Here is a 56,523-nt window from a genome sequence, read left to right as displayed (position 1 = left end):
CCGGCATAACCGGCAACGGGCTGGCGCTCCTGGCGGGCCGGGGCGGGGCTGCTAAGCCTGGACAGCATGACGGACAGGCGAAATTCGCTACCCTGGCCGGGCACGCTGCTTACCTGGATATCTCCGCCCATAATGTCTGCTAACAGCTGGGTAATAGTGAGCCCCAGGCCGGTGCCATGGACGCTGGGTATGCCGGGTTTTCGCACCCGCTCGAAGGGCCGGAAGATGCGTTTCAGGTCTTCTTCATCAATGCCGACGCCGGTATCCGCGATAACGAATTCAGCCACCTGATTACGGTATCGAAAGGTCAGTGTGACCAGGCCTTCCCGGGTGAACTTGATGGCATTGGAAAGCAGGTTGATCAGGATCTGTCGTAGCCGTTTTTCATCGGTGGTCACCCAGGTGGGCATCTGGCTCTTACTGCGAAATTCAAAGCCGATACCTTTTTCTGCGGCCTGCAACTGAAACATGGTAACCAGCTCGTCGATCAGTTCAGGCACGCATACCTGGTTGCGATACAGCTCCAGTCGGCCGGCTTCGATCTTGGAAATTTCCAGTAACCCCTCAATCAAATCCGACAGGTGCTCAGTGCTGCGCCGGATGGCGCCAATGGCATCGCGCCGGTTCTCCGGGATGCTCGGGTCTTGTTCCAGCAGCTGGGCGTACCCGAAGGCCGCGTTGAGGGGGGAGCGCAGTTCGTGGCTTAGCCCGGTGAGGTAGCGGCTTTTTGCCTGGTTAGCGGCTTCCGCCAGTTCCTTGGCTGCCTGCAGTGCCAGGTCGGTTTTTTCGTGGGCCTTGATCTCCTCCATCAGCATACGGGTTTGCCGGCGGCTTTCTTCCTGGGCCACCACCCGGCTTTCGTGGGCCAGTACAAACAGCCAGGCAATCACGCCACTGATGATGATCAGGATCGCAAATACCTTGGTCAGGGTGTCGGCCATCAGCGTCTGAACAAAGGCATCGCTTACCGGGATCTGGTAGTAAACCAGGGCCAGCAACCCGCTCATGATCAGGGTGATGGTGATCAGCAGCCCGAGGAAATGTCCCAGCCGGGAGCGAAGTTGGCTGATCAGGGCGGCAGGCAGAAAGCCGCCGACCCAGTCCATCATTTGTTCGGAGAAGCGGGCGTTGGTCTTGCAGCTATCGTTGCAGCGGGCATCCAGCGAACAACACAGGGAACAGATCGGTCCGTTGTAGGCCGGGCAGAAAGCCATGTCCTCGCGGTCGAAGGTGTGCTCGCAGATACAGCAGGCGTGCCCTTCCAGTTCCCGGGTGGAGTCCGGAGTACGGGCGATGTAGTAGCGGCTACGGGTGAGCAGGGCCAGCAATGGCGTGGTGATGAAGGTGCTGGCCAGGGCGATGAAGGAGGCCAGGGCATGGACGGTGTCTCCCCACAGGCCGGTCATGGCGCTGAGGCCGATGCCGGTGGCAATCAGCATGGAGCCGAAGCCAACCGGGTTGAGGTCGTAGAGGTAGGCCCTTTTGAACTCAATATGTTTCGGGCTAAGGCCCAGTGGTTTGTTGACCACCAGATCCGCCACCAGTGCACCCATCCAGCCCACAGCGACCATGGCATAACTGCCAAGAATGGATTCAAACGCCCGGTAGATACCGATTTCCATCAGCACCAGCGCGATCACGACATTGAACACCAGCCACACCACTCGTCCCGGATGGCTGTGGGTGAGACGGGAAAAAAAGTTGGACCAGGCAATGGAGCCGGCATAGGCGTTGGTGACGTTGATCTTGAGCTGCGAGAGGATCACAAAGATGCCTGCCAACGCCAGCAGCATGGTGGGGTTGGTGGTGATGTGACTGAAGGCCACCAGATACATGTGCATGGGTTCCTGGGCCTGCTCCAGAGGCAGGCCGTGATAAAACGCCAGCACAGCCAGGAAGGAGCCGGCCAGTACTTTCAGGGCACCGATTACGGTCCAGCCGGGCCCGCCACAGAGCAATGCCAGCCACCAGCGAATCCGTTTGCCCTTCTGGGCTTCCGGCATAAAGCGCAGGAAATCCACTTGCTCGCCGATCTGCGCCACCAGGGAAAACAGCACGGTGGCGCCGGCGCCGAACATGATCAGGTTGAAGCCGCCGCCATCGTTGTCCAGGCCTTCAAAGGACGCCCAGCGGGGCAGGGTGGAGGGGTCCTGCAGGAGGATGAAAACAAACGGCAGCAACTGCAGGAACACCCAGACGGGCTGGGTCCAGAGCTGGAAGCGGGTGAGGGTGGTGATGCCGTGAATCACCAGCGGGATAGCGACCAGGGAGCTGAGTAGATAGCCGATAGTGGGTGGGATGCCAAACAGGATTTCCAGCGCCATGGCCATGATGGCCGCTTCCAGGGCGAAGAAAATAAAGGTGAATGAGGCGTATATCAGCGAGGTAATGGTGGAGCCCAAATAGCCGAACCCCGCCCCCCGGGTAAGCAGGTCGATATCCACCCCGTAGCGGGCCGCGTAATAACTCACCGGCAGGCTGAGCAAAAAGATAAGCCCCATGACGGCGCAGACGGCGGCCACGGCATTGGAAAAGCCGTAATTCAGTGTGATGGCGCCGCCGATGGCCTCCAGAGCCAGAAACGTAATGGCGCCAATCGCGGTGCCGGCAACCCGGCCGGCAGACCAGCGGCGGGCCCCCTTGCCGGTAAAACGCAGGGAGAAGTCCTCCAGGGTCTGGTTGGCAACCCACTGGTTGTAACTGCGTCGCACGCGGAAGATGCGCTGCTCGATAGGCATAACGTTTCCGTTGTCGGCAGCAGGAGATCCATTTCGCGGATGCCGGGTCGAATGCTGGGCGTTTACGGTCGCTCCATGTTGATGCAGGGAGTAATGCACAAAACGTGCCCACCCGTGTACGCGCATTACTTTATGTCTGATTGGACAAACCGGAAATGCGTCAAATGACGTAGTGCGATGGCGCAATCACCGAATGGGCCGGGGGCAGGCAGATTTCCATACTCGTTAGCGAGGGACACGACGTGCTTCCCGTGAATTTCGCTGATGAGGGGTAAACCATGAAATTGAGCAAAACCCAACCTTCCACGCACCGAACATCGCGCCGGTCGTCCTGGACGCGCCGGCATTTGCTGGGGGGCTTGATGGCGCTGCCGGCGCTGTTCGCCCTGTCCAATACTGCGCTGGCGGATGCGGCCAATACCACCGGGCTGGCAGTGACCGATGACACCGTGAAGGTGGGCATCCTTCACTCCATCACCGGCACCATGGCAATCAGTGAGACCGGTTCTGTGCAGGCCGAGAAGCTGGCCATTGAACAAATCAATGCCGCCGGCGGTGTGCTCGGTCGTCAGATTGAATACATCCAGGAAGACGGGGCCAGTGACTGGCCGACCTTCGCGGAAAAATCCCGCAAGCTGCTGGTGAGAGATAAAGTGGCTGCCGTATTCGGCTGCTGGACCTCAGCGTCCCGTAAAGCGGTGCTGCCGGTCTTCGAGCAGCACAACGGCATGCTCTACTACCCGACTTTCTACGAGGGTCTGGAGCAGTCTCCCAATGTGATCTACACCGGTCAGGAAGCGACCCAGCAGATTCTGGCGAGCATCGACTGGCTGGCAGAAGAGAAGGGCGCCAAGACCTTCTACCTGCTCGGCTCTGATTACATCTGGCCGCGTACCTCCAACAAGATCGCCCGCAAGCACATCGACAAGTTGGGCCTGAAAGTGGTGGGTGAAGAGTATTACCCGCTGGGCCACACCCAGTTCAACTCCGTGATCAACAAGATCAAGCTGAAGAAGCCGGATGTGATCTTCGCGTCTGTGGTGGGCGGTTCCAATGTGGCCTTCTACAAGCAAATGAAAGCGGCCGGTATCGATCTGACCCAAGAGAAGCCCCTGCTGCTGACCATCTCCGTGACCGAGGATGAAATCCTGGGTATTGGCGGCGAGAACGTGGAAGGTGCCTACGCCTCCATGAAGTACTTCCAGAGCCTTGGCAACGACAATAACCAGGCTTTCGTGAAAGCGTTCAAGGAACGTTGGGGCGACGACATCGTGATCGGTGACGTAACCCAGGCCGCTTACCTTGGTCCCTGGTTGTGGAAAGCTGCGGTAGAGAAAGCTGGCTCTTTCGATATCGAAAAAGTCCAGGCTGCGTCTCCCGGTATCGAGCTGACCACTGCTCCTGAAGGGTATGTGCGCATCCACGAGAACCATCACCTGTGGTCCAAGGCCCGTATCGGCCAGGCTCAGGCTGACGGTCAGTACAAGCTGATCTACGAAACCGAAGAGCTGATGGAACCGGACCCGTTCCCTAAAGGCTACCAGTAAGCACTTGCGTAGGGAGCCAGAGCACTCAATGAGTTGTGCACTGGCTCCCTCGACGCCCTGAACATCGGGCGTCGGCTTTTCCTTCCTGAGTTCTGTTTTTTGTCTTGCCGCATTTCCTAATCACAGTACGCCAATCACTGTTCGGGAGTACCTGCCATGTTCGCTGACTACACCATGACGGAGTTGACCTCTATCTTCGCCATGCAGGGGTTTGCCGGCCTGTCGCTGTTTTCCATCTTTGTGCTGATGGCGTTGGGGCTGGCGATTATTTTTGGGCAAATGGGCGTGATCAATATGGCCCATGGTGAGTTCATGATTCTTGGTGCCTACACCACGTATCTGACGGCCCAGGTTTTTGAAAGTCTTATGCCCGGTTTATACGGGGGGTATTTTTTCGTGGCCATGTTCCTGGCCTTTGTCGTCACCTTTGCACTTGGGGCATTGGTGGAATGGTTAATGATACGACATCTCTATCACCGCCCACTGGATACGCTACTGGCGACCTGGGGGCTGAGCCTGATTCTGCAGCAAACCTATCGCTCCGTTTTCGGTGCCCGTGAGGTGGGCGTCAGCCTGCCGGACTGGATGATGGGATCCATCGCCGTCACCGATCTTGTGGAAATCCCAATCAACGGGATTTTCGTGATGGTGCTGGCCTTGCTGATTGCCTTTGCCGTTTATCTGCTCATGTACCGCTCCGGTTGGGGCCGCAAGGTACGCGCGGTGGTACAGAACCGGCCAATGGCAGAGGCGGTGGGTATCGACAGCGGTCGTGTTGACCGGGTGACCTTCGCGCTGGGTTGTGGCATCGCCGGTGTGGCGGGTAGCGCCTTTACCATGATCGGTTCCACCGGGCCGACCTCCGGCCAGTTGTACATTGTCGATACCTTCTTGGTGGTGGTATTCGGTGGCGCCCAAAGTCTGCTCGGCACTATTGCTTCCGCATTCACCATTTCCCAGGCCCAGTCCACCATGGAGTTCTTCCTGAGTGGTTCCATGGCCAAGGTACTTACCCTGCTGGTTGTTGTCGGCATTCTCATGCTGCGCCCGCAAGGTCTGTTTGCCATGAAAGTTCGTCGCTAGGAGGCTGCCATGAAAGCGAATCGTTTTTTTGACTGGTTGATGTCCCGCGAGGGCATCTACTACGTGTTGCTGGCATTTCTGCTGGTTGTCATTTTCCCGCTGGCGCTGGATGCCTTTCGCCTCAACATGATCGGCAAATACCTGACCTACGCCTTCGCGGCACTGGGGCTGGTATTGTGCTGGGGCCGCAGTGGCATCCTCAGCCTGGGGCAGGGAATCTTCTTCGGCCTGGGCGGTTACTGCATGGCCATGTTCCTCAAGCTGGAAGCCTCCAGCCCGGAGAACACGGCCATTCAGTCCACCCCCGGGATTCCCGACTTCATGGACTGGAACCAGCTCACCGCGCTGCCGTGGTTCTGGGAACCCTTCCACAGCTTTTCATTCACCCTGATTGCCGTGGTGGCGGTACCGGCTTTGTTGGCCCTAATCATCGCGGTAGCCATGTTCAAGCGCCGGGTGGGTGGCGTGTACTTCGCCATCATTACCCAGGCTATCGCTGCCATCCTGACTATTCTGATCATCGGTCAGCAGGGCTTTACCGGGGGCGTTAACGGCATCACCGACTTGCGCACCCTGATGGGTTGGGATATCCGCACCGATGAAGCCAAAACCGCGCTCTACTTCGTGTGCGTTGGCATGTTGTTCCTGTGCCTGATCATCGGTGCCTGGGTAATGCGCAGTAAGCTGGGGCGCATTCTTCTGGCCATGCGTGACCAGGAAGACCGAGTGCGTTTCTCCGGCTACGACGTGGCCTCGTTCAAGATCTTTGTGTTCTGTCTGGCGGCCATGTTTGCCGGTATCGGTGGTGCCATGTTCACCCTGCAGGTGGGCTTCATGTCGCCGTCGTTTGTGGGCATCGTGCCTTCCATCGAGATGGTGATCCTGTGCGCGGTCGGCGGCCGTAACTCCCTGCTGGGTGCCATCTACGGTGCGCTGATCGTGAATGCGGCGAAGACCTTCTTCTCCGAGTCCTTCCCGGAGCTGTGGCTGTATGGCCTCGGCGTGCTGTTTATCGCTGTGGTGCTGGCCTTCCCGGATGGTCTGGCGGGTCTCTACCGCCGTTATGTGATGCCGCTGGAAAGCAAACTGCCTGCGCTGCTGCGTCGTAATGGCGGTAATGCGCCAACCCTGCCTGTGGAGGAAACCAAATGAGCCCGAGCAATAACGATTTCATTCTGGCCGTGGAAGGCCTGACCGTTTCCTTCGATGGTTTCAAGGCGGTCAATGATCTGTCCCTCTATCTGGAACCAAAGGAAATCCGCGTGATCATCGGCCCCAACGGGGCCGGCAAGACCACGGTGTTGGACCTTATTTGTGGCAAGACCAGGGCCACCGAAGGCTCCATCAAGTTTCGGGGCAAGGAACTGACAAGAATGAGCGAGCACAACATTGTTCGTTCAGGAGTGGGGCGCAAGTTCCAGAACCCGTCTATCTATGAAGATCTGACCGTGTTCGAAAACCTGGAAGTGTCCTATCCCGCCGGGCGTTCGGTGATCGGGGCGCTGGCCTTCAAGCGTGATGCCGAAGTGATAGAGGCGGTGGAGGAGGTAGCGAAAACCATCTTCCTCTCCGACATGCTGCATCAGGAAGCTGCGTTGCTCAGTCACGGTCAGAAACAGTGGCTGGAGATTGGCATGCTGCTGATCCAGAAGCCGGATTTGCTGATGCTGGATGAGCCGGTGGCGGGCATGTCCGTGGCAGAGCGAAAGAAAACCGCCGAACTGCTGCGGGTGATTACCGAGAATCACACGGTGTTGGTGATCGAGCATGACATGCAGTTTGTTGGCGATATTGCTGACCGGGTGACAGTCATGCACCAGGGGCAGGTGTTGTCCGAGGGATCCATTGATCACGTCAAGCAGGATCCAAAAGTCATCGAAGTCTATCTGGGACACTGACGCTAACGCGGGGTACTGACTATGTTGAACGTATCAAATCTTCAGGTGGCTTACGGCCAGAGCACTATCATCAGTGACATGAATCTGAATATCACCGAAAACGAAATTGTTGCGGTGGTCGGTCGTAATGGCATGGGCAAGACCACGTTGATGAAATCCCTGATCGGGATGGAAAAAATGCGCGGCGGCAAGACCGAACTGGCTGGTCAGGACCTGACGGGCATGAAAAGTTTTCAGAGAGTAAAGGCCGGCCTGGGTTTTGTGCCGCAGGGAAGAATGATTTTTCCTACGCTCACTGTTAAGGAAAACATCGAAACCGGTCTGGCAGCGGTTGGGGAAAATAAAGTGCCGGAAGATCTTTATGAATTGTTTCCGGTGCTGAAGGAAATGCAGAGCCGTCGTGGCGGAAACTTATCCGGTGGTCAACAGCAACAGTTGGCAATTGCCCGTGCACTGGCCACGCGGCCCAGGGTGTTGTTGCTGGATGAGCCCACTGAAGGGATTCAACCCTCCATCATCAAGGATATGGCTCGCACGTTGAAGCGTATTCGCGATGAACGAGGATTATCCATTGTGGTGTCTGAGCAAGTGTTGAGTTTTGTCATGGATGTGGCTGATCGAATTTTAGTCATCGAGAAAGGCGAGATCGTGCATGAAGAAAACGGTGAAAGCATGAATCAGGAAAAAATCGCGGCATATCTTGCGGTTTGATGGGGCTGGTTGCCGATAAATTTTAAGTGGTAAAGGAGAGAGTAATGCGACACGGGGATATTTCCAGTAGCAACGATACCGTTGGTGTAGCCGTTGTGAATTACAAGATGCCGCGGCTGCACAGCAAGGCCGAGGTGCTGGATAACGCCCGCAAGATTGCCGACATGATCAAGGGCATAAAGCAGGGGCTACCGGGCATGGATCTGGTGGTGTTTCCCGAATACAGCACCATGGGCATCATGTATGACAATGATGAAATGATGGACACCGCGGCCACCGTGCCCGGTGACGAGACGGCCATTTTTTCCGCGGCCTGCCGCGAGGCAAACACCTGGGGGGTGTTTTCCCTCACCGGGGAGCGACATGAAGAGCACCCCAACAAGGCGCCCTATAACACTCTGGTGTTGATTAATAACGAAGGGGACGTCGTCCAGAAATACCGCAAGTGTATTCCCTGGTGCCCCATCGAGGGCTGGTACCCCGGTGACACTACCTATGTCACCGAAGGTCCCAAGGGCATGAAGATCAGCCTGATCATCTGCGATGATGGCAACTACCCGGAAATCTGGCGTGACTGCGCCATGAAGGGAGCCGAGTTGATCGTCCGTTGTCAGGGCTACATGTACCCGGCAAAAGAGCAGCAGGTGATGATGGCCAAATCCATGGCCTGGGCCAACAACTGCTATGTGGCGGTGGCCAACGCCAGCGGTTTCGACGGCGTGTATTCCTACTTTGGCCACTCCGCCATTATCGGTTTCGATGGTCGCACACTGGGAGAATGTGGCGAGGAAGACATGGGTGTGCAGTATGCCCAGCTGTCGGTCAGCCAGATTCGCGATGCCCGTGCCAATGACCAGTCCCAGAATCATCTTTTCAAGTTGCTGCATCGTGGCTACACCGGCATGCATGCGTCCGGGGATGGTGACAAAGGGGTGGCAGACTGCCCATTTGATTTCTATCGCACCTGGGTTATGGATGCGCAGAAGGCACAGGAGAATGTGGAAGCCATGACCCGCAAGACGGTGGGCGTGGCCGAGTGTCCGGTGGGTGAATTGCCAGTGGACGGGAAAGAGAAAACGGCGGGTGGCTGATGCCATTTATCAATGAGCAACTGGCGGCCAATCAGGATGAGGCGGACCGGCAGCGCTGGTCAGTCAATCCTGATGGCGTAGGTCGCATGAGTCGTTTCGTGTTCGATCCGGCAACGGTGATGACGCATCTGCGTGAACGCATTGTCGGCCAGCCCCATGTGCTGGCAAACCTTGAGAATCTGCTGCAGGTGCTCAAGGCCGACATTGTTGCGCAAGACCGGCCGCTATCGGTGCAGCTGTTTGTCGGGCCCACTGGCGTAGGCAAAACCGAAACCGTGCGACTGCTGGCGCAAGCCATACACGGCAGCCCTGATGCTGTGTGCCGTATCGATATGAACACTCTGGCCCAGGAGCACTATGCCGCCTCACTCACCGGTGCGCCGCCGGGGTATGTGGGCAGCAAGGAAGGGCAGACACTGTTTGATGAAGATGCCATAAAGGGCAGTTTCAGCAAACCCGGCATTGTGTTGTTTGACGAGTTGGAGAAAGCCAGTCCGGAAGTAATCAGGACGCTGCTTAATGTGCTGGAGCGAGGGCGCTTGCGGCTCAGTGCCGGTAACCGTGAAATCGACTTTCGCAACAGCATGATCTTCATGACCAGTAACGTGGGGGCGTCACAAGTGTCCATGTTGAGTCGCCAGCAACAACGGCGTTGGTGGAGCTGGGGCAATGCGCGGCGTCAGATCCATGATGTGGTGGACCAGGCGCTGCATCAGCGCTTTGATCCTGAATTCCTCAACCGTATCGATGACATCATTACCTTCAATCCTCTCGACAAGGATCTAGCTGTGCAGCTGCTGGATATCGAACTGGTCCGGTTTAACCACCAGCTGCAGAAACGCAAGGTGGTGCTGAGTCTGGGGGAGGGCGCCCGGCGTCATCTTTGTCGTTCTCTGGACGCCCGCTTCGGTGCCCGGGAAATGGGCCGCCGCATTCGCAATGAACTGTCGCCACCGCTGGCCCGGGTGATGTTGGACTATCCCGGGGCAGACACCTTCGAAGCGCGGATGGAAAGCGGTTCGCTGATCGTGATTCCGGTATAGAGATGCCTGATGAAAAAAGGCCTGCCTGGAAATCCGGGCGGGCCTTTTTGTGTGGATAAAACACTCGCTAGAGTTCCTGCAGCGTTACTCCGTCGTCCCTCCTTTCGCGTGTTTTGTGATGCATGAAGCGTGTTGCAGCCGCAGAGCGGCCCATCAATACGTCAAATGACGTACACGCTGCAGGGCATTGGCGAATGGTGGGCGTTTCGGGAATTACCGATAGTGGTTTCGCAACGACGGGATTGCCTGCAAAGACGGGCGATTCCTGTGGCTAACCCGGAGGAGAGCTGACCATGGCTGAAACCATTATCAAGATTGACCTGAACCAATCGCCCCACGAAAACGAGAACATTCATAACCGCTGGCACCCGGATATTCCCATGGCAAAAATGGTGAAGCCGGGTGATGACTTTATCCTCGAATGTCATGACTGGACTGGCGGCCAGATCGAGAATAATGACTGCGCTGACGACGTGCGTGATGTGGATCTGACTCAGGTGCACTTCCTGACTGGCCCAGTGGGTGTGGAAGGGGCTGAACCGGGCGATCTGCTGGTCGTGGATATCCTCGATATCGGTACTTTTGAAGAAAGCCAGTGGGGCTTCAATGGTTTTTTCTCCAAACAAAATGGCGGCGGCTTCCTGACGGAGCACTTTCCGGAAGCGCAGAAATCCATCTGGGATTTCAACGGCATGTTCACCAAGTCCCGTCATATTCCCAATGTGGAATTTGCCGGACTGATTCACCCGGGGCTGATCGGGTGTCTGCCGTCCAAGGAAATGCTGGATGAGTGGAACACCCGAGAGAAAGAACTCTATGACACCGAGCCCGATAGGGTGCCGGGCCTGGCGAACCTGCCCTATGCCGAGACCGCCCACATGGGCAAACTGACCGGCGAAGCAAAAGCCAAGGCGGCAGCAGAGGGCGCCCGTACCGTGCCGCCCCGCGAGCACGGCGGTAACTGTGACATCAAGGATCTCTCCCGGGGTTCCCAGGTGTACTTCCCGGTTTATGTGAAAGATGCCGGCTTGTCAGTGGGGGACCTGCACTTCAGCCAGGGCGACGGTGAAATTACCTTCTGTGGTGCCATTGAAATGGCCGGCTGGATTCACTTGCGAGTGAACATCATCAAGGGTGGTATGGAGAAGTACGGAATCAAGAATCCAATCTTCAAGCCCAGTCCCATTGCACCGAAATATGACGACTACTTGATCTTCGAAGGGATCTCTGTGGACGAGGAAGGCAAGCAGCACTATCTGGATGTGCATGTGGCTTACCGTCAGGCCTGCCTGAACGCCATCGAGTATCTGAAGAAATTCGGCTACACCGGGGCCCAGGCTTATGCCTTGCTCGGCTGCGCGCCGGTACAGGGGCATATCAGTGGCGTGGTGGATGTGCCCAATGCCTGTGCCACCCTCTGGCTGCCAACGGATATCTTCGACTTCGATATCAAGCCGGGGATGGATGGTCCGCAGCACAGTGTTGCCGGCAGTACAGATGTGCCGCTGTCCAAAGATAAATAAACAGGAGAGCTGATCATGCCGCTTTATGACTACAAGTGTTCCGAGCACGGCCTGTTTCACGATCTGGTACCCATGCAGGCGTCGGGTGAATGTGCTCCTTGTCCCACCTGTGGTGCGCTCTCAGCTCGGGTGATCATGGTGGCACCAGAGGTGCTGGATATGGCACCGGAAAGACGCCAGGCCTTTGAGCGCAATGAGAAGGCCGTCCATGAACCGCGCCAGGGTAATGAGCGCTCAGAGAAAGAACAGGGGTGTTGTCATCACAAGCGCAAATCCAAGCTGTTCTACACGGCGGAAGGCAACAAGATGTTCCCGTCGGCACGGCCCTGGATGATCAGCCACTAACGTTTCAAGGTTTGCTACGGCAGTAAACTTCCCTTGCGGGGTCGCATGGAGCGGCCCTTTTTTTATGGTTCATCGCAGCATTTAGTGGTGAGCGCCTTTCTGGTTACTGCAAGCGATCCAGCGCGGCGGCTCGTTGTTGTTCGCTGGCGGAAAAGAGCCGGCGCCGCAGGGCATCCAGTTGCTTTTGTTTGTCGTCGCTGCTCAGGGCAGCGTTATGGATCCGGTCTCGCTGCTGTGTGTAATTCTGATAACGGTTTTGCCAGGCCAGACGTTGTTCCTCCAGTTTCTGCAGGCGCATCGCTGCAGCTTCGCCGAACTGTTGTTGGCGAAACGCATACAGCTCGGCGGCGTTGGCGCCCTGCTGTTTCATGGATTGCTCCCGGGCCGGAAGGTGCTGCAGGTCATACTGCTGCTGGTATTGCTTTGCCAGCGTCTCCGGAAGGGTGTTGCGAAGGGCTCTCAGGGCTGCCGCCTTTTCCTCATCGGAACGGTCTGACGTCATGATGTCGTGTCGATTCAGGCTGAATTGGTCATAACGGTCTTCATCCGCGAACAGGGCATTGGCGGTATCGGCGCCCAGGGTATCGGCGCGCAGTTGCTGGCGCAGTTGCAGCTTGTGGCGGATGTCGTCGTCGCCATGACCGGCATAGCGGGCGGCGTAATCGCCGCTGGCGAACTCGCTGCGGTAATGCTGATAACGATCGAGCAAGGCCAGCAAGTCGGCCGCGGCGATGGTCCCCGCGTTTTGTTCTGCCCATTGTGCCAGCGCTTTTCGGATTGCCGCGTCCGGCATTTCCCCATTCAAGGCAAGAAAATAATCCATGATGGCCTTGCTGTTGCTGTCTACGATCAGGTGCCCCCGGGCGTCGGTCATCAGGTTGCCGGGCACCTGTGTGCCGGCCAGCGATGTATTGGCCAGCGTGTCGGCCAGTGTTGGTTTGGTGATACGCGCTGTTGCTATGTCGGGCCCGCGGGAAGTGTTCGTTTGCGTATCGGTTTGATGCGGTATCGGCTCTGCGTGGTGCTGGGGCACAGGAATACGTTTGAGCCCCCAGAATACCCCGGTGGCCAATACAACGACGGTGGCCAGAAGTGCAAGTGTGCGTGTCATGGTCTTGTCTCGATCCGGGTTGCCCCACAGGGAAGCAGGTCCCTGCGGGGATGGTTGCGTTACAGGCCAGCGTTTTTCAGGCGGTTGGCCTGATTGCGGTATAACGTCTTCGGGTCGGTTTCCCAGCCCATCAGGCCGAACAGCTGGCGGATGGCATCCGCGTGGTTGTGGCGATAGTTATGGCGGATGGGTTTGCCCAGGTACATGCCGCACAGGGGCAATACGCCGTCATGTTTGACGCCGGAGGGGAAGGCAAACTGGGTGACGGTGACCAGCAGGCTGTCGAAGGGGTCGAACAGGTTGGTGTGTACGCCGGTACCGCCCCAGGACCAGTAGCGCACACCATTGACGGAATGCTGGCCGCTGGTGCCACAGGCGGAGCTGGGCATGGCCTGGGGGTAGCGCTGATTGAACGCGGCCATGCCTGCGGTGGTGGAATCGGCGAGTACTGCCGTGGCGGACTGGTCATTGGCATTGGGGCCGCCGGATGCCATTTCCCACAGGGCGCCAAAACCGCCGGCGATCATGTCGGCCAGCCCTTCCGATACGCTGCCTTCGGGCAGTACTCCACGAACGATATCGGCAACCCGGGTGCCGCGGTTCTCACCGTGCACGGAGGTAACCGACGCCACCAGATCCGGGCGCACTGCTGCCACATAGCGGGCGGTGGGGGCGCCCTGTGAGTGAGCGATCAGGTTGGCTTTCTGCGCGCCGGTGACGGCAAGGTAGTTTTCGATCTGGGTAATCAGTTCTTCACCACGGTATTCATTGCTTTGCAGGGCACTGACGTTGCTTTCGTACACATCCGCACCGTAGTCGCGCATGTCATCGGCGATACCGTAGAAATAATCGATACCGGCAATGTCATCGAACGCGATGATGCCGCCCACCAGAACGATGGGGTAGCGGGTGTCGGCGTAGCGTGTGTCTTTTCCGAACCAGGACCAGGCATGGGCCTGGCTGGTGCTCAATATCAGAGCGGTGACCATGAGCAGGCCACGGGCGATGATCGACATGATTTTCTCCTATTTATTAGATGGCAGCCGGCGCCATGGCTGCGGGTTTTTGTGTCGACGACTGGACTATATGAAGGTTTGGTGATACTGACTTGTAGGAATGGGGCGTGGTTGAATCTGGATTTTCTCGCCCTGTGACGGGATTCACAGGCGGTGCTTTTTCGACGCAGTCTGTCCTGGAAGGCTGCTTTTTCGGTCGAGAATAACAATATGAACGACAAAAATAATAACGCGAACGGGCAAGACGTAATGCCGCCTTCCACGCTGTATCTATGGCGTTTGAGGACGCTCTACGTTGGTTATCTCGAGCGACGCATTACCTTTTCCGCCGGGGCACATACCCTTTTGTTCGGTTTGGAAGATGATGTGTTGTTAGAGGTGAACGGCGAGACATTTCGTGCACGAACGCTGCTGTTGCCTGCCGGTATTTCGTTTTCTGCCGATTCGCAGGGAAAACAGATTGGCTGCTGTTTTCTGGATCCGCTGGGCCGGGATTATTTGTTTCATCAGCGCCTGATGCAGCGGCACGAATCCGGTTCTTACTTTGCTTCTGCGCTGCAGGACAAGCAGTTGTCGGTATTAACGCAGGCGTATCGCGATAGCCTGGAGGCAGATCAGGTGTATGCATTGCTGGCGGATCTGCTTTTCCCCGCAGCGGATACGACTGTAGAGGGATTCATGCCGGATGCGCGCATTGCCCGCATTATCGAGCTGATCCGTTCGGACCCGGCGCAGAATTATTCCAATGAGGATCTTGCTCGCCAGGTGGGGTTGTCAGGAGCACGCCTGCAGCGCGTGTTCAAGGAGGCCACGGGGATTCCCATTCGCCGTTATCGCCTTTGGCACCGCTTGTTTGTGACCTCGACGATGATGTCCACGGGCAGCTCGCTCACGGATGCGGCACTGACGGCGGGGTTTTCCGATTCGTCGCATTTGTCCCATGTCTTTCAGAGCATGCTGGGTATGCCGCCGTCCGCCATGCTCAGCCATTCGCGGCAAAACCGGGTGCTGGTCGGTGCCGGGGAGCCGGGGGAATAGCTTATTCCGGTGAGCAGGCACTTCACCTTGGGGGCCCTTGCCGTTATGGTGCAGGGAATTTAAATGTTGGCAGTCCCTTCCCATGCATATTCATATTCTCGGTATTTGCGGCACCTTCATGGGGTCGCTGGCGCAGCTGGCCAAGGCCCAGGGGCACCACGTCACCGGCAGTGACCAGAATGTTTATCCGCCCATGAGTGATCAGCTGGAGGCGGCCGGTATCACCCTCACCCAGGGATACGATCCGGCCCAGCTGGAGCCGGCGCCGGATCTGGTGGTAGTGGGTAATGCCTTGAGTCGGGGGAATCCGGCGGTGGAAGCGGTGCTGGATCGTGGCTTGCCGTATACCTCCGGGGCGCAGTTGCTGGAAGAAGTGGTGCTTCCCGGGCGCTGGGTGTTGGCGGTGTCCGGCACCCATGGCAAGACCACCACCAGTTCCATGCTGGCCTGGATCCTGGAATATGCGGGCCTGAATCCCGGTTATCTGATTGGCGGTGTGCCCGGCAATTTCGGGGTGTCGGCGCGACTGGGGGAGACGCCTTTTTTTGTGGTGGAAGCGGATGAATACGACACCGCCTTCTTTGATAAGCGCAGCAAGTTTGTTCACTACCGCCCGCGTACCGTGATTCTCAATAATCTGGAATTTGATCACGCGGATATCTTTGCGGATCTGGCGGCAATCCAGACCCAGTTCCATCACCTGATTCGCACCGTCCCGTCCACCGGGCGGTTGATTCTGCCCCACGGTGAAACCGCACTGGAGGAGACGCTGGATCGGGGATGCTGGAGTGAAGTGGAGCGTTTCGGCGAAGACGAAGCGCTGGGCTATCGGCTGGATCAGGACGATGGTTCGGTCTTCACTGTCCTGGGAAATGGCCAGCCGGTGGCGCAGGTGCACTGGGACCAGACTGGCCGTCACAGTGTGAACAATGGCATGGCAGCGCTGTTGGCAGCACGCCATGTAGGAGTGACCCTGGCTGATGGCGCGGCGGCGCTATCGGAATTTGTGGGTGTGAAGCGGCGCATGGAGCTGCGCGGCGAGGTAGCCGGGGTGCGGGTTTACGACGACTTTGCCCACCATCCCACGGCCATCGCGACGACCCTGGATGGGCTGCGGCGCAAGGTAGGCGACGGCAAAATTCTCGCCATCATTGAGCCTCGCTCCAACACCATGCGTCTGGGAAATCACAAGGCGGCATTGGCAGGCAGCACAGGCTGTGCCGATGAGGTAATCTGGTATCAACCGCCGGGCCTGGACTGGTCGCTGGATTCGGTACTGAGCGAGTCGCCAGTGCCCGCATCGGTCAGTGAGTCGCTGGATGAAATTGTGGCCAAAGTAGTGAGCCACAAAGGTGAGCCGTTGAATGTGGTGGTGATGAGCAACGGCGGGTTTGGTGGTATTCACCAGAAGCTGCTGGATGCGCTGGCTGAATAAACGCTGCACGCCACAAGCGGCAACGCGTTCTGGCTGTTCATGTTATGAATGGCCATGTCCGCGCCCTCACTTTATTCGCGGGGGCCAGGTTTGTGAACAGTACAAGCGAATACGCGTTGTAGCTTGAAGCATGCGGCGTGATGCGGTTTCAAGGAGGTTGCCATGTTCTGGTCTGTACTCTGGGCTTCGGTCCATTACCTCAGCATTCTGATGTTGTTTGCTTGTCTGTATGGTGAGCTGTTGCTGTGGCGTACCGGCATCAATGAACGCAATATTCGTACGCTCTTGTGGCTGGATATCGGCTATGGCCTGTCGGCATTGGTGGTGTTGATCAGTGGTCTGGCCCGGGCCGGCTGGACAGAAAAAGGCTGGGATTTTTATCTGGCGAACCCCTGGTTCCATGGCAAGGTCACGCTGTTTGTGCTGATCGCCTTGCTAAGCCTGTATCCCACCAAGGTGCTGCTGGGGTGGCGTAAATCGGTAAAAGCCGGCCACGTGCCGGAAATTGATGACAAGCTGCAACGCAACCTGCGCGGCGTGCTGGTGGCGGAAATTCATTTGGTGATATTGATGCCGATTCTGGCCGCGATGATGGCCAGAGGTGTCGGGATGGGTTCATGACGCAACGGGTTACGCTTGCTTTCACCGGCGCTTCCGGGGCGCCCTACGGGCTGCGTTTGCTGCAGTGCCTGCTGGAGGCGGAATGCGAGGTGTTTGTGCTGCTGTCCAAGGCTGCACGGGTGGTCATTGGGACGGAAACCGAACTGAAGCTGCCGGCTGGCACCGGGCAGGCCGAGCAGGCTCTGCGTGAGTGGGTAAAGACCGACAAGGGCCGGCTGGTCGTCTGCGGGCTGGAACAATGGACTGCTCCGGTTGCCTCCGGCAGTGGTGCGCCTGCGGCGATGGTGGTGTGTCCCTGTTCCACCGGCACCCTGTCTGCCATTGCCACGGGCGCCAGTGATAACCTGATTGAGCGCGCTGCGGATGTGGCGATCAAGGAAGGGCGCAAGTTGATTCTGGTGCCCCGCGAATCACCGTTTTCCGCCATTCACCTGGAAAACATGCTCAAACTTTCCCGCCTCGGTGTCACTATCATGCCTGCGGCGCCGGGTTTCTATCATCAGCCACAAAGCGTGGACGATCTGGTGGATTTTATGGTCGCACGGTTGCTTGATCACCTCGGCCTGGAGCAGACCCTGGTGAAACGCTGGGGGGAGTAAATCAGCATCGAGCTATGAGCCATGAGCTTCCAGTCCGTACGGCATTCGAAGCTAGTAGCTCAGTGCTGGTCGCTGCTTTTATTGCACCAACAGATGCCCCACCAACCCTAATGCAAAGCCGGCGACGGCGCCTTGAGCGGGCATCCAGTGTTTTTCCAGTGGCACTTGCGGGGCAATATCCTGAAAGGTCAGGTAAAGAATCCCGCCACTGGCAAACAGCATGATGCCGCCGAGAATAAAGGGTTGTTCCACCAACACCTCGAAGCCTAACCAGGCGCTTAGTGGCCCCAGCAGTGCCATGCCGGCAAAGGCCAGCACGATGCGGCTTTTGGACAGCGTATTGCCATCACTGTTGTAGATTTCCCGGTAGGCGTTGAACCCTTCGGGCATGTTCTGCATGCCGATCAGGAAGGCGAGCAGGTAGGCCTGGCTGCCGCCGCTGGCCAGCGCGGCGCCCAGGGCGATGGCTTCGGGCACAAAGTCCAGCAGCATGGCGAGCAGCTGTGACATGGCGCCGCCGCGTTTTGCCAGCGCCCGGTCGATCAGCATGAACACCAGCCCGCCACTGACAAACAACACGGTGGCGGAAAACGGGCTGTGGTGTTTCACCGCTTCCGGGACCAGTACCAGTGCCACGGCTGCCAGCAAGGCGCCGCCGCCGAAGGCAATTACGCCGTGGCGGACTTCCTGCTCCAGCCAGCTTCTGGCGATATGCTGCTGCACGCCGATCAGCGCGCCAACCGCCATGCTGAGGCCGGCGGCCAGGCTGAGAAGTAATGCCAGAGTTAATGGGCTCACAGACCTTCCTTGGTAATCCGACAGAAAACGTGACGCTGACTGTATGCGGATCCGCCAGCGGTTTCACGTTACCGCTTTAAACAGTAATGACTGGCGGGAAGGGGATCAACTGCGGGCGGTGAAGTGGGTCACCGCCCGATTCAGCTGTTGCTCAGGTCGTAGTCTACCGGTGCGATGACATGCACGGGAACGCTGCTGCTATCCAGCTCCTTGGGCGGGGCATCAAAGCGCAGGCGTGACACCAGTTCCTTGGTGGCCCGGTCGAGGATGCGGCTACCGGAGCTCTCGGTGATCTCCACCTGCTCGGCGCGGCCGGAGGCGTTGATCACGAAGGACACTTTCACGGTTCCTTGCTGGCGGCGCATCTTGGCGCGGTGCGGATACTGCTTGTTGTAGTCAATCGTATCGCGGACTTTGGCCAGGTACTTGTTGAGCGCGTTTTCCGTATCGCCGGATTGATGGACCCCTTTGCCCGGGTCGCCTGCCATACCCTTGGCGCCCTGGGTCAGCGGCTGGGTGGAGGCCTCTTCGTTGACACTCTCATCCGGGGTTTCCGTCGGCTTGGTTTCTGCTACCTGCGGTTCGGGCGTCGGCTCAGGCTTGGGTTCCGGTTTCGGTTTGGGCTTCGCTACCGGTTTGGGCTTGGGTTTCGGCTTTGCTTTGGGTTTGGGCTTCGGTTTGGGCTGCGGCGCAGGCTGGGCCTTGGGCTGTGGCGCTGGCGCGGCCGCTTTCGGGGCCGGTGGTGCCGACAGGTTGATGGCAATTTCGCTCACGCCGGGCTTGGCCGGACGGCCGCCGGCCAGGGTCATGGCGCCCACAGTAAACAGTACACTGACGTGAACCAGAATGGAGACAATCCAGGCGGAAGGGAGAACCCAGGCGGAAAAAATGCGAGGTTTCATGGTGCCTCCTCGCTTGCGCTTTCAGCGGCTGCGTCACTCTGGGTGACCAGACGAACCTGTTCTACACCCATGCCCTGCAGGGTTTCCAGGCGGCCACGCAGGGCCTGCATGGTGACCCCGGCGTCGGCCAGCAGGCGCACTTCCGCTTCTTCGGGTTTGTCACCGAGCAGGGCCAGCAGTGCCTCGTCGCTGAGCGGCTCGGCGCTGTCTTCGGCAAACCATTGGCCATCGTTCTGCATTACCAGCAGCAGCTTGTCCCGGGCTTCTTCGCCGTTGGCGGTCTGGCTCATGGGGGCTTCGACTGCCACGGTGGGGCGCTTGGCCAATTGCCCGGCCAGCATGAAGAAGATCAACAGCAGGAAGACCACATTGATCAGTGGCAGTACCGGCTCCAGGGGCGGTCTGCGTGATGAGGTTTCCATGATCATCATGGCAACAGCTCCAGTTGGACATCGCGAACGCCGGCGGCCTTCATGGCATCCACGGCGGTCAGTGCCTGTTGCAGGGTGGCGTCCGGATTCACGGTGACCCACACCTTGGTCTTGCTGGTGTCCAGGCGGTCGGCTACGGCCGCCGGGGTAAAGCTGACCCCGTTGAGGGTCAGCATGCCGCTGGCCTGCACTTCAATCACCAGCCAGTGTTCATCCGGCTGCTCGGTGCTGTCCGCCGGCTGCACGTTCACGGGCAAGTCATGGTACTGCCCGAAACGGGTGGCAAGCATAAAGAACACCAGCAGGATGAACACCACATCAATCAGGGGTGTCAGGCTGATAAAGGGCGTGCGATGACGCTCCGGTTCAATATGCATGCGACACCGACGGGTCGCGATCCTCTTCCAGAGGTTCGGGAGCCGTGTGGTTGTTGCGCAGTACTTTCAGGCGGGACAAGCGGTCCTGCATTTTTTCGCGGCATTGCTCAATGCTGCGGTCGGCCCAGTGGAATGCGGCCAGAGTCGGGATGGCCACGGTGAGGCCGGCGGCGGTGGTGAGCAGGGCTTCCCAGATACCGCCGGAAAGAATGGACGGATCCACCTGTGAGCCGGCGGTTTCCAATGCCTGGAAAGCGCCGATCATGCCGAATACGGTACCCAGCAGGCCCAGCAACGGGGCGATGGCGCTGATCACTTCCAGCACCCGCAGGCCGCCGCGCAACTCATCCAGGCCGCTGCGCGCCAGGCGCAGGCTTTCTTCCTGCCAGGCCGCTTCGTCCAGATTACGGTTTTGCCAGCACTGCCAGAGAACCCGGTCGATGGGGCTGTTCAGTTTGCCAGCCGGCTCGCCGGGTTGCTTGCCCTGACGCAGAGCATTGAGCAGCTGGTCCGCCTGGCGGCTGTTGCCGGGGCGGATACGGGCAAATTGCAGGATCTTGGAAATCAGCGTGGCCAGGGCAATCACGGACAACAGGGCGAGGACCCACATGGTGGCGCCGCCACTGACAAACCATTCCGGCAAGTGCAGGGAAATTGGGGGCATGGAAAACTCCAGCTATGGGCAAATGATCAGGTGCCCGGTCTTGGGTGCACAAAGGCTTATGTAGTCTACCGCGTAATAATGGAAGCCTGGTGACAGGGAGCCACAGGGTAGCGCGCGGCAATTACATTAGCGTCAAGGGTTGAATAGGGTTCGTAATACTAAGAGTTTCACCCTCTTAATGCAAGTCATTCCTATTTGGGATGTATTCACAGGTAGCGGCAAAATGCCGCAGGTAAAAGGCTGACAAGGGAGCCGGGCACGAAAAAGGCGCCGAAGCGCCTTTTTGTTTCACCGATACGGATTATTTGCTGAGCAAACGGTAATTCAGGTTCGATTCGATCCGGTTGCCGGACTGGTCCAGTTGTTCAATGGCGTTGACCGCGTCCTTGAGATATTGGCGTTGGGCGTCGTCATCGGCCTCGGGGTTGATAGTGTAGACATCTTCCTGGGTAACGCCTTCCTGGTATTTGCGCGATGCCCAGTCACCCCGTTCCACGGCATTCAGTTTCACGGTGGAGCCGCTCATGTACTCTTCTCGCAGCTCGAAGCGGGTGGGACTGTCGTACTGATCCCGGTACAGGGTCAGAGTGGTACGGATGCCGGAGCAGTCCGCACAGGGGAGCATCCCGCTGTAGATCTCTTTTTGGGCCGTGGGGTTGATCGGCGTTTCGGGCTGGCTCTGGCAGCCGGAAAACGCGACGGTGCAGCCGAGAACGGCGGCGGCGAAATAAGTCTTCATGAACATCACTCCCTTGCAGGTTTCCCTTCTGTATTACTGCTTAGAATACGCTTTTGCCGTTTGGTTCGCTGGTTTAACAGTTTTTGAATATTTGTGTTGGCTCGCCATCTTCAGGGGGCGGCGATTAACGGTGTTGTGCGGGTTGCCGGGTGGAGAACAGCGCCAGGTTCAGTGCGGGAAGGGTGTTATCAACGTCGGCGGCCCGATCGGCAGGTTGCTGAACGCTAATGGCCGACGGAGTCTTTGTGGTTGAAAAAGGGATGCGCAGGAGCCGGTTCAGGCCTTGCAGAAGCAACAGGCCGAGAAGAAAACTGACAGCAAAATAGAGCAGTATCATGGGGCAGCCACACTGTGATTATTGTTGGAGTGCGAACGATTCTGTGGCAATCCTATAAAGCACGGGCAAGGTTAACCATCGTGACTTTGTTATGGCTTGTGGGATTACTGTAGCAGGTCGGAGCGGGAGGGTTATGGCCTGCGGGCGTGGAAGATGACAGACAATGGCGTGTGCGTTTGCGGATCCAGGGGTTCTTCCATATGAACGTGCCAACCCTGTTGCTGAAGAAGCGCCAGCCAGTCCGACAACGTGCGGAAATACCAGGGTGGGGCGCTCTGGAAGGTGTCGCTGCATCCGGCCCAGCTACCGGCCCGCCAGCCTGAACGGTAGTCTCCGTTGCAGGCCATGAGGGGATGCAGGGTTTGTATCAGCAGGGTGCCGCCCGCGCGCAGGTGGTGTTTTAGCGTTGCCAGTAACTGCGCAACGGAATCCTCGCCGAAGAGTGAAAAATTGCACACGATGACGGCAAATGTCTGGCCCCTCAGTGCGTTGGGTAATTGCGTGTAGTCGCTGCACAGGTAGGTGCCGTCGGAGTGTTGTGCCCGGGCGTTTTCCACCAGTGCCGGAATGGCATCCACGCCGGTGATCACAGGGGGCGGGGCGCTTTCTTTTGCGGCCAGTGCCCGGCAGAGCCACCCTTCGCCGCAGCCCACATCCAGCACCGAGTCTGGCTGGTAGCGACTAATGGCATTGATGATTGCCGGATTGGTGGTCTGGCGGCTGGCGATGCCACTGCCTTGCAGCAGGGCAATCCAGGGGGCGGCATTCGCCGCCCAGCTGGTCAGAATCGCATCTTCCGGTGGTTGTGGCATTTAACGCATGGGCGTCAGCGGGCCGGCCCGTTCCACCGCTTTCTGGTAGGCCGGGCGTGCTTCCATCTGTGCCACAAAGCGCTGGATCGAAGGCAGCTGGCTCAGGTCCGCACGGGCAGAAGCCGCCTGCAGGGGAAAGCTCATCAGGATGTCGGCCCCGGACGGGCTGTCGCCGGCAAACCAGGTCTGCGTTGCCAGGTGCTGTTCAATGACGGCCAGGTGATTTTTCAGCTGCGGGTCCAGCATGGTGCCGGTGACCTTGCCGCTGATTTTTTTGGCGATGGGTTTGGCAAAAAAAGGCATGGGGGCTTTGGCGATATGGCTGAAGATCAGCTTCATGACCAGCAGGGGCATCAATGAGCCTTCGGCATAATGCAGCCAGTAGCGGTAGTTCAGCCACTGGTCATCATCGGGGGCGGGTTGCCATTGGCCGTTGCCATAACGCTGCACCAGGTATTCGATAATGGTGCCGGATTCGGCAATGACGGTGTCGCCGTTAGTGATGACCGGGGACTTGCCCAAAGGATGAATCTCGCGCAATTCGGCCGGGGCCAGCATGGTCTTCGGGTTGCGGGCGTAATGCTTGATCTCGTAGTCCAGTCCCAGTTCCTCCAGCAACCAGACGATACGCAGGGAACGGGAGTTTTCCAGGTGATGCACAGTAATCATAAGAAGCTCTCTGTCATGTCCCAACACATGTTGTCGATGTGAATTCGAGCTGCGTTGAGTGGTGCGCGGCAAGACGTATCAGTGTGTCGGGAGCATAGCAGAGAACCCCGTGACCATCATGGCAAGACGGGGCGGTGCCTTTATTGGCTGGCGGTACTGATGCTGGGTGGACGGGTCGACAGGTGCACCTGTTCAATAAAGGCGTCCAGTACCGGTTCGGTTTGCCACGCGCGGGGGTTGTTGACCATGGCGACCACCGCCCAGGTGGTGTTGTCCTCATCACGGGTAAAGCCGGCAATGGAACGGACATTACGCAGCGAGCCGGTTTTGATGTGGCCCATGCCGGCCATATCGGCGTTGCCCAGCCTGCGGCGCATGGTGCCATCCATGGCCACCAGTGGCAGGGAGGCGATCAGTTCTGCGGCAAAGCGGCTTTCCCAGGCATGCTGCAACAACAGCGCCATTTGTCGGGCGGTGATGCGTTCGATGCGTGACAGGCCAGCGCCGTTTTCAAACACCATGGTCCGGTTGTCGATGCCTTTGCTGGCCAGCCAGGCACGGATTTCCCGTTCTGCAGCGGCCAGATCATCCTTGTCTCCGGGCTGGCGACGTTTGGCGCCCAAGGTCAGGAACACCTGACGCACCATCACGTTGTTACTCCACTTGTTGATATCGCGGACCATGGTGACCAGATCCCGCGAGGAGGTGGTCACCAGCAGTTCGGTGTCCTCCCGGGGGCGCAGGCCTTCCCGGGTAGTGCCGGCCAGGGTGCCGCCCAGCTGTTGCCACAGGCTGGTCAGCAGGGCACCGGTATAGTCCTGCTGGCTGAGCACGGACAGGTAGCTGCTGGTGCTGCAGCCTTTGGGCAGTACGCCGGTGACGGTAATCGTGGTGGTGCCGTTTTCTGCCACAACGGGTTCATAGTCGAATTGATAGCGTCGCGGGCAGCGGCCGTAGTCGCGGAACACCAGCTGGTTGTCGATGGCGATGCCGTCCAGCGCGGGCTCGGTCCAGGTGTGGATGCCCCGGTTGTCTGCACGGGCACGAATGCGCAGTACATTCAGGTTGGTGAGCAGGCCGTTGGGCTCCACCAGAAAGGGCGCATTGGGGTTGTCGCCGTCATCGTTGAAGTCGGCAATGCCGTTGGGCAGGTTGAAAACGCTGCCATCGAGAATCAGGTCGCCGGCAATGTGGGTGACGCCCATGGCGCGCAATTCCCGCAGTAACAGCCACAGCCGTTCCTCGGTGAGTTTGGGGTCGCCGCTGCCGACAAAATACAGGTTGCCGTTCAGCGTTTCGCCTTCAATGGTGCCATCGGTATACAGGCGGGTGTGCCACTGAAAGGTGGGGCCGAGCAATTCCAGGGCGGCGTAGGTGGTGATGACCTTCATGATGGAGCCGGGGTTCAATGGCATATCGGCGTTCATGAAGCGGGCCTTTCCGGGGCCATCCAGTGGAATCGAGGCCACGGCCAGATCGGTTTCGGGCAGTTGCAGCTCTTTTGCCACATCCAGCACGGGGGCCATCACCGGTGCAGGTACTTCCGCCTGTAGGGGGCGAGCAAGCAGGGTGCTGACCAGGGACATGGCCAACAAGAAAAACGCGGGGGATTGTCTGCGGACTGCACTTCTCGGCATGACACGGGGACCTTCAAAATCGTAACGGCAACAACCGCCGGGGTAAACGCGGGTTGAACTGAACGCTAGCGTAATGCAAAGCCGCGGCCGGGTCAGTGGACCGACAGTGTGGGAAATGTAAATTTAAACGGCCACGCCCGGTGGCGTGGCCGCAGGCTCAGGGCTTGTGCAGCCCCACATCGACGCCTTTATGTTGTAAATCAGCATGATAGGAGCTGCGCACCATGGGGCCGGAAGCCACTGAGGTAAAGCCCAGCTCGTTGGCTACGCGGGCGTATTCGCGGAACTCGTCCGGGTGCACAAAGCGTTCCACCGGGGCGTGATGCTTGCTCGGCTGCAGGTACTGGCCAATGGTGATCATGTTCACGTCGTGGGCGCGCAGATCCTTGATGGTGTTGATGACCTGTTCAAAGGTCTCGCCCAGCCCCACCATGATGCCGCTTTTGGTGCTCACGTCCGGGCGCAGCGCCTTGTAGCGCTTGAGCAGATCCAGTGAGTGCTGGTATCGGGCACCGGGGCGGATGTGCTTGTACAGTTCCGGGACGGTTTCAATGTTGTGGTTGAACACGTCCGGTGCGGTCTCGCTGAGAATCTCCACGGCGGTATCCAGGCAGGGGCGGAAGTCCGGAGTGAGAATCTCGATGCGGGTGTCTGGCGTGCGCGTGCGTACCTGGCGGATGCATTCGGCAAAATGTTCTGCGCCGCCGTCGGCCAGATCATCCCGGTCCACGGAAGTGATGACCACATAGTTCAGGCCCAGGTTTTCCACCGATTCTGCCAGATGCAGGGGCTCTTCCGCGTCCAGGGCATTGGGGCGGCCAAAGCCTACGTCGCAAAATGCGCAGCGGCGAGTGCAGATGTCGCCCATGATCATGAAGGTGGCGGTGCCGCCGCCGAAGCATTCCGGCAGGTTGGGGCAGGCGGCTTCTTCGCAAACGGTGTGCAGTTTCTGCTTGCGCAGCAGCGACTTGATGCGCTGGATCTCCCCGTTGGCGGGAACGCGCACACGAATCCAGTCCGGCTTGCGTTGATAGCCGCTTTCTTCGTTGACCATGGGGATGGTGCGGACCTTGTCGGCGCCGCGCAGTTTGTCACCGATTTGCACTTTGCGTTTGGCTTGGGCCTGTTCGCTCATGGGGTTTCCATTGCCGTCGGGTGCTGCCGAAAGGGTGGGGCAGGCATCTGTGTCTGTGGGCTACAGTCTCTTGGACTGCGGTGTCAGGGCACTGTCAGGATCGCTGCCAGTGGTGACGTTCTCCTGAGGGGCATTGTACCAGTCTGGTGGGGGCGCTGTCCGGGGTGTCAGCCCCAGACGTTTGGTTAATAACGTCACCAGTTGTTGCTCCAGGGCAGGGCGATCCAGGTTGATTCCCTGTGCCTGCAAGGTGGTCATGGGCTGGCCCACGTGGCCGCAGGGATTGATGCGCTGCCAGGGTGCCAGATCCATGTCCCGGTTGATGGCCAGCCCGTGGTAGGTCGCGCCACGGCGGATGCGCAGCCCCAGGGACGCGATCTTGGCCCCGTTCACGTAGACCCCGGGGGCGTCATCCCGGTTCACGGCCTCAATGCCCAGGCTGGCAAGGAAATCGATAATGCCTTCCTCAATGGCGGTTACCAGGCCGCGGCTGCCCAGGCCCAGGCGTTTGATATCCAGCATCAGGTAAATCACTGTCTGGCCGGGGCCGTGGTAGGTGACCTGCCCGCCACGGTCACTGTTTACCACCGGAATGTCCCCCGCATTGAGCACATGCTCAGGCTTGCCTGCCTGCCCCAGGGTAAAGACCGGGGGGTGTTCCAGCACCCATAGTTCGTCGTTCTGTTGGGCGTTACGGTGATCAGTGAGATCCCGCATGGCCTGCCAGCAGGGGTCGTAGTCAACCTGGGGAAAGTAGCGAATCAATGCGTCCATGGGGAAAGTATAAGGCTTGGTGCACGCTACACACCAGAAGCGACGAGCTACGCTTGATGGAACTAAAACATCGACCTGTCTACGAAGACGCTGCAGGAGTTCCCTTCCAGGGGACGAACCGAACGAAGCGAGGATACGCACGTAGCCCCGTAGGGGCTGGAGTATGAGCGGAGCGATTAATGATCACCGGTTAAAAGGCGAATCGAGCGCTTTGCCACTTTGCAGGGTGGTTAGTCCCCTGGAAGGGAACTCCTACATTTTGCATTTGTGTTGCGGCCGCAGAGCGGCATAAAAAAGCCCGGCAAAATGCCGGGCTGAAGGCAGACCCCTCACGGGGTAACAACAATTGAACCAGAAGTATCCTGACTTAAATGAGACGATTCCCTGTCCGCTGGTTAACAAGATGAAGATTCAGTTCCTTGACGCTGATGCCGAACTCAATGCCGTCATCATCGTTGAGATTGATGGTCTGGAAGGCGTCGAAATGCACAGGGGTGCCGTGAACGCTTTGCAGAATACCCGGGTTGCGGGGCATGGCTGGAATGATGTTTTTTGAGGCTGGCAGGGCGCTGGTCGTGCGGGCGCTGACGTGATTCGGGGTGGTGGTCTGTACTTCAACAGCGGTGAGTACCAGCAGGCAGCTGCACAGACATAGCAGTGACAGTGTTTTCATGGCGGTTATCCCCGTGTTGTTGTTATGCGGTCAACATTACGGGGACGTTCGTTCCAAACCTATTGTGGCTTGGTGGTGCTTCAGTGTCGGGCTGTGACGGTGAGTAACGCAGTGTAATGCCAATATGCGATCCAGTGCACAATGATTTTGTGCGCTGGTAGCTTGTGGTTTTGGTATTCGGCCGGGCGCTTTGGCTACAGGGTGATTTTCACGTGGGGTGAATCGTTGAGCGCCTTGTAGATGGCTTCCACCTGCTCCCGGTTGCGCATGGTCACCTGTGCGGTAAAGGAGATGAAGGTGCCCTTGCTGCTGGGCTTGCTGCTCAGGTGTTTGTCCGCGTCAAAATCATCCAGATGTGTGGTCAGAATCTCGATCAGGGCGTCCTCGAGCGGGGCGTCAACGGCGCCCATGACCTTTAACTGCATGTCATGGGGAAATTCCCACAGGTGTTCCTGAATAGCCATGGGCTGCTCCTGTCAGTCTCGTGTTTCGGGGGTATCAAGGCCGCAAAGCCGGCGTTTGTGCTGAACATAGTGCCGGGCCAGGATTCTCCACTGAGGGCCTGGCTGGCCGTTGCCTATTATAGCGTCGTTAAGGTGGGTCACAGGTACCACTTCCTTGGTGGAACTGGTGATCCAGATTTCATCCGCCTGGCGCAGCTGCATCTCGGTAATTTCCCGTTCCTGCAGTGCGAGTCCGTGTTGCTGGCATAGCTCTACCACCAGGTCCCGGGTGATGCCGCCGAGAATGGCGTGGCTTTTCGGCGGGGTGGCAATGCTGCCGTCTTTGACTACAAAGACATTGCTGGCCGAGCCTTCGGTGACAAAGCCGTCGCGTAGCAGAATGGCTTCGGCCGCGCCGGCGGCCACGGCCTGCTGGCGGAGCAGGCTGTTGGCCAACAGGGAAACGGATTTGATGTCGCAACGGGCCCAGCGAATATCGTCCAGCGTGATGGCTTTGGCGCCGACGGCGGTATCCGGGCTGTCGGCGGCAGGTACGGCGATTGGGCTGGTCATCATGAAGACGGTGGGCGTCACGGCGGGGGAGGGAAATGCATGGTCGCGTTTTTCGGCGGCCCCACGAGTGATTTGCAGGTACACCGAGAGATTGCCGCCGCCATTATGCTGCAATAGCTCATCACACAAGGTCTGCCAGTGTTCGCGGCTATGGGGGTTGTGGATGTCCACCTCGGTCAGTGAGCGTTCCAGGCGAGCCAGGTGCTCCTCGAAACGAAACAACACGCCGTTATAGGCAGGAATGACCTCGTAAATTCCGTCCGCAAACAGGAAACCCCGATCCATTGGGGAGATCTGTGCGGCTTCGGGGGCCATGAAGCGGCCGTTGAGATAAACCTGAGGCATGTGAGAGGGCTCGACGTAACAGTGACGGCACCAGTTTAGCGCACCTGCCAGGCCCAGATGCAAAACCGGCGCAGCGCGGGTGGTATGTACCATACGGGCTGCGACGGTTTTCTCTGCCGTCAGGCTACTGGCGTCAAGCGTCCTGCGATCAGAACAGGCCTTTGAAGAACAGCAGCAGGTGGTGCCAGAGTTTGGTGAAAAGGCCGGCTTCCTCGACGGGTTCCAGCGCGACCAGGGGTTTCTTGACCAGGACATCGTTGTCCATGCGCACGGTCAGGGTGCCGTACTGCTGGCCTTCCAGAATAGGGGCTTCCAGTTGCGGGGTGACACTGATTTCCGCTTTCAGGTTTTCATGGCTTTCGCGGGGAATGGTCAGTACCAGGTCTTCCGCCAGGCCCAAACGCAGCTGATCCTGTTTGCCCATCCACACATCCACGGTGTCGAGTACGTCACCGGCGCTGTATGCCTTGTAGGTTTCGAAGAAACGGAAACCGTAGGTCAGCAGTTTCTGGGATTCGCGGGCGCGGGCGCTTTCTGAGGCGGTGCCCATGACAACGGCGATGAGCCGCATGTTGTCTTTCTTGGCGGAGGACACCAGACAGTAACCGGCTTCGTCGGTGTGGCCGGTTTTCAGGCCATCTACGGTCGGGTCGCGCCACAGCAGCAGGTTGCGGTTCTGCTGGGTGATACCGTTGTAGGTGAATTCCTTTTTGGCGTACAGGTCGTAGTGGTCAGGAAAATCCCGCACGATGGCCCGGGCCAGGATTGCCATGTCCTTGGCAGTGGTGAAATGGTTTTCGGCCGGCCAGCCGGTGGCATTCATGAAGTGGCTGCTGTCCATGCCCAGGCGATTGGCGTGCTGGTTCATGAGGTCGGCGAAGGCATCTTCAGAGCCGGCAATGTATTCGGCCATGGCCACACTGGCATCGTTACCGGACTGGATGATGATGCCGCGAAGCAAGTCGCCTACCGGGACACGGGTGCCTTCGCGGACAAACATGCGCGAGCCGCCCATTTGCCAGGCTTGAACACTGATCGGTGCCATATCCTTTTCGGAGATGTTGCCTTTCTGCAGTTCTTCTTCGACGATGTAGGCGGTCATCATTTTGGTCAGGCTGGCCGGGGGCAGGCGCTGTTCCGCATTGTGTTCGACGATGACCTGGCCGCTGGCGGCATCCATCAGCAGGTACCCCTTGGCTTCGATCTGCGGCGCACGGGGGACCATTTGTGCCTGGGCTTGCAAGGAAAGGGCGGTGCCGAGCAAGGCACAGAGAGCAAAAACGGTAAAGCGGAAAGACTGGGGACGCATGGGTATCCTGCCTGTTGGTTGTCCTTGGATGGTTCAGGGAATCAGTAATGCGCCGGTCGTGTCATGGCGCCGCCCGGGAAAGAGCCCGAAGGGGTAGTTGGACACGAAAAAGGCAAAAAATTCCATAAAGACCATAAAGATGCGTTGTGCCATTACTTGATGGCTGCATTCTAGAGGACTGGCGCAGGTCTGTTAACCGGAGAAACGGCTGATATGGGCGTTTTCAGGGGCTGACGGGCATGGGCCGGTCAAAACCGGCATTGGCCACCGTCTCGCGCACTTGCTGGCGCTGCTGGTTGCTCTCGTAGGGGCCGATCCAGACCCGGAACAGGTCACCCTCCGAGTGCTGTATCCGGGTGTCGACGCCCAGCTGGTTGATCAGTTCCTGTTGCAGTTGTTGTGCGCTGGTTTGGTCCGAAAAAGCGCCGGCCTGCAGGAACAGATTGCCGCCTTTGCTGGCCCCGTTATTGTCGGCAGTGTCTGTTTGGGTGCTGGCGTTGCTGTTCGCGTCTGCAGGGGGCGGGCTGTCCACAGCGGCGCGCACGGCGGTGGGCACGGTGCTGCTGGGGCCGTCCGGCTGTTGCTGGCTGCTGATCGCTTCGACCCGCACCCGCCCGGTGCCAGCCTGCTCGATGCCCAGGCGCACAGCGGCGGCCCAGGACAGATCGATGATGCGATCTTCATGGAAGGGGCCGCGATCGTTGACACGTACTACCAGGCTTTTGCCGTTATCCAGATTGGTGACCCGGGCATAGGTGGGCAAGGGCAGGCTGCGGTGGGCGGCGGTGAACTGGTACATGTCGAACGACTCGCCACTGGAGGTGCGGTGGCCATGGAATTTCTGGCCATACCAGGAGGCCTTGCCTTCTGCCACGTAGCCGTCCGCTTGGGGCAATACTTGATAAGTCTTGCCCCAAACGCTGTAGGACTCTGGATTACCGTAGCGGCTGCGGGGTTCTTTTTTGGGTACCGGTTCCGGCAGCTGGGAGATATCCCGACGCTCTTCTGGCGCGGTGTCCTGGTGGATGCTGTAGCGATCCGACCCTGGTGCGCCATTATTGGCAGCAGGCGTTTCGCTGTCGCCAGCGGGTCCGGGTGCCGTGGCACAAGCGCTGAGGAAGGCTGAGGTAATCACGGCACAAGCCAGACGTTTCATTGATTATCCTCCAGGGCGGCGGCCAGTTGTCGCGATAGTTGTAGCACGGCCATGGCGTACAGGCGACTGTGATTGTAGCGGGTGATCACATAGAAGTTGTCGGTGGCCAGCCAGAATTCCGCGCCGTCGGTGCCGGTCAGGTCGAGCAGGGCGACCCGGGTGCTGGCGGGCAGGTCAAAGCAGTATTCACTGACCAGTCGATCATCGTTGCAGCTGAGCGCGGAGACGCCGGCGTTGTTGGCCTGTGCCAGGGTAAAGGATGGCTTGTACCCTTTTTTGGCGAGGGGTACGTAACCGGCGCCATCCAGGTGTGCTCTGGCGGCTACGGGCAACCCGGGTTTCCAGTTGTGCTCGCTGAAATAGTTGGCCACGGAGCCGATGGCATCCACCGGGTTGTTGACCAGATCGGTAACGCCGTCGTTGTCGAAGTCCACCGCGTAAGCTTGATAGCTGGTAGGGATGAACTGGCCGTAGCCCATGGCGCCGGCGTAGGACCCGGTGATGCTTTCGGCATCAATGTGGGCGTTATGTTCCAGTTCGAACAAGGCTTTGAGCTGCTTGCGGAAGAAGCTGCCCCGGGGCGGATAATCGTAGCCCAGGGTGGTCAGGGCATCGACCACGCGGTAGGTGCCCATGTGATCCCCATAGCGGGTTTCCACACCAATGATGGCGAGGATGATTTCCCGGGGGATGCCGTAGGTCTGCTCTGCACGGGTCAGGGTGTCGGCGTGGGTGTGAGCGAATTCCACGCCTTTCTGTACCCGGCTCTCCTGCAGGAAAATTTTCTGGTAGGTGGCCCAGGTATGGGTGTGCTCCGCCGGGCGAGCGATGGACTTGAGGATCTTGGGTTGGCATTGCGCGCCCCCCAGAACGTCTCGCACTCGCGTTTCGTCCTGCCCCTGGGAAACCAGTTCTGCAATCAGGGTTTTCGCCTGTTCACGCTGCAGGTAGTCGTTGTTTTCCGGGCAGGTGTGTTCAGCCTGGGCCGGCAGGGAGGTGAAGGTCAGAGCGGCGGCCACAAGGGTTGAGTAAAGAGTGCCGGAGCAAACAATGCCTGGAATGCACGGATAGAAACGACGCAAAGGGGTATCTCCTGTTTTCATTATTTCCATGGACCGCGTTGTTGCGGTGAGGTGCCCGCAACAATGGGCTTTTCTCGCCACGCGTTCAGTAACTCATCAGCCGCCGATGGGTGTGAATCGACATCAGCATGCCGAAACTGGCCAGCAGCGTCACAACCGAGGTGCCGCCATAGCTGATCAGGGGCAAAGGCACCCCTACGACAGGTAAGAGTCCTGACACCATCCCAATGTTCACGAAAACATAAATAAAAAATGTCATCACCAGGCTGGCGGCAAGGAGTCGGGCGAAGGTGTCCTGGGCTTGCCAGCTGATAAAGAAGCCGCGACCGACAATCACCAGGTACATCATCAACAGGATGCTGACACCAACCAGACCGAATTCCTCACTGAGAACCGCGAGAATGAAGTCGGTGGACGATTCCGGCAGGAAATCCAGCCGCGACTGGGTGCCGTCGAGCCAGCCCTTGCCGTTGACGCCGCCGGAGCCGATGGCGGTTTTCGACTGGATGATGTTCCAGCCGGTGCCACGGGGGTCGGCTTCCGGGTTGAGGAAGGTATCGACCCGGTTCCGCTGGTAATCGTGCATCACGAAGAAATACATCAGCGGTGCTGCGGTGACCACAATGATGACCGCCACGGCGATCAGCCGCCACGAGAGCCCGGCCATGAACAGCACCACCAGCCCGCTGGCCGCGATGAGAATGGCGGTGCCCAGGTCCGGTTGCAGGCCAATCAGCATGGCAGGCACCCCGAGCAACAGCAGGGCGGCAATTACGTCCGTGAGTTTGGGGGGCAGGGTGCGTTCAGTGAAATACCACGCGACCATGGCGGGCACGGCCAGTTTCATGACTTCCGCCGGCTGAAAGCGACCTGCGCCGGGAATGGAAAGCCAGCGCTGGGCGCCTTTTGCCTCGGTACCGATGACCAGCACCAGTACCAGCAGCACCAGGCCGATGGAGTAAATCACCGGGGCCCAGAACCGGTAACTGCGGGGGGGGATCTGGGCCAACAGGAACAGCACGGTAAGGCCGGCACCAAAACGGATGCACTGACGCACCACCAGGTCCATGTTTTCGCCGCCGGCGCTGTAAAGGACGGTGAGCCCGCCGAACATGAGCAGCAACAGGCCGACCAGTAGCGGCGGGTCCAGATGCAGGCGGACCGCCAGCCCTGGAGACAGGGAGGCGCCGGTCTGGCCGGGCATCTGGCGGATAAATTCGCGCTGGCTCATGGGCGATCCTCTTGATCCGAATCGTCGTCGGCAGTATTGGAGGGTGGGGTGGCCGGGGTGTTGGCGAACACTGGCGGCACCTTCAGTTCTCCCTCTTTATCGAGCAGCCAGGCGTCCATGACTTGGCGAGCCACTGGCCCGGCGGTAGAGCCGCCGTGGCGCCCATTTTCCACCAGCACGGCCACGGCAATGGCCGGCTTTTCCGCGGGCGCAAACGATACCAGCAAGGCGTGGTCCAGCAGACGCTCTGCCAGCTCGTCCTCGTTATAGGTTTCGTCCTGGCCTACCGAGAAGACCTGGGCGGTGCCGGATTTTGCCGCAATGTCGTATTTCGCCCCTGAGGCCATGGCACGTGCGGTGCCGCCGAGCTGGGTGACACCGACCATGGCTTCGGTCATTTTTTCCCAGTTATCCTGATCATTCAGAATGATATCGGTTCGCTCCACCGGCTGGTGTTCGCCCGCCAGAGTAGGAATGACCTGCTTGCCGTGGCTGGCCATGATCGCCGTGGCGTTGGCCAGTTGCAGCGGCGTCGCCAGGACAAACCCCTGACCGATACTGGCGTTGATGGTGTCGCCGTGGAACCAGGGACGGCCGCGGGCCGCCTTTTTCCATTGTTTGGACGGCATGATGCCACTGGATTCGTTGTACAGATCGATACCGGTGGGTTGGCCCAGGGAAAACTGGTTCATGTAGCGGTGCATGCGCTCGATGCCCAGCTTGAAACCCATGTCGTAGAAATAAGTGTCACAGGACTGCACCACCGCCAGGCGCAGATCCACCCGGCCGTGGCCCCAGCGTTTCCAGTCCCGGTAGCGGTGCGGATCGTTTTCCAGTTGATAGTAGCCGGGGTCGAAAATGGTGCGTTCCCAGTTGGTGACTCCAGCATCCAGCCCGGCGAGACCGTACATGGGCTTGATGGTGGAACCGGGGGGATAGCGCCCCTGCAAGGCCCGGTTGAACAACGGATTGTCGTGGTCGTTGCGGTAGGCGGAGTAATCCTTGTAAGAGATCCCGGTGACGAACAGGTTGGGGTTGAAGCCCGGGCGGCTGACGAACGCCAGCACGCTGCCATCGCGGGGATCAATGGCGACTACGGCACCACGGCGCTCGCCGAGGGCATCGTAGGCGGCCTGTTGCACCCGCATGGACAGGTGCAGCCGCAAGGGCTTGCCCGGCACCGGTGCCTGCTCTTCCAGTACGCGCAGAATCCGCCCGCGGGCATTGGTTTCCACCTGTCGATAGCCGACTTCACCGTGCAGGGTGTCTTCATAGAAACGCTCGATGCCGCTGCGTCCGTAGAAGTGGGTGCCGGCGTAGTTGCGTTGCTGATCCAGCGTCATGGCGTCCAGATCCTGGACGTTGATTCGGTTCACGTAACCCAGCACGTGGGAGAACAGAATGCCGTGGGGGTAGTGGCGAATCGGGTCAGCCGAGATGCGGATGCCAGCCAGCCGGTGCTGATTGACCACCAGGCGGGCGATTTCCTCTTCCGTGAGTCGGCCACGCAGCGGCACCGGCTCCCAGGGGCGGCGGGCGGTGCGGCGGCGTTTTTCGAAGCGCTCCCGGTCACCTTCATCCAGCTCGATCAGCTCACCCAACTCGAGGAGTAGCTGGTCCAGATCGCCGGCCTGCTCAATGATGATTTCCAGCGAAAAGTCAGGGCGGTTATCGGCAAGGATCTCGCCGTGGCGGTCCGTGATCAGCCCGCGGGGCGGGGCCACGGCCTGGGTTTGAACCCGATTGTTGTCACTGAGCGTGGTGTAGCGGTTGTGCTCAATAACCTGTAGCCAGATCATGCGGCCGATCAGCACGCCGGTCAGCAGTAACACCAGAAAAACGCCCACGACAAGACGAACGCTGAAAATGCGCTGCTCGTGGTGATGGTCTTTCAGCGTTAATGGTCGGCGCATGTTGGCGTCTGTGTGAGGCGATAACGATCAGCGATGATAGGGGTGCCCGGTCAGTAGCGTCCAGCCCCGGTATAGCTGCTCGGCAAGCAATACCCGGACGAGAGGGTGGGGCAGTGTCAGGTTCGACAGGCTCCAGCGCTCATGGGCGCTGGCCGATAACTGCGGGCACAGGCCGTCGGGGCCACCTACCAGCAGCACCAGATCCTGGCCCACGTCTTTCAGCTCGCCCAGTTTACGGCTGAGTGCCGGAGTGTCCAGCGCCCGGCCGTTGACTTCCAGTGCCACGGTTTTGGCGCCGGGGCTTTTTTCCAGGCGTTTGCGCAGGGCCTCCGCTTCCGCACGGATCTGGCTGACGCTGTCGCCCTTGCCGCGTTTGGGCATGGGGATTTCTTCCAGCGTCAGGCGCATTTCCGGGGGCATGCGCTTCTGATATTCACTGAAGCCCTCGGTCACCCAGGCAGGCATGCGGGTGCCGATGGCCAGCAGAATAATGCGCATGGATTACGGGTCTTGTTGTTGGTCGCGGTCCGGGTGGTGCTGGGGATTCTTCCACAGCCGTTCCAGGTCGTAGAACTCCCGGGTGGCGGGCAGCATCAGATGAACAATCACATCGCCGAGGTCCACCAGAATCCATTCGCCGGTGTTTTCACCTTCTGTACCAATCGGCGGGAAGCCGGCGCTCTTGGCGGCATCGGCCACGCTGTCGGCCAGGGCTTTCACATGGCGGTTGGAGGTGCCACTGGCGATAACCATGTTGTCCGCGACACTGGTGATTTCACGCACATCCAGCGGGGTGATGTTTTGGGCTTTGACTTCTTCCAGGGCGTCGATGACCAGTTGCAGTAGCGGAGTGTCAGCGCTCATGGGGCCTCATGATGGGTTAAAGGGGGTGAGTTTCGCCACATTATACAGGTCGTGGCGATGAATATGCGTAATCACGGCGTCATCCAGTGCCGGGCAGCGTCCTTTTTCCGCCAGGGCCTGACGAATGGCGGTGGCGGAGACGTCCAGAAAGGGGCGCTTGAGCATCAGACGCAAGCCGCAGGGCTGTTGCGCCAGACCCTGGGCATCGGTTTCTGGAAAAGCTTCCAGGACGGCATCGTCCGCCAGCGGGCTGTCCGGACGGGGCACCACGGCCAGGTGACACAGGGTGGTGTAGTCGCGCCACTGGTGCCATTGGTGCAGGCTGGCAAAACTGTCGGCGCCAATCATGAAGACCAGCGGCCGCTGGGGGTGTTGTTGGCGAAAATGCTGCAAGGTGGCCAGGCTGTAGCTGGGGCCTGGCTGGGCCAGTTCCCAGCCATCCGGGTGCAGGTGCGGGTGCTCGGCACAGGCCAGCTCCAGCATGCGCAGACGCTGCTCGCCGCTGGCCAGCGGTTGCGGCCGGTGCGGCGGCACTGCATTGGGAAGCAGGTGCACAGGGGCGCCATCAAGCACCCTGGACACAGCCCGGGCGGCACTGATATGCGCCCGGTGAACCGGATCAAAGGTGCCGCCGAAGAGAACCAGAGGCCGGACGCCAGATGCCGGATGCCCGACGTTATGCAAAACACGCCTCCGTGTTTGACGTTAGGCGTCTGGCATCCGGCGTCTGGCGTTTACAACCGTATATGCCCATCACCCAGCACCACCCACTTCTGGCTGGTCAGCCCTTCCAGGCCCACTGGGCCGCGGGCGTGGATCTTGTCGGTGGAAATACCGATTTCCGCACCCAGGCCGTATTCGAAGCCGTCGGCGAAACGGGTGGAGGCGTTCACCATCACCGAGCTGGAGTCCACTTCGGTGAGGAAGCGGCGGGCCAGGGTGTAGTTCTCGGTGATGATGGCTTCGGTATGGCCCGAGCTGTAGCGGTTGATGTGCTCGATGGCTTCATCAATATCCTTGACGATTTTCACCGCCAGCACCGGTGCCAGGTATTCCTCTTCCCAGTCGGCTTCCGTGGCCGCCTGGATATCGGTCACGCCCACGCTTTCCAGAAGATCACGGGCCTGCTCGCAACCACGGAGCTCCACGCCTGCCTGCCGGTATTGGGCGGCCAGCTCGGGGAGAACCTGCTGGGCGATGGCATTGGCCACCAGCAGGGTTTCGGTGGTGTTGCAGGTGCCATAACGCTGGGTTTTGGCATTAAAGGCCACGCTGATCGCCTTGGCGATATCCGCCTGCTCATCAATGTAGGTGTGGCAGTTGCCATCCAGGTGTTTGATGACCGGCACGCGGGCGTCGTTGCTGATGCGCTCGATCAGGCCCTTGCCGCCCCGTGGCACAATGACGTCCACATATTCGGGGTGGCTGATCAGCTCGCCAACGGCGGCGCGGTCGGTGGTCTCCACCACCTGGACGGCGGCTTCCGGCAGGCCGGCGGCGCGCAGGCCCTCGCGGATGCACTCAGCAATGGCCTGGTTGGCATTGATGGCTTCGGAGCCGCCCCGCAGGATGGCTGCATTGCCGGATTTCAGGCACAGCGCGGCGGCATCAATGGTCACATTCGGGCGAGACTCGTAAATGATGCCGATGACACCCAGCGGTACACGCATTTTGCCGACCTGAATGCCTGACGGGCGGTAGGCCAGGTCGGTGATCACGCCGATTGGGTCCGCCAGGCCGATAATTTGTTCCAGGCCTTCCACCATGCCGTCGAAACGGTCTGCGGTCAGGGCCAGGCGGTCCAGCAGGGCGGCGTCCAGGCCGTTGCTGCGGCCGGCGTCCAGGTCTTTTTCGTTGGCGCGCAAAATAGCGTCGCGGTGGTCGCGCAGGGCGTTGGCAATGGCGGCTAGCGCCTTGTCTTTGTCGCCGGAGCTGGCGCGGGCCATGGCTCGGGAAGCTTGGCGGGCCTGCTCGCCCAGGCGTTGCATGTATTGCTGGATATCCATAATTGTCTGCGGTCAGTTCTCTGCGTTCGATCTGTTGGTGTCTTGCGAGCGGTGAAGCGTTACCTGGCCATTGTGCGGCATAACCCCGCCCGGCAGGTAGGGGAAATCCGGTGATCAGGGGGCCACCGGCCTCACCGGCTGGATCAGCGGCCAGCCTGGACTGATCTTTCCGCCCGCGAAAGGCGGCATTATAGCGATAACTGGTGCTTTACGCTTGCTCACAAATGGTGAAGAATTGAAATCCTTTGCTACACAAACGCCGTTAAATGGCTGATTTTATTGGTACGTTTGTGCCATTTGATGTAGTGCAGTTGATGACAGAAATAATATTGTCATAAGTAAAAAGAAAGACCAGCGCCGGGTACGGACGCTACATAAAACAAGAACAACGTGGGCCAAATGGAGCCAATCACTATGGGCTTTCAGTATCAGGAATATACCCGTTCTGCGATCAAGGCCGATGCTATCCAGCTGTGGGTCGGCAAGTGGCGCATCGATTACCTGGCATTCTCCAGTCCTGCCAACGCACATAAGCCGCCATTGTTGGTGGTAGGTGGGGCCTTTCAGAACTTCACTTCCTACAAGTATTGCGTAGAGCGCATCTACGAAGACTTTCCCGTCATTCTGGTGGACTTGCCGTCGCTGGGTAACAACAGCCAGATCGCGCCGGATTTGAGCATGGAGGATCTGGCCGATCTGCTCTATGAGTTCAGCCTGCAATCCGGCCTGAAAAAGGTCCATCTGATGGGGTTGTCGCTGGGCTCCGCGATTGCCAGTACTTTTGCCTACAAATACCCGCAAGCCACCGACAAGCTGATCGTGGCGGGGATCGTGACTCGCCCGCGCAAGAGTTGGCGAATGCTGGTGGAAGAATCCGTGCGGGTTCTGGAGCAGGGGCGCATGGATGAGTTTAGCCAGGCGGTGGTGCTGTATCTGGTTAACTACGACCGCATGGACGACACCGGCATCAGCCCCACGGCCCGCAAGTTGTTCTACCGGCAGATGAAGCGCTTGTCGGATAATGAGTGCGAGCGTTACAAAATCAACGGTCGGCGTTTGCTGTCAGTGGAAGGGCTGCTTGGTTACCCGGAATGCGACACCCTGGTTACCACCGGTGAGTTCGACAGTTTTACGTTGCCCTGGGAAAACGCCTCCTTTGCGGAAAATTGTCCCAATGCCCAGTTCACCTTGATCAAGGGGGCAGATCACCTGCCGCAGCTGGAGAAGCGTGAAGTGTCCCTCGACCTGTTTTCGACCTTCCTGCGCGGAGAAACCCTGGAAAACGTGGAGGGTATTCGCCGTTTCAGCAAAGGGGAGTACGGCCAGATCGAGCGACGCCGGGCCGAGCGCCTGGTGCCCTGTAACAACCATGGGCATGTCACTAGCGAATCCCGGGTGGGTGACCGGTTTCGGTTCAACAAGCCAGTGACTGTCGTGGATATCAATTTCTTCGGCTGCCTGTTGAAACTGGATGAGCCGGGTTTTTCCCTGGCGGATCACGCCCGTGATTGCACCCTGTATATGGACAGCCCGGAGCTGAAGCTGGAGTTGCTGGTGTTCGATTACGACGGCGAGGGTTACCTGCGTTGCCTGTTCAAACACGGCAACATTCAGGCGGCGGAGCGGTTTACCCAGTTACTGAAGCAGGGTGAATATTTTTTGCGCCGGGACAAGGATGAAAAAGTGCGGCGTATCTATGGGTAGTTCTTAAAACGTTAGCTGCACCCATAAAAAAACCGGCATTTAACGCCGGTTTTTTTATGGAGGCGCTGTGCGTCTCAAGCCGATACGACGCCTTCCAGAATCCGGACCATGGGATTGCCCCGGGTTTGCGGGATGGGAAGCTGGCTATAGAAATCAGCGGGGTTGTGTACGGTGAGATCGTCGAAGCCCTGCTGCAGGAAGTGGCTGACGGTTTGCTCATCGGAATGAAAATGAAAACCCACCTGGCTGCGCGATATGGCGCCGAGCAGACGCCCCAGGTTTTTGAGGGTGTGGTAGAACGGCATGCCATGGTAGAGCGGGTAATTGTCGGTCAGGTACGTGCCTTGCGGGAAGTGTTGCAGGGCGGTGGCCAGTTTGCGCCAGAACTCGGAAATCACGGCTAATGGAAAATAATTCACCAGCCCTTCGGTGATCACTACCACCGGCTTGCGGGTATCCAGTTGCCCGAGTACGTGGGCCAGACTCAGATCGCCGTCGTCAGCAAAAATGTTGATCGGCATGACCTTGTGACGTTCGCTGAGAACATGGTGTTCGGTGAGCAGTTGTTGCTTGCGCTGGGCCATGTCCGGCAGGTCGGTTTCGATGTAGGTCAGCTGTGGGTATTGCTGGCAGAAACGGTGGCCACGGGGGGACAGGCCGCAGGCAATCTCAACGACCTGGGTGACGCCATCGTCGATCAGTTGATGCAGACGATGATCGATCAGCAGGTGGCGCTGCAGCAGAAAGGTGCGAATGTTGCCGCCTGCAATCTTCCGGCCCACATATTCGAACGGGGCCAGGGCGCCATACAGGAAAGCGCCACCGCGAGTGCGGAAGAAGGGGGCTGAGAGTCCGTCTTTCGCCCAGACATGCCCCGTATAGAGGGCGGTAAAGCTGATGGATGACGTGTCCCGTGGTTCGCTCATTGTTGTTCTGGCCCGACAAAAAAGAAGACGAACAGGCTAGCAGAATGTTGCCATTGGTGGGTGGCAATTTGTGCCAAATTGGGGGATTACGAGCTACAAGCTACGCTTGGTTGGATGGGGTAAGGCTGAAACGTTCCTCAACCCCGGTGTTTTCCATGAAGCCGCTGTAGGAACGGAGCGTAGCGGAGTAACGCACGTAGTTCCGTGCGGCCCGAAGGGTGAGCGAAGCGAATAATACCGCTTGAGCCGCGAACCGCGCTTGCGCGGAAAGCGACCGGAGGGCGATCAGGAATGTCAGGGCTCGACAGGTTTCAGAAAAGAATGCCGTAACCCCTGTCTCTTGCCTCGCTACGCTCGGTTCGTCCCTCAAGAGGAACGCCTGCAGATAGGCATTCAGCCTGGCAGCGCGGCGTCCTGTGGGATTCATGAGGCACAGGGCCTTCTTCGCGTTGCAGCTTGAAGCTTGTCGCTTGCAGCTGTCTTTTTTACCGTTCCATGCTGCGCGGTAGCGGGTGGCCGGCCAGGCGCAGGGCCAGGGAGGTGATGTGTTTCCAGGGGTCGCCCTTGGCCATGCCTTTGACGCACTGGTCGGCGCGGATGGCGCAGGCCTGGGCAATGCGCAGCTGCTGTGGGTTGAGCCGTTGGGCCTGGTTCTGCATGGCGCGTACCCGTTGCGGGGGCAGGCGCGGGGGCGGCCCGCCGCCGAGCATGCCGTCGAGCAGGCGGATGTCGCGGCTCAGGGCCCACAGCAGCACCGGTGGCTCCACGCCTTCGGCGCGCAGGGTCTGGATAATGTGCATGACGCGCTGGCTGTCACCCTGCGCGGTGGCCTCGGTAAGGTCGAAGGGCGAGTAGCGACTGGAATCACCCACTGCCTGTTGTACGTCTTCCGGGCCAACCTGGCCGTTCTCCACCAGCAGGGCGAGCTTGTCCACTTCCTGGGCGGCGGCCAGCAGGTTGCCTTCGCTGCGCTCAATCAGCAGGGCCAGAGCATCTTCGTTGGCGCGCAGGCCACGGCTGGTGAGGCGCTCCTGTAGCCAGTTGCGCAGCCCCTTGCCTTCCACAGGCCAGACTTCGATCACGGCACCCATTTCATCCACGGCTTTGACCCAGGCGCTGTTCCAGTCCTTGCGGCGATCCAGTCGCGAGCAGCGGATCAATAGCAGGGTGTCACTACTGGCTCCGCCTTTCAGGCCGGCGAGAACATCGCGAAGAATCTGGCTGCCGGTCTTGTCCGGACGTTTATCGTTGAGCACCAGCTCGAGAATGCGGCGACCGCCGAACAGACTCATGCTTTGCGATTCATTGAGCAGGGCGTTCCAGTCGATACCGGTATCACTGGAAAAACGCTGGCGTTCGTCAAAGCCCTGGTCACGGGCCGCCCGGCGCAAATCGTCGATCAGCTCGCCTTGCTGCAGCGGCTCATCGCCAGCCACCAGGTAGACAGGCAACAGTGTCGCGGACAGGTGCTTGCCAAGCTGCTCGGGGCGCAGGCGCATCAGTAGGTCTCCCACCCCTTGGATGCCACAGCGATCTGGTTGATCAGCCGGAAAGTCATGTCTTCATACAGGTCATCGCGGACCAGCTGTTCTTCGTCGGAAGAGGCGGTGGCGTTTTCCGGGTACCAGGGCAGGCTGCGCAGCGCCATCATGCGCTTGGGGGTGGTCAGCAGGGCGCCGGTTTTCACATCGCGCAGGTGCCAGTAGAGGGTGTAGCGCAATTCGATTTCCGCCTGCCGGCCCTGATCATCCACCGCGGAGGTGCGGCGCATCCACTCTTCATCATCAATGATCAACTCGTAGGGGGATTCGTTGTGAACCAGTACGCCCTGGTTTTCCAGTTCGTCTTCCAGGCTGTATTTCAGCTCCGTGCTGGCGCCAATGAGAGTCAGGCTTTCCATGGTGGGCACGCTGGTGGCGCCGCGTAGCTGCCAGCCGCAGGCCGTGATCAGCAGGGTGAGAAGCAGGGTGGTAATGGCGTTAACGGTAACCCTCATGGGACGCGTGCTCTCTCGGTTGTCTGGCGGGCTGGCGGAGATGACCTGCGGCCATTCCGCCCTACGGTATCCGCTGCGTTGCAGTGCGCTCAGTTGGCGACGATGTTGACCAGTTTACCCGGCACCACGATCACTTTACGCACTGTTTTACCTTCGGTGAATTTCTGCACATTGGGCTCGTCCATCGCCAGGGCTTCCACTGATTCCTTATCGGCGTTGGCGGGCACATTCAGCTTGGCGCGAACCTTGCCATTCACCTGTACTACCAGCTCGATGCTGTCTTTCACCAACGCGCTTTCATCCACGCTGGGCCAGCGGGCATCAATCACTGCCTCTTCATGACCCAGGGCCTGCCACAGACTGTGGCCCGCATGGGGGATGATGGGGGCCAGCAGCAGCACGGCCGCTTCCAGGGCTTCGTGTTTTACCGCAGCGTGGTTATCACTGTTAGCGTCGAACTTGCTGACCTCATTAATCAATTCCATCACCGCCGCAATGGCGGTGTTGAAGGTGCTGCGGCGACCATAGTCGTCGCTGACTTTCTGGATGGTTTCGTGGGTCTTGCGGCGCAACGTCTTGCCTGCATCGTCCAGTGCGTTTACGTCCAGTGTGCCTGCATTACCGGCTTCCACATGTTCGGCAACCAGACGCCACAGGCGCTTGATAAAGCGGAAGGCGCCTTCCACGCCAGCGTCGTTCCATTCCAGTGATTGCTCCGGCGGCGCGGCAAACATCATGAACAGGCGCACGGTGTCGGCGCCGTATTCTTCGATCATTTGCTGTGGGTCCACGGTGTTGCCTTTGGACTTGGACATCTTGGCGCCGTCTTTGAGCACCATGCCCTGACACAGCAGTTGCTTGAAGGGCTCGTCGCAATTCACCAGCCCGGTATCGCGTAGCAGCTTGTGGAAGAAGCGCGAGTAGAGCAGGTGCAGAATGGCGTGCTCGATACCGCCGATGTACTGGTCCACGGGCAGCCAGTAATTGGTGGCGGCCGGGTCCAGCATGGCGGTGTCGCTCTGCGGTGAGCAGTAGCGTGCGTAGTACCAGCTGGACTCCATGAAGGTGTCGAAGGTGTCGGTTTCACGCAGGGCAGGCTCACCGTTGAAGGTGGTCTTGGCCCACTCCGGGTCGGCCTTGATGGGGCTTTTGACACCATCCATTTCCACGTCGGTGGGTAGTGCCACGGGCAGCTGATCTTCCGGGGTGGGGTGCAAGGTGCCGTCTTCGGTTTCCACCATGGGAATGGGCGCGCCCCAGTAACGCTGACGGGAGACACCCCAGTCGCGCAGCCGGTAGTTCACTTTCTTTTCGCCCAGAGAACGTTCGCTCAGCCAGTTGGCGATGGCGTTGAAGGCGTCGGCAGAGGACAACCCATCGAATTCACCGGAATGCACCAGGGTGCCTTTTTCGGTGAAGGCTTGCTGGGCCAGATCGATCTGCTCACCGTTGGCGGGTTCAATTACCTGGGTGATGGGCAGGCCGTACTTCTGCGCAAATTCGAAGTCGCGCTGGTCGTGGGCGGGCACCGCCATCACCGCACCGGTGCCGTAGCCCATCAGCACGAAGTTGGCGACCCATACCGGCACCGCTTCACCGCTGATCGGGTGGGTGGCGGTGAGGCCGGTGTAGATGCCTTTCTTTTCCATGGTCGCCATGTCGGCTTCGGCGGTCTTGGTGTTCTGGCATTCTTTGACGAAGTCGGCGACTTCGTGGTTGGCCGCCGCCGCTTTTTGCGCCAGCGGGTGGCCGGCGGCCACCGCCACATAGCTCACGCCCATGAGCGTGTCCGGGCGGGTGGTATAAACGCGCAGGGATTCTTCTCCTTCAATGGAGAAATCCAGCTCCACCCCTTCGGAGCGGCCGATCCAGTTGCGCTGCATGGTCTTGACCTGCTCCGGCCAGCCATCCAGCTGGTCCAGATCATTGAGCAGCTCATCGGCGTAGTCAGTGATCTTGATAAACCACTGGGGGATTTCCTTTTGTTCCACCAGTGCGCCGGAGCGCCAGCCACGGCCATCAATTACCTGCTCGTTGGCCAATACGGTTTGGTCTACCGGGTCCCAGTTCACTGTGGACATTTTCCGGTACACCAGCCCCTTCTCGTACAATTTGGTGAAGAACCACTGTTCCCAGCGATAATATTCCGGGGTGCAGGTGGCCAGTTCCCGGTCCCAGTCGTAGCCGAAACCCAGGCGCTGCAGTTGCCCGCGCATGTAGTCGATGTTCTCGAAAGTCCACTTGGCCGGGGCCACCTTGTTCTTGATCGCCGCGTTTTCCGCCGGCAGGCCGAAGGCATCCCAACCCATGGGTTGCAGGACGTTTTTGCCCTGCATGCGCTGGTAACGGCTGACCACATCGCCGATGCTGTAATTACGCACGTGGCCCATGTGCAGTCGGCCAGACGGGTAAGGGAACATGCTCAGGCAATAGAACTTTTCCTTGCCGGCATCCTCGGTGACCTTGAAGCTCTGATTGTCATCCCAGTATTGCTGGGCTTGGGCTTCGATCTGATCGGGGCGATACTGTGCGTCCATCGGCTCTCTTTTCTTGATCATAAAAACAAACGGGAACAGGGCGACCTTGGGGAACATCCCGGCCGTGAAGGGGACATAGGATACATGAGCTTAGCCCGGATTTCTCAATGCGCGGGTGTCCATATGCGCAATCTCAGCGATAAATACCGTGGGCGGGGGCGCCTGCCGGGTGTGGATGTGGTGGGGCCCCGCCCATGGTGCTGACCTACCTGACGTTATTGGTGCTGGTGGGGGCCAGCCTGCCGGCGGTGGTGCGCAGTTTTCTGCCGCCCTTGCCGCGCCGGATTACCGGCATTACGCCCCAGGCGGTGGTGGTGCTGGGAGCGGGCCGGCGCCAGCGAAACGGACGTTTCTCGTTGACCACCCGTGGCCTGCGCCGATTGAAACTGGCGGCGGAACTGGCCCACGAGCACGGCTTGCCGCTGCTGGTGAGTGGCGGTATCAGCCAGACGCCCATGCATGATAATGAGCCCAGCGAGGCGGACTTGATGGCCGAGCAGGCCTTGCGCCGCTGGCCGACGCTGAATGTGATCAAGGAAGCTCGCAGCCGCAATACCTGGGAAAACGCCTGTTTCAGCAGTGAATTGCTGGCCGAGCGAGGCATGGATGAGGTGATGCTGATCAGCGACCGGGCCCACCTGCCCAGAGCCCTGCTGTGTTTTCAAAGCCAGGGCGTGTTGGCACAGGCAGCCTGGAGCAAGCGATTGCCGAAGCAGGAGTGGGTGCCGTCGGCGGGGGCGTTATCCATGGTGCCGGAGATCTGGTACGAGTGGCTGGCGTTGGTCTGGTACCACGTTCGCTATTTGTGAAAGGCTGGACGTCTCACGCCTCACGTCCCACGTCCCACGCCTCACGCGTTGTGAGTGCTTCCCCCGAGTGTTTCCACCGCTTGGTATTGGCTAAGGAAAACCTGGCCGCTCAGCACGCTCAGTAAGTGATTTTTCTTCAAGCGATCCATCACGGGACCCTTCACTTCAGACAGATGCAGTTGGACGCCGGCCGCGTCCAGCCGTTCGTTAAGGCTTTCCAGGCTTTCCACCGCGCTGGCATCAAGATGGTTGATAGCGGAACACATCAACACCAGATGACGCACCTCGGGGCGGGCCATGGCCCGGTCGTAGAGCAGGTCTTCCATGGGGCGGGCATTACCAAACCACAGCGACTCGTCCACGCGAATGGACAACACGGCGTTTTCCACGACAACGTCGTGGCGGTCTATGTTCCGGAAATGGTGGGTGCCGGGGACCAGGCCCACTTCAGCCACATGGGGCTGGCTGGCGCGCCACAGAAACAGAACCAGTGACAGTACTACGCCGATCAGCAAGCCGGTTTGCACATTCACTAACAGCACACCGGCCAGGGTGGCGGCCATGGCCAGGCTGTCCGGGCGGCTGGAGTGCCACAGGTTTTTCAGTTCCCGCAGCTCGATCAGTGAGAGCACGCCCATGACGATAATTGCGCCGAGAGCGGCCTGTGGGACGCGAGTGAACAGCCCGGTAAACCACAGGGCCACGACCCCCATGGCCAGCCCGGCGAGCAGGCCGGTCATGGGGGTGCGGGCGCCGGCTTCGAAGCTGACGGTGGTGCGGGAAAAACTGCCGGTGACGGCAAAGCTGCCGGACAGGCCGCTGGTCACATTGGCCAGCCCCAGGCCCAGTAACTCACGGTTGGCGTTGATGCGTTCGCGGCGTTTTGCGGCCAAAGCCTGAGCCAGAGAAATGGATTCCACGAAGCCGATCAGCGCCAGCAGCAGGGCAGGGACCAGAACCTGATGCCATTGCGCGGCTTGCAGGCTCGGCCACACCGGCTGTGGCAGGCCGTCGGGAATGGCGCCGACCACGGCAAGGCCTTGCTGATCCAGCCCCAGGCCGATATTCACCAGGGTGGTGACCAGTACGGCCAGCACCGGGCCCGATTTTCCCAGAAAGGCACTGAGCCAGCCCGGCAGGGCGGAGCGTTTGAGTGGGCCGGCCATTTTCTTCGGGATGATCAGGCAGGCAATGGCCAGGGCACCCATGGCCACGGTGATCCAGTGTATTTCCCCAAGACGGGGCAGCAGATTGCGCCCCAGTTCGAGAATGTTCTCGCCACTGGCGTCAACACCGAGCAGGTGGCTGAGCTGGCTTGCGGCAATAATGATGGCACAGCCGCTGACAAACCCCAGGATCACCGGATGGCTGAGCAAATTGGTGAGCCAGCCCATGCGCAGGGCGGCCATTACCAGCAGGATGGCCCCGGACAATAACGCCATGGCGATGGCGGCCTGAATAAACAGTTGCGGGTTGCCACCGGCAATGGCGCCGGCGGCAGAGGCTGTCATTAGCGAGGTGAGTGCTGCCGGCCCCACGGAGAGTGCGCGGCTGGTGCCGAAGAGACCGTAAATGATCAGCGGCACGATGCTGGCATAGAGCCCGGTTTCCGGAGGCATGCCGGCCAGTAATGCGTAGGCAAGCCCCTGGGGAACCAGTAGCAAGGTGACGATGACGGCGGCGATACCGTCGCCGGTCGCTTCATCCTTGTTGTAGCGAGCCAACCAGTCGCTGGCGGGTAGCCAGTGTAGAAATCGGAGGGCTCGCGGCATGCTATGACTCCCGGCGTTGGTTGAGGCGATCCGCCAATCCGCTCAGGTCGTAGCCGGCCTGTTCGGCGGTGGACAGAATGCTGGCATTGTCCTGTTCGCTGGCCTGGGTCAGTGCCCACAGGGTGGTGCTGCGGGTGCCGGTGCGGCAGAAGGCCAGTACTGGCGTTTCGGCCAGGGAAACGATGGCGTCGAAGCCGTCGATATCGGTTTCGGCAATGTTGCTGGCCACGACCGGTTGGTGGGCGTAGGCAAGCCCGGCGGCTTCAGCGGCCACGGCCATTTCGTTGCTGCTGGGCTGGTCGGCAGCTTCCCCGTCCGGGCGGTTGTTGAGCACCATCTTGAAACCGGCAGCGGCCACGGCGGGCATGTCTTCCGGCAGCAGTTGTGCAGTCACGGACAGGTCGTCATTGAGCTTGTTGAAGTCAGTCATGATTCAGCCTTTTTCGGAAATGGTGGTCGATGGGGCGTTAGCTTACGCATTTGTGCCTCCATCCTCATCTTTCCTCATCCGTTGTGACCCGGGAGCTGATAGCGCCGAGGGTGTTGAGCGGAATTTTCAGGTAGCGGACGCCATTGTCCTCTGCCGGCGGCAGGTGGCCCGCGCGCATATTGACCTGAACCGAAGGGAGAATCAGGCGAGGCATATCCAGCGTGGCATCACGGGCTTCGCGCATGCTGACAAAGGTGTCTTCGCTGGTGCCTTCATGGACATGAATGTTGTGTTTGCGCTGTTCGGCCACCGTCGTTTCCCAGACAAGCTCCTCTCGTCCCTCCGGCAGATAGTCATGGCACAGGAACATGCGCGTTGCATCGGGCAGGGCCAGCAACTTTTGGATTGAACGATACAGGGTGCGGGCGTCACCACCGGGGAAGTCGCAGCGGGCGGTGCCGTAATCGGGCATGAACAGGGTGTCGCCGACAAACACCGCATCGCGAATAACATGGCTCATGCAGGCGGGAGTGTGACCGGGGGTATGAATCGCCCGGGCTTCCATGTTGCCAACGGTATAGGTTTCCCCATCACGGAACAGGTGATCGAACTGGCGGCCGTCGCGGGCAAACTCGCTGCCGGCATTGAAAATGCGGCCGAAGGTGTCCTGTACGGTGCGGATATGCTCGCCGATGGCCAGCTTGCCGCCCAGTTGCTGCTGGATCCAGGGAGCGGCGGACAGGTGGTCCGCATGCACGTGGGTTTCCAGTAACCAGTCCACGGTGAGTTGCTGGTCACGAACGGCATCGACAATGCGTTGAGCGCCATCATAGCGGGTGTGGCCGGACTGGGCGGCGTAGTTCAGCACCGGGTCGATGATGGCGCAGTGGCGGGAAGCCGGATCGGTGACGATGTAGCTCACCGTGTTGGTGTCAGCGTCGAAAAAGGCCTGGATTTGAGGGCGGGACATGGCGCCTCCGTGGTGTTGTCAGACCACAGTTATAGGCGCCTCCCAATGGAATGTCAAATTTGGAATAAGCATATACTAAAAAGTAATACATGAGTGTTTACTTGTTCCTGCAGATAAACCCCAGGCCGATCAGTAGCACCGACAACAACAGCCAGGGCCACACGCCGGTGGTCATGAATGGGGTGATGCCGGTGCGCGGACGGTATTCGCTGTAGAGCACGTCACGGGTGAACTGAGGCAGGGCATCGATGACCTGGCCGTGGTGATCAATCACTGCAGTGACGCCGTTGTTGGTCCCCCGCAGCAGCCAGCGCCCGGTTTCGGCGGCGCGCATGCGCGCCATCTGAAAGTGTTGCAGGGGGCCGGCGGAAGTGCCGAACCAGGCATCGTTACTGATGGTCAGCAGCACATCGGCATCGTGGCTGCGGGTGGCCACCTGTTCCGGGTAGAGAATTTCGTAGCAAATGAACGGCGCCACGGTGTGGCCCAGGGCGGTCAGATTCGGTTGCGTTGGGCTGCCGGGCGTAAAACCGGACATGGGCAAATCAAAGAACGGAATCAGCCCGCGGATCAGCGACTGCATGGGCACATATTCGCCGAACGGGACCAGCTTCTGTTTGTGGTAGACGCGCGGGTTGCCGTCGCCGGCATCAAGCGGGATCGAGGCAATGCTGTTGTGGTAGGTCACGCCACTATCGTTGACCGTGCGCCAGGGCACACCGGTGATAAACCCGCCGTGCCGCTCGGCAAGCTGTTGCCCTTCCTGCTCAACGAACCCGGACACGTTCTGGTAGAAATCGGTGAGTGCGGATTCCGGCCAGATCACCAGGGTGTCAGCAGGAATATCCTGAGTCAGATCCTGATAGATCTGCTGGGTCCGCTCACGCATGGACAGCTGCCATTTGATGTCCTGGGGAATGTTGCCCTGCACCAGCGCGACTTTCTGGGCCGGGCCACTGGCTTGGGTGAACGTGAGCGTGTGAGAGACGGCGGTGAGCACCAGCAGGGCGCAGGCCGCGGCCAGGCTGGTGTGCCATGCCCGCCGGCCGTTTGCCGGGCGAACCAGGCTGGCGCTGACCAGCACGGTGGTGAGCGTGAGCAGCCATACCCCGCCGATGGGGGCCAGCGGAGCAAAGGGCGTATCGATCAGGGCATAGCCCGCATACAGCCAGGGGAAGCCGGTGAGGAAAACGCCGCGTACCCAGTCCAGTAACAGCCAGCTACCGGCAAATGCCAGCGCCGAACGCCCCAGCCGCCAGCTGGCATAAAAAGTGAGCCCGTAAAACAGGGCCAGAAAGGCAGCGAAGATACCGGTGAACGGGATGGCCATCCACAGCGGCATAAAGCCGTAGTCGTGCATGGAAACATGCACCCAGGAAATGCCGAAAGCGAACATGCCGAGACCGTACAGCCAGCCGCGCAACAATGCTTCGCGGGCAGAACCGGCTCGCTGCTGGCACCAGTAGCCGGCGCCGATGCTGACAAACAGCAGTGGCCAGAGATCATAGGGAGCGAAGGCAAGGGGAAAAAGCAGGCCGGCAATCAAGGCCAACAGACGATCTCGCATGGGGTTCCTCGTTTCATGCTGGCGAGCAGGCCGCCTGGCGGTTTGGACTAGAGTCGATGCAATAATACGAATAAAGTAGCAGGCAAAATAACCGGTTAAACCGGAATGACAAGTCTGGGGGCATCATAGTGAAACACCCATGCAAGTACCATCCGGGAACGGAGGCGCTGTGGTATTGCGCCCATGATGGGCTGCATCTGTGTCAGCAATGTGTGGATGGCGATGAGGACCACCGTATGGAGGCCCGTTGTTTGCTGTGCAATCACGATCTTGCCCCCATAGGGCAGGATCAGGTCGGCCCCTTGTGGCAACGGCTGGACCATTATTTGCAGCTGCCGTTTGCCTTGCCGTTACTGCCCCTGTTGGCGATCTGGGCGGTGCTGGCGGCGCTGTTGCCGCCATTGTGGATGATGGTGCCGGTGGCTTTGCTTGCCGGGTTGCCGACCTTTGCATTTTCCGCCGCGTTGATGGCATTGCGGGCCGGTCCTCGCAAAAGTCGCAGGGTGGCCTTGCCTGGCTGGGACTGTCTGGGCGAGAGCACGGCGTGGCAAAGTGCTCTGTGGCAGGCGTTACCCGCGCTGCTGGTCATCGGCCTGGCGGGCTTCCTGGTGGTGGCGGTATCGATACCCGCTGGTTTGCTGGTGGGAGGGCTCGGCATGTTGCTGGTGCCCGCCCTGTGGCTGGCGGTATTGGTAAAAGGGGCAGCCCCCGGTGCCTATGCAGCGGCGCCGACGTATGTGATTTCCGCGCCCCGCGATTACGGGGTGGCGGCCGGATTTGCGTCGCTGGGCAGTGTGCTGGTGGTGGTGTTGATTGCCGTGGCCATGGATGTGTTGCCGTTGCCACTGGTGCAGGGACTGGCCGGGTTGCTGGCAGGCTGGTGGTGGCTGGTGCTGGCGGGCCTGTGTGGTGATATCGCTGCCCGTCATGGTCGGTTGTGGGGGCTGAACCAGGGAGGTCGGCGTGTCACCCAGCCGTTGGCCGAGCGCCGCCAACGCACGCAGCTGTGTGCGGGCCGGTTCGACAAGGTGCTGCTGACAACGGCGAAAGTTATCAAGACGAAGAAAGCCACAGTGGGTGACTGGCATCATCACGACCGGTTGCTGGCGGTGCTGGGGAAGGACGAAGAGCGGGCTGCCCTGGTGGAGCCCTATCTGGACGTGCTGATCCGTGCAGACGCCTGGAGTGAGGCACTGGCGCTGGTTGCCCGGCAACGAAAACGTGACCCGCAATGGTTGCCCGGCGCCCCGATGTTACGGCTGGCGTTGGCGGAAGGCATCTACGAACGCGAGCCCAAGCTGGCGGTGGGTTTGCTGAAGGATCTGCACGACAAACACCCGGATTTTGCCGATCTGGGTGAGGCTTACCTGTTATTGGCGAAAGTGCTGGCCGAACAGTTCGGGCTGGCTGGCAAGGCCGAGCAGTACCTGCGATTTGTGGAAAGCCATTGCCGCGATGCCCGGTTGCGCCAGAAAGTGGCGGAGTGCCGGGATGCCTGGGCGTAAGAGGTAAGAGGTAAGAGGTAAGGCGTTAGCGTCCAGCGTTCATCACGACAGCGCCTTTGCCCGGTGCGCCAGTCCTTCCTGAATCAAGGCGTCACGCAGCTGAGCGATGGCGTCTGCCTTGAGCGCATGCTCATCCAGTTCCCGCGCCAGCTTTTCTGCCTGCTGAAACTCCCCCGCCCGCGTCAATGTGCGCAAGAGCGGCCAGCCGATGACGGCAGGCAGCGGCGCACCACCGCGTTGCTGGTACTGCTGCCAGCATTGTGCCACCTGGGTGGCCTGGCCTTTATCGGTTGCCGGGTGGCTGAACAGTTGCTGGGCGGTGGCGGTCCAGGCGACGTTATCGTTTAGCAATTGTTGCGCGGTGAATTGCCCGGTGAGCGCGTCGAAGTGATCCGGCTCGCTGGCAAGGACTTGCCCGAAGGCGGCGCTGGCGGCGTCGCCGTTCAGTTGCCCCAACGCGTCCCAGCCCCGAGTTAGCGAGGACAGTTGCTGCGGGTCCCGGGTGTGATGCCTTTCCTGCTCTGTCTCGACAGGTTGTGGGCGCATGATCTGGACCAGCAACAGGCCACCGATAAACGCTGTGAGGCCGGCGCTGAGGTTGGCGAGCAGTGGATTGCTGAACAGGGCAAGGGCAGCGAGGGCTGCCACGGGCAGGGGCAGCAGGGTGTAGGGCGACACTGACAGACGCTGCCAGCGTTTGTGTTTGGGATGCCAGACCGGCAGCGATAGCGCACCGCTCTGCAGGCCGAAGAAGGCACCGAACCAGACCAGCAGGGGCGCCGTGGCGCCGTGGAAAGGAGTCTGCCCTGGGCTCGCCAACAACAGGTAACCAAAACCACTGAGCAGGCACCCGAGAATCCACAGGGCGAATACCCGGCCGTGGCCGAGGCGGTGTTCCAGGGTGGGGGCCAGCGGCACCAATAACAGCAGGCTGGCCAGGGTCAGCCAGAGCGAAGCGCCGGTGAAGGGGGCGGTAAAGAAACGGGCCGGGCGCGGCGAGTTGTCCGGCAGGCCCCAGCGATACAGGTTGCTGGTCGTTACCTGTGTGGGGATTTGTTCGCGCAGGCGATTCCATTGTTCGATTTCTGCAGCGGACCAGAAATCCCGGGCGCGGCGTTTGCTGTCGGTCACGAAGTCGTCGGCGAACAGGGCGGCGCCGTAGGCATGGGCGTCCATGTCAGCGTTTTGTTCCAGCCGTTGTGACAGGGCACTTTGGTTATTGAAGCGAAGCCAGGAAAGGTAGTTGTCCCACTCCAGGGCTTTCAGGCCACTGCTTTGATACCAGTTCAGAACGGGTTGGGTGTTGTTGGCGCTATTGAGTAACGGGCCAGCGAGCAGGGCAATGGCCAGGCAGGCCATTACCCAGGGCGCAGAGCGCCAGGCAGCCGGGGCGGGATCAGGTGTTGTCTGCTCCGTGATCGGTGTGGTCATTGTCGTTATCCCCCGGCGGTGTCACTCGTAACAGTCGTATCGTGCGGCCGTCAGCGCTGAGCACGGTGACGCGGAAGCCTTCCAGGGTGATGCTTTCATCACGGCCTGGCAGGCGCCCGAACTTCTGCATCACCAGTCCCCCGATGGTGTCGAATTCTTCATCACTGAGCTGGCAGTGGAAGTGTTCGTTGAAGTCGTCGATGGGCGTCAGTGCCTTGACGGTGTACTCGTTGTTGTCCAGATCCTTGATCAGGTAGTCGTCTTCTTCGATATCGTGTTCGTCTTCGATTTCGCCGACGATCTGTTCCAGCACGTCTTCGATGGTGACCAGCCCGGCCACGCCGCCGTATTCGTTGACCACGATGGCCATGTGGTTACGGCTGATACGAAATTCGCGCAGCAATGAATCCAGACGTTTTGATTCTGGCACTACCATAGCCGAACGGATGTGATCTTTGATCGCAAAACGCTCCATACGGGCGGGATCAAGGATTAACGGTAGCAGATCCTTGGCGAGCAGGATGCCAATGACTTCATCCGGGTCGTCGCCGAGTACCGGAAAGCGGGAATGGGCGCAGTCGATAATGGTGGGCAAAAAATCCCGTGGGTCGGAGCTGGCCTTGATGCTGACCATTTGCGAACGGGGAATCATGATCTCACGCACCTGCATGTCTGCCACGCAGATGGCGCCTTCGATGATGCCCAGGGTGTCGCCGTCGATGATGTGGGTGTCGCGCATGGAGCGCATCAGTTCCAGTAGTTCGCTCCGGTCTCCCGGAGTGGGTGAGAAAAACTGGCCGACACGCTCCAACCAACTTCGGCTGGTACCGTTATCCGAAAAATCGTCCGACATCAGGGGTTAAACTCCGTGTTTTCAGGTGGCGCCTGGCCTTCGTCGTGGGCAGGGCTGTAAGGATCAGGAAAACCCAGCTCGCCAAGGGCGCGGATTTCCAGGGTTTCCATGACGAGTGCATCGTCATCGTCAATATGATCATAACCCAGCAGGTGCAGCACACCGTGGGTGACCATGTGTGCCCAGTGGGCATCCAGTGGTTTGTGTTGTTCGCTGGCTTCGCGGCACACCACCGCGTCGCAGATAATGATATCCCCCAGCAGCGGTTCTACTGCGCCTTCCGGCAGCCCTTCGGGCATGTCAAAAGGAAAGGACAGCACATTGGTGGTGGCGTCCTTGTCGCGGTAGTCGCGGTTGAGGGTGCGAATCTCGTCTTCATCGACGATACGCAGGGTGATGTCGCCCACCACGCCACCGGCGGCAATGGCCGCATGGCGCACCCATTCACATAAATGGGGTTCGTCGGGGGCGTCCGGGGCATCGCTGGCCCACTGGATATCAACGGTCGGTGTCGGTATCCCGTTCATGACGGTCGTAGGCCTCTACAATGCGTTGAACCAGCGGGTGGCGGACCACGTCGCGGCTATCGAATCGGGTTACCCCGATGCCGTTGACCCCGTCCAGCACTTCCAGTGTGTTAACCAGCCCGGAGCGTTGATGGCGGGGCAGGTCCACCTGGGTCACGTCGCCGGTAATCACTGCGCGCGTGCCGAAACCGATCCGGGTGAGGAACATTTTCATCTGTTCCGGCGTGGTGTTCTGGGCTTCATCCAGAATCACGAAGCTGTTGTTCAGGGTGCGCCCGCGCATGTACGCCAGCGGCGCGACTTCGATGACCATTCTGTCCATCAGCTTGGCCACTTTTTCGAAACCGATCATTTCGTAAAGCGCATCGTAAAGCGGGCGCAGATAGGGATCGATTTTTTCCGCCAGGTCGCCGGGCAGAAAGCCCAGTTTTTCACCGGCTTCCACCGCCGGGCGCACCAGCAGAATGCGCTGAATCTCGGCTTTCTCCAGGGCATCCACTGCGCAGGCCACGGCCAGCCAGGTCTTGCCGGTACCTGCCGGGCCCACGCCGAAATTGATGTCGTGCTTGCGGATCTGTTTGACGTACTCGCGCTGGTGCGTGCCGCGGGGCTTGATGCGTACCCGCTTGGTGCGGATCAGCATGTCGTCGCTGGGAAACGGCACGGTGTTGTCTGCGCGGGCGTTATCGGCCTGGTCAGCCACGTTGGACTGTTGCAGATGCAGGTGCACCATTTCCGGTGTCAGCTCGGTGCCGTCGCGGGTTTGTTCGTAGAGTTCGCTGAGAATGGCCCCGGCCGCATCCACGGCGTCGGCGTCCCCGGCCAGG

The 56,523-nt window shown here is 59.6% G+C and carries 55 protein-coding genes (1 of these 55 running past the window's edge); 16 read left to right on the top strand and 39 right to left on the bottom strand.

All coding sequences use genetic code 11. From position 1 onward, the window contains the following. Window positions 1-2,738, bottom strand: the 5' portion of a protein-coding gene (locus ADG881_RS06090) for an ATP-binding protein (protein WP_007148655.1). 619 nt of this gene lie to the left of the window's left edge; only the first 2,738 of its 3,357 coding nucleotides appear in the window; the start codon lies at window positions 2,736-2,738; the stop codon falls past the left edge of the window. Between the two features lie 278 nt (window positions 2,739-3,016). Between ADG881_RS06090 and urtA the strand changes: the two genes are divergently transcribed. The 9 genes from urtA to ADG881_RS06045 all read left to right on the top strand — a co-directional run bounded on the left by urtA (window position 3,017) and on the right by ADG881_RS06045 (window position 11,979). Beyond that, window positions 3,017-4,285 (top strand): urea ABC transporter substrate-binding protein, encoded by a 1,269-nt coding sequence (gene urtA / locus ADG881_RS06085; protein WP_039926326.1) that lies wholly within the window; start codon window positions 3,017-3,019, stop codon window positions 4,283-4,285. Window positions 4,286-4,441: 156 nt separating this feature from the next. Beyond that, window positions 4,442-5,368: an urea ABC transporter permease subunit UrtB gene (gene urtB, locus ADG881_RS06080; protein ID WP_007150157.1), complete on the top strand. Its 927-nt coding sequence runs from the start codon at window positions 4,442-4,444 to the stop codon at window positions 5,366-5,368. Window positions 5,369-5,377: 9 nt separating this feature from the next. Next, window positions 5,378-6,520: an urea ABC transporter permease subunit UrtC gene (gene urtC, locus ADG881_RS06075; protein ID WP_007148889.1), complete on the top strand. Its 1,143-nt coding sequence runs from the start codon at window positions 5,378-5,380 to the stop codon at window positions 6,518-6,520. Further along, entirely contained in the window at window positions 6,517-7,266 is a 750-nt protein-coding gene (gene urtD / locus ADG881_RS06070) for an urea ABC transporter ATP-binding protein UrtD (RefSeq protein ID WP_007148650.1), read from the top strand. Before urtC ends, urtD begins: the two co-directional genes overlap by 4 nt. 21 nt (window positions 7,267-7,287) lie before the next feature. Beyond that, window positions 7,288-7,977: an urea ABC transporter ATP-binding subunit UrtE gene (urtE, locus tag ADG881_RS06065; protein ID WP_007150617.1), complete on the top strand. Its 690-nt coding sequence runs from the start codon at window positions 7,288-7,290 to the stop codon at window positions 7,975-7,977. 44 nt (window positions 7,978-8,021) lie between these two features. Continuing rightward, a complete protein-coding gene (locus ADG881_RS06060) occupies window positions 8,022-9,068 on the top strand; it encodes an aliphatic amidase (protein ID WP_007150092.1) in 1,047 nt (348 codons plus the stop codon). Further along, window positions 9,068-10,111, top strand: coding sequence for an AAA family ATPase (locus ADG881_RS06055; protein ID WP_007151581.1), 1,044 nt, complete (start codon window positions 9,068-9,070; stop codon window positions 10,109-10,111). The genes ADG881_RS06060 and ADG881_RS06055 overlap by 1 nt, the downstream gene beginning before the upstream one ends. 293 nt (window positions 10,112-10,404) lie before the next feature. Beyond that, window positions 10,405-11,634, top strand: coding sequence for a formamidase (gene fmdA, locus ADG881_RS06050; RefSeq protein WP_007148519.1), 1,230 nt, complete (start codon window positions 10,405-10,407; stop codon window positions 11,632-11,634). 15 nt (window positions 11,635-11,649) lie between these two features. Further along, window positions 11,650-11,979, top strand: a complete 330-nt coding sequence (locus tag ADG881_RS06045) for a zinc ribbon domain-containing protein (RefSeq protein ID WP_039926323.1) — start codon at window positions 11,650-11,652, stop codon at window positions 11,977-11,979. 103 nt (window positions 11,980-12,082) lie between these two features. Here the strand turns inward: ADG881_RS06045 and ADG881_RS06040 are convergent, their stop codons facing one another. After that, window positions 12,083-13,090, bottom strand: coding sequence for a lipase secretion chaperone (locus ADG881_RS06040; RefSeq protein ID WP_007149910.1), 1,008 nt, complete (start codon window positions 13,088-13,090; stop codon window positions 12,083-12,085). Between the two features lie 59 nt (window positions 13,091-13,149). After that, complete coding sequence (locus ADG881_RS06035; protein WP_007148500.1) at window positions 13,150-14,106, bottom strand: triacylglycerol lipase; 957 nt, start codon at window positions 14,104-14,106, stop codon at window positions 13,150-13,152. A 210-nt stretch (window positions 14,107-14,316) separates the two neighbouring features. On the opposite strand from ADG881_RS06035, the gene ADG881_RS06030 reads away from it, so the two are divergent. From ADG881_RS06030 to ADG881_RS06015, 4 genes are all read left to right on the top strand, one after another. Next, entirely contained in the window at window positions 14,317-15,144 is an 828-nt protein-coding gene (locus ADG881_RS06030) for an AraC family transcriptional regulator (protein ID WP_232211694.1), read from the top strand. 82 nt (window positions 15,145-15,226) lie between these two features. Next, the gene (gene mpl / locus ADG881_RS06025; protein ID WP_007150440.1) at window positions 15,227-16,579 is read left to right on the top strand and encodes a UDP-N-acetylmuramate:L-alanyl-gamma-D-glutamyl-meso-diaminopimelate ligase; all 1,353 of its coding nucleotides are present in this window, start codon (window positions 15,227-15,229) and stop codon (window positions 16,577-16,579) included. Between the two features lie 162 nt (window positions 16,580-16,741). Next, on the top strand, window positions 16,742-17,200 hold the full coding sequence (locus ADG881_RS06020) for a DUF2214 family protein (protein WP_007148455.1): 459 nt from the start codon (window positions 16,742-16,744) through the stop codon (window positions 17,198-17,200). Continuing rightward, window positions 17,197-17,799 (top strand): flavin prenyltransferase UbiX, encoded by a 603-nt coding sequence (locus tag ADG881_RS06015; protein ID WP_007148405.1) that lies wholly within the window; start codon window positions 17,197-17,199, stop codon window positions 17,797-17,799. The genes ADG881_RS06020 and ADG881_RS06015 overlap by 4 nt, the downstream gene beginning before the upstream one ends. 78 nt (window positions 17,800-17,877) lie before the next feature. On the opposite strand, the gene ADG881_RS06010 is transcribed toward ADG881_RS06015, so the two are convergent. The 24 genes from ADG881_RS06010 to ADG881_RS05895 all read right to left on the bottom strand — a co-directional run bounded on the left by ADG881_RS06010 (window position 17,878) and on the right by ADG881_RS05895 (window position 38,669). Next, a complete protein-coding gene (locus ADG881_RS06010; RefSeq protein WP_007148840.1) occupies window positions 17,878-18,597 on the bottom strand; it encodes a ZIP family metal transporter in 720 nt (239 codons plus the stop codon). Between the two features lie 140 nt (window positions 18,598-18,737). Continuing rightward, window positions 18,738-19,499, bottom strand: a complete 762-nt coding sequence (locus ADG881_RS06005; RefSeq protein WP_007149907.1) for an energy transducer TonB — start codon at window positions 19,497-19,499, stop codon at window positions 18,738-18,740. Beyond that, entirely contained in the window at window positions 19,496-19,930 is a 435-nt protein-coding gene (locus tag ADG881_RS06000) for a biopolymer transporter ExbD (protein ID WP_007150524.1), read from the bottom strand. The genes ADG881_RS06005 and ADG881_RS06000 overlap by 4 nt, the downstream gene beginning before the upstream one ends. Next, on the bottom strand, window positions 19,927-20,307 hold the full coding sequence (locus ADG881_RS05995; protein ID WP_007151015.1) for a biopolymer transporter ExbD: 381 nt from the start codon (window positions 20,305-20,307) through the stop codon (window positions 19,927-19,929). Before ADG881_RS05995 ends, ADG881_RS06000 begins: the two co-directional genes overlap by 4 nt. After that, complete coding sequence (locus ADG881_RS05990; protein WP_007148675.1) at window positions 20,297-20,971, bottom strand: MotA/TolQ/ExbB proton channel family protein; 675 nt, start codon at window positions 20,969-20,971, stop codon at window positions 20,297-20,299. Before ADG881_RS05990 ends, ADG881_RS05995 begins: the two co-directional genes overlap by 11 nt. Window positions 20,972-21,272: 301 nt before the next feature. Beyond that, window positions 21,273-21,710, bottom strand: coding sequence for a copper resistance protein NlpE (locus ADG881_RS05985; protein ID WP_156790353.1), 438 nt, complete (start codon window positions 21,708-21,710; stop codon window positions 21,273-21,275). A 124-nt stretch (window positions 21,711-21,834) separates the two neighbouring features. Continuing rightward, complete coding sequence (locus ADG881_RS05980; RefSeq protein ID WP_007150329.1) at window positions 21,835-22,047, bottom strand: hypothetical protein; 213 nt, start codon at window positions 22,045-22,047, stop codon at window positions 21,835-21,837. A 131-nt stretch (window positions 22,048-22,178) separates the two neighbouring features. Further along, window positions 22,179-22,859: a bifunctional 2-polyprenyl-6-hydroxyphenol methylase/3-demethylubiquinol 3-O-methyltransferase UbiG gene (locus ADG881_RS05975; protein ID WP_007150610.1), complete on the bottom strand. Its 681-nt coding sequence runs from the start codon at window positions 22,857-22,859 to the stop codon at window positions 22,179-22,181. Then, a complete protein-coding gene (locus ADG881_RS05970; RefSeq protein ID WP_039926320.1) occupies window positions 22,860-23,528 on the bottom strand; it encodes a glutathione S-transferase in 669 nt (222 codons plus the stop codon). Between the two features lie 140 nt (window positions 23,529-23,668). Beyond that, a complete protein-coding gene (gene dacB / locus ADG881_RS05965; protein WP_039926318.1) occupies window positions 23,669-25,165 on the bottom strand; it encodes a D-alanyl-D-alanine carboxypeptidase/D-alanyl-D-alanine-endopeptidase in 1,497 nt (498 codons plus the stop codon). Window positions 25,166-25,322: 157 nt separating this feature from the next. Beyond that, window positions 25,323-26,300 (bottom strand): lipoyl synthase, encoded by a 978-nt coding sequence (gene lipA / locus ADG881_RS05960; RefSeq protein ID WP_007149951.1) that lies wholly within the window; start codon window positions 26,298-26,300, stop codon window positions 25,323-25,325. Window positions 26,301-26,360: 60 nt separating this feature from the next. Continuing rightward, entirely contained in the window at window positions 26,361-27,074 is a 714-nt protein-coding gene (gene lipB, locus ADG881_RS05955) for a lipoyl(octanoyl) transferase LipB (RefSeq protein ID WP_007148533.1), read from the bottom strand. A gap of 367 nt (window positions 27,075-27,441) precedes the next feature. Further along, the gene (locus ADG881_RS05950; RefSeq protein ID WP_007149699.1) at window positions 27,442-27,747 is read right to left on the bottom strand and encodes a hypothetical protein; all 306 of its coding nucleotides are present in this window, start codon (window positions 27,745-27,747) and stop codon (window positions 27,442-27,444) included. A 194-nt stretch (window positions 27,748-27,941) separates the two neighbouring features. Continuing rightward, on the bottom strand, window positions 27,942-28,211 hold the full coding sequence (locus ADG881_RS05945) for a YbeD family protein (RefSeq protein ID WP_007148441.1): 270 nt from the start codon (window positions 28,209-28,211) through the stop codon (window positions 27,942-27,944). 12 nt (window positions 28,212-28,223) lie between these two features. Next, window positions 28,224-29,108 carry a D-amino-acid transaminase gene (gene dat, locus ADG881_RS05940; protein ID WP_007151142.1) on the bottom strand — a complete coding sequence of 295 codons (885 nt, stop codon included), beginning with the start codon at window positions 29,106-29,108 and terminating at the stop codon, window positions 28,224-28,226. A gap of 148 nt (window positions 29,109-29,256) precedes the next feature. Then, entirely contained in the window at window positions 29,257-30,417 is a 1,161-nt protein-coding gene (locus tag ADG881_RS05935) for a D-alanyl-D-alanine carboxypeptidase family protein (RefSeq protein WP_007148788.1), read from the bottom strand. Window positions 30,418-30,640: 223 nt separating this feature from the next. Next, the gene (locus ADG881_RS05930) at window positions 30,641-31,573 is read right to left on the bottom strand and encodes a septal ring lytic transglycosylase RlpA family protein (RefSeq protein ID WP_007149344.1); all 933 of its coding nucleotides are present in this window, start codon (window positions 31,571-31,573) and stop codon (window positions 30,641-30,643) included. Further along, entirely contained in the window at window positions 31,570-32,676 is a 1,107-nt protein-coding gene (gene mltB, locus ADG881_RS05925; protein ID WP_232211693.1) for a lytic murein transglycosylase B, read from the bottom strand. The genes ADG881_RS05930 and mltB overlap by 4 nt, the downstream gene beginning before the upstream one ends. A gap of 64 nt (window positions 32,677-32,740) precedes the next feature. Then, window positions 32,741-33,886 carry a rod shape-determining protein RodA gene (gene rodA, locus ADG881_RS05920; RefSeq protein WP_007148553.1) on the bottom strand — a complete coding sequence of 382 codons (1,146 nt, stop codon included), beginning with the start codon at window positions 33,884-33,886 and terminating at the stop codon, window positions 32,741-32,743. Beyond that, window positions 33,883-35,799, bottom strand: coding sequence for a penicillin-binding protein 2 (gene mrdA, locus ADG881_RS05915; RefSeq protein ID WP_007148473.1), 1,917 nt, complete (start codon window positions 35,797-35,799; stop codon window positions 33,883-33,885). Before mrdA ends, rodA begins: the two co-directional genes overlap by 4 nt. A 27-nt stretch (window positions 35,800-35,826) precedes the next feature. Beyond that, window positions 35,827-36,297 (bottom strand): 23S rRNA (pseudouridine(1915)-N(3))-methyltransferase RlmH, encoded by a 471-nt coding sequence (rlmH, locus tag ADG881_RS05910; RefSeq protein WP_007151408.1) that lies wholly within the window; start codon window positions 36,295-36,297, stop codon window positions 35,827-35,829. A gap of 3 nt (window positions 36,298-36,300) precedes the next feature. After that, window positions 36,301-36,663: a ribosome silencing factor gene (gene rsfS, locus ADG881_RS05905; protein ID WP_007149530.1), complete on the bottom strand. Its 363-nt coding sequence runs from the start codon at window positions 36,661-36,663 to the stop codon at window positions 36,301-36,303. A 6-nt stretch (window positions 36,664-36,669) separates the two neighbouring features. Next, entirely contained in the window at window positions 36,670-37,347 is a 678-nt protein-coding gene (nadD, locus tag ADG881_RS05900; protein WP_050760126.1) for a nicotinate-nucleotide adenylyltransferase, read from the bottom strand. A gap of 50 nt (window positions 37,348-37,397) precedes the next feature. Then, a complete protein-coding gene (locus tag ADG881_RS05895; RefSeq protein WP_007150552.1) occupies window positions 37,398-38,669 on the bottom strand; it encodes a glutamate-5-semialdehyde dehydrogenase in 1,272 nt (423 codons plus the stop codon). Between the two features lie 414 nt (window positions 38,670-39,083). Between ADG881_RS05895 and ADG881_RS05890 the strand changes: the two genes are divergently transcribed. Continuing rightward, complete coding sequence (locus ADG881_RS05890) at window positions 39,084-40,373, top strand: alpha/beta fold hydrolase (RefSeq protein ID WP_007148752.1); 1,290 nt, start codon at window positions 39,084-39,086, stop codon at window positions 40,371-40,373. A 74-nt stretch (window positions 40,374-40,447) separates the two neighbouring features. On the opposite strand, the gene ADG881_RS05885 is transcribed toward ADG881_RS05890, so the two are convergent. The 4 genes from ADG881_RS05885 to leuS form a co-directional block, all read right to left on the bottom strand. Then, complete coding sequence (locus ADG881_RS05885; RefSeq protein ID WP_007148803.1) at window positions 40,448-41,299, bottom strand: class I SAM-dependent methyltransferase; 852 nt, start codon at window positions 41,297-41,299, stop codon at window positions 40,448-40,450. A gap of 485 nt (window positions 41,300-41,784) precedes the next feature. Further along, the gene (gene holA, locus ADG881_RS05875) at window positions 41,785-42,798 is read right to left on the bottom strand and encodes a DNA polymerase III subunit delta (protein ID WP_007151265.1); all 1,014 of its coding nucleotides are present in this window, start codon (window positions 42,796-42,798) and stop codon (window positions 41,785-41,787) included. Then, window positions 42,798-43,295, bottom strand: a complete 498-nt coding sequence (gene lptE / locus ADG881_RS05870) for an LPS assembly lipoprotein LptE (protein ID WP_007151025.1) — start codon at window positions 43,293-43,295, stop codon at window positions 42,798-42,800. The genes holA and lptE overlap by 1 nt, the downstream gene beginning before the upstream one ends. A gap of 89 nt (window positions 43,296-43,384) precedes the next feature. After that, window positions 43,385-45,832, bottom strand: a complete 2,448-nt coding sequence (leuS, locus tag ADG881_RS05865; protein WP_039926313.1) for a leucine--tRNA ligase — start codon at window positions 45,830-45,832, stop codon at window positions 43,385-43,387. Between the two features lie 194 nt (window positions 45,833-46,026). On the opposite strand from leuS, the gene ADG881_RS05860 reads away from it, so the two are divergent. Next, window positions 46,027-46,641 carry a YdcF family protein gene (locus ADG881_RS05860; protein ID WP_007150223.1) on the top strand — a complete coding sequence of 205 codons (615 nt, stop codon included), beginning with the start codon at window positions 46,027-46,029 and terminating at the stop codon, window positions 46,639-46,641. A gap of 41 nt (window positions 46,642-46,682) precedes the next feature. Here ADG881_RS05860 and ADG881_RS05855 read toward each other — a convergent pair whose 3' ends face one another. The 4 genes from ADG881_RS05855 to lnt form a co-directional block, all read right to left on the bottom strand. After that, window positions 46,683-48,413: a SulP family inorganic anion transporter gene (locus ADG881_RS05855; protein ID WP_039926312.1), complete on the bottom strand. Its 1,731-nt coding sequence runs from the start codon at window positions 48,411-48,413 to the stop codon at window positions 46,683-46,685. 1 nt (window position 48,414) lies between these two features. Further along, a complete protein-coding gene (locus ADG881_RS05850) occupies window positions 48,415-48,843 on the bottom strand; it encodes a TIGR01244 family sulfur transferase (RefSeq protein WP_007149569.1) in 429 nt (142 codons plus the stop codon). Window positions 48,844-48,907: 64 nt separating this feature from the next. Next, the gene (locus tag ADG881_RS05845) at window positions 48,908-49,813 is read right to left on the bottom strand and encodes an MBL fold metallo-hydrolase (RefSeq protein WP_007150201.1); all 906 of its coding nucleotides are present in this window, start codon (window positions 49,811-49,813) and stop codon (window positions 48,908-48,910) included. A gap of 97 nt (window positions 49,814-49,910) precedes the next feature. Next, entirely contained in the window at window positions 49,911-51,380 is a 1,470-nt protein-coding gene (lnt, locus tag ADG881_RS05840; RefSeq protein WP_007150045.1) for an apolipoprotein N-acyltransferase, read from the bottom strand. Between the two features lie 128 nt (window positions 51,381-51,508). On the opposite strand from lnt, the gene ADG881_RS05835 reads away from it, so the two are divergent. After that, window positions 51,509-52,885 carry a B-box zinc finger protein gene (locus ADG881_RS05835; protein WP_156790352.1) on the top strand — a complete coding sequence of 459 codons (1,377 nt, stop codon included), beginning with the start codon at window positions 51,509-51,511 and terminating at the stop codon, window positions 52,883-52,885. 42 nt (window positions 52,886-52,927) lie between these two features. Here the strand turns inward: ADG881_RS05835 and ADG881_RS05830 are convergent, their stop codons facing one another. The 4 genes from ADG881_RS05830 to ADG881_RS05815 all read right to left on the bottom strand — a co-directional run. Further along, window positions 52,928-54,316, bottom strand: a complete 1,389-nt coding sequence (locus tag ADG881_RS05830; protein ID WP_007150298.1) for a rhomboid family intramembrane serine protease — start codon at window positions 54,314-54,316, stop codon at window positions 52,928-52,930. Then, window positions 54,282-55,169: an HlyC/CorC family transporter gene (locus ADG881_RS05825; RefSeq protein WP_039926310.1), complete on the bottom strand. Its 888-nt coding sequence runs from the start codon at window positions 55,167-55,169 to the stop codon at window positions 54,282-54,284. Before ADG881_RS05825 ends, ADG881_RS05830 begins: the two co-directional genes overlap by 35 nt. Further along, window positions 55,169-55,696, bottom strand: a complete 528-nt coding sequence (ybeY, locus tag ADG881_RS05820) for an rRNA maturation RNase YbeY (protein ID WP_007148607.1) — start codon at window positions 55,694-55,696, stop codon at window positions 55,169-55,171. Before ybeY ends, ADG881_RS05825 begins: the two co-directional genes overlap by 1 nt. Next, window positions 55,668-56,523 (bottom strand): PhoH family protein (locus tag ADG881_RS05815; RefSeq protein ID WP_039926309.1); only part of this gene is annotated, 856 nt, incomplete at its 5' end. The genes ADG881_RS05815 and ybeY, both read right to left, overlap by 29 nt.

The sequence above is a fragment of the Alcanivorax sp. DG881 genome, from assembly GCF_000155615.1.
Classification (GTDB): domain Bacteria; phylum Pseudomonadota; class Gammaproteobacteria; order Pseudomonadales; family Alcanivoracaceae; genus Alcanivorax.
This window is presented reverse-complemented; position numbering and strand designations above follow the sequence as displayed.

Excerpts from the sequence above, each read along its gene's own strand:
- urtA (WP_039926326.1), top strand. The coding sequence starts at position 3,017 with ATGAAATTGAGCAAAACCCAACCTTCCACGCACCGAACATCGCGCCGG.
- urtB (WP_007150157.1), top strand. The coding sequence starts at position 4,442 with ATGTTCGCTGACTACACCATGACGGAGTTGACCTCTATCTTCGCCATG.
- urtC (WP_007148889.1), top strand. The coding sequence starts at position 5,378 with ATGAAAGCGAATCGTTTTTTTGACTGGTTGATGTCCCGCGAGGGCATC.
- urtD (WP_007148650.1), top strand. The coding sequence starts at position 6,517 with ATGAGCCCGAGCAATAACGATTTCATTCTGGCCGTGGAAGGCCTGACC.
- urtE (WP_007150617.1), top strand. The coding sequence starts at position 7,288 with ATGTTGAACGTATCAAATCTTCAGGTGGCTTACGGCCAGAGCACTATC.
- ADG881_RS06060 (WP_007150092.1), top strand. The coding sequence starts at position 8,022 with ATGCGACACGGGGATATTTCCAGTAGCAACGATACCGTTGGTGTAGCC.
- ADG881_RS06055 (WP_007151581.1), top strand. The coding sequence starts at position 9,068 with ATGCCATTTATCAATGAGCAACTGGCGGCCAATCAGGATGAGGCGGAC.
- fmdA (WP_007148519.1), top strand. The coding sequence starts at position 10,405 with ATGGCTGAAACCATTATCAAGATTGACCTGAACCAATCGCCCCACGAA.
- ADG881_RS06045 (WP_039926323.1), top strand. The coding sequence starts at position 11,650 with ATGCCGCTTTATGACTACAAGTGTTCCGAGCACGGCCTGTTTCACGAT.
- ADG881_RS06040 (WP_007149910.1), bottom strand. The coding sequence starts at position 13,090 with ATGACACGCACACTTGCACTTCTGGCCACCGTCGTTGTATTGGCCACC.
- ADG881_RS06035 (WP_007148500.1), bottom strand. The coding sequence starts at position 14,106 with ATGTCGATCATCGCCCGTGGCCTGCTCATGGTCACCGCTCTGATATTG.
- ADG881_RS06030 (WP_232211694.1), top strand. The coding sequence starts at position 14,317 with ATGAACGACAAAAATAATAACGCGAACGGGCAAGACGTAATGCCGCCT.
- mpl (WP_007150440.1), top strand. The coding sequence starts at position 15,227 with ATGCATATTCATATTCTCGGTATTTGCGGCACCTTCATGGGGTCGCTG.
- ADG881_RS06020 (WP_007148455.1), top strand. The coding sequence starts at position 16,742 with ATGTTCTGGTCTGTACTCTGGGCTTCGGTCCATTACCTCAGCATTCTG.
- ADG881_RS06015 (WP_007148405.1), top strand. The coding sequence starts at position 17,197 with ATGACGCAACGGGTTACGCTTGCTTTCACCGGCGCTTCCGGGGCGCCC.
- ADG881_RS06005 (WP_007149907.1), bottom strand. The coding sequence starts at position 19,499 with ATGAAACCTCGCATTTTTTCCGCCTGGGTTCTCCCTTCCGCCTGGATT.
- ADG881_RS06000 (WP_007150524.1), bottom strand. The coding sequence starts at position 19,930 with ATGATGATCATGGAAACCTCATCACGCAGACCGCCCCTGGAGCCGGTA.
- ADG881_RS05995 (WP_007151015.1), bottom strand. The coding sequence starts at position 20,307 with ATGCATATTGAACCGGAGCGTCATCGCACGCCCTTTATCAGCCTGACA.
- ADG881_RS05990 (WP_007148675.1), bottom strand. The coding sequence starts at position 20,971 with ATGCCCCCAATTTCCCTGCACTTGCCGGAATGGTTTGTCAGTGGCGGC.
- ADG881_RS05985 (WP_156790353.1), bottom strand. The coding sequence starts at position 21,710 with ATGAAGACTTATTTCGCCGCCGCCGTTCTCGGCTGCACCGTCGCGTTT.
- ADG881_RS05980 (WP_007150329.1), bottom strand. The coding sequence starts at position 22,047 with ATGATACTGCTCTATTTTGCTGTCAGTTTTCTTCTCGGCCTGTTGCTT.
- ADG881_RS05975 (WP_007150610.1), bottom strand. The coding sequence starts at position 22,859 with ATGCCACAACCACCGGAAGATGCGATTCTGACCAGCTGGGCGGCGAAT.
- ADG881_RS05970 (WP_039926320.1), bottom strand. The coding sequence starts at position 23,528 with ATGATTACTGTGCATCACCTGGAAAACTCCCGTTCCCTGCGTATCGTC.
- dacB (WP_039926318.1), bottom strand. The coding sequence starts at position 25,165 with ATGCCGAGAAGTGCAGTCCGCAGACAATCCCCCGCGTTTTTCTTGTTG.
- lipA (WP_007149951.1), bottom strand. The coding sequence starts at position 26,300 with ATGAGCGAACAGGCCCAAGCCAAACGCAAAGTGCAAATCGGTGACAAA.
- lipB (WP_007148533.1), bottom strand. The coding sequence starts at position 27,074 with ATGGACGCATTGATTCGCTACTTTCCCCAGGTTGACTACGACCCCTGC.
- ADG881_RS05950 (WP_007149699.1), bottom strand. The coding sequence starts at position 27,747 with ATGAAAACACTGTCACTGCTATGTCTGTGCAGCTGCCTGCTGGTACTC.
- ADG881_RS05945 (WP_007148441.1), bottom strand. The coding sequence starts at position 28,211 with ATGGCTATTCAGGAACACCTGTGGGAATTTCCCCATGACATGCAGTTA.
- dat (WP_007151142.1), bottom strand. The coding sequence starts at position 29,108 with ATGCCTCAGGTTTATCTCAACGGCCGCTTCATGGCCCCCGAAGCCGCA.
- ADG881_RS05935 (WP_007148788.1), bottom strand. The coding sequence starts at position 30,417 with ATGCGTCCCCAGTCTTTCCGCTTTACCGTTTTTGCTCTCTGTGCCTTG.
- ADG881_RS05930 (WP_007149344.1), bottom strand. The coding sequence starts at position 31,573 with ATGAAACGTCTGGCTTGTGCCGTGATTACCTCAGCCTTCCTCAGCGCT.
- mltB (WP_232211693.1), bottom strand. The coding sequence starts at position 32,676 with ATGAAAACAGGAGATACCCCTTTGCGTCGTTTCTATCCGTGCATTCCA.
- rodA (WP_007148553.1), bottom strand. The coding sequence starts at position 33,886 with ATGAGCCAGCGCGAATTTATCCGCCAGATGCCCGGCCAGACCGGCGCC.
- mrdA (WP_007148473.1), bottom strand. The coding sequence starts at position 35,799 with ATGCGCCGACCATTAACGCTGAAAGACCATCACCACGAGCAGCGCATT.
- rlmH (WP_007151408.1), bottom strand. The coding sequence starts at position 36,297 with ATGCGCATTATTCTGCTGGCCATCGGCACCCGCATGCCTGCCTGGGTG.
- rsfS (WP_007149530.1), bottom strand. The coding sequence starts at position 36,663 with ATGAGCGCTGACACTCCGCTACTGCAACTGGTCATCGACGCCCTGGAA.
- ADG881_RS05895 (WP_007150552.1), bottom strand. The coding sequence starts at position 38,669 with ATGGATATCCAGCAATACATGCAACGCCTGGGCGAGCAGGCCCGCCAA.
- ADG881_RS05890 (WP_007148752.1), top strand. The coding sequence starts at position 39,084 with ATGGGCTTTCAGTATCAGGAATATACCCGTTCTGCGATCAAGGCCGAT.
- ADG881_RS05885 (WP_007148803.1), bottom strand. The coding sequence starts at position 41,299 with ATGAGCGAACCACGGGACACGTCATCCATCAGCTTTACCGCCCTCTAT.
- holA (WP_007151265.1), bottom strand. The coding sequence starts at position 42,798 with ATGCGCCTGCGCCCCGAGCAGCTTGGCAAGCACCTGTCCGCGACACTG.
- lptE (WP_007151025.1), bottom strand. The coding sequence starts at position 43,295 with ATGAGGGTTACCGTTAACGCCATTACCACCCTGCTTCTCACCCTGCTG.
- leuS (WP_039926313.1), bottom strand. The coding sequence starts at position 45,832 with ATGGACGCACAGTATCGCCCCGATCAGATCGAAGCCCAAGCCCAGCAA.
- ADG881_RS05860 (WP_007150223.1), top strand. The coding sequence starts at position 46,027 with ATGGTGCTGACCTACCTGACGTTATTGGTGCTGGTGGGGGCCAGCCTG.
- ADG881_RS05855 (WP_039926312.1), bottom strand. The coding sequence starts at position 48,413 with ATGCCGCGAGCCCTCCGATTTCTACACTGGCTACCCGCCAGCGACTGG.
- ADG881_RS05850 (WP_007149569.1), bottom strand. The coding sequence starts at position 48,843 with ATGACTGACTTCAACAAGCTCAATGACGACCTGTCCGTGACTGCACAA.
- ADG881_RS05845 (WP_007150201.1), bottom strand. The coding sequence starts at position 49,813 with ATGTCCCGCCCTCAAATCCAGGCCTTTTTCGACGCTGACACCAACACG.
- lnt (WP_007150045.1), bottom strand. The coding sequence starts at position 51,380 with ATGCGAGATCGTCTGTTGGCCTTGATTGCCGGCCTGCTTTTTCCCCTT.
- ADG881_RS05830 (WP_007150298.1), bottom strand. The coding sequence starts at position 54,316 with ATGACCACACCGATCACGGAGCAGACAACACCTGATCCCGCCCCGGCT.
- ADG881_RS05825 (WP_039926310.1), bottom strand. The coding sequence starts at position 55,169 with ATGTCGGACGATTTTTCGGATAACGGTACCAGCCGAAGTTGGTTGGAG.
- ybeY (WP_007148607.1), bottom strand. The coding sequence starts at position 55,696 with ATGAACGGGATACCGACACCGACCGTTGATATCCAGTGGGCCAGCGAT.